The organism is Ewingella allii (assembly GCF_044430645.1).
In the GTDB taxonomy this organism is placed as follows: Bacteria; Pseudomonadota; Gammaproteobacteria; order Enterobacterales; family Enterobacteriaceae; genus Ewingella; species Ewingella allii.
The window spans coordinates 172,062-216,591 of sequence record NZ_JAWUDN010000010.1 but is presented as its reverse complement, the minus strand read 5'-3'; the positions used below and the strand labels follow the sequence as shown (position 1 = coordinate 216,591).

General features: G+C 55.0%; 42 protein-coding genes and 2 tRNA genes (1 of these 44 running past the window's edge). 18 read left to right on the top strand and 26 right to left on the bottom strand.

Features of this window, described 5'->3' with window-relative positions:
• The first annotated feature begins 512 nt into the window (after window positions 1-512).
• Window positions 513-749: a hypothetical protein gene (locus tag SBO83_RS19295; protein WP_353501634.1), complete on the top strand. Its 237-nt coding sequence runs from the start codon at window positions 513-515 to the stop codon at window positions 747-749.
• Between the two features lie 54 nt (window positions 750-803).
• On the opposite strand, the gene SBO83_RS19290 is transcribed toward SBO83_RS19295, so the two are convergent.
• Together SBO83_RS19290 and SBO83_RS19285 are read right to left on the bottom strand one after the other, a co-directional pair.
• A complete protein-coding gene (locus SBO83_RS19290; protein WP_396132622.1) occupies window positions 804-1,874 on the bottom strand; it encodes an ABC transporter substrate-binding protein in 1,071 nt (356 codons plus the stop codon).
• Window positions 1,875-2,054: 180 nt separating this feature from the next.
• Window positions 2,055-2,966, bottom strand: a complete 912-nt coding sequence (locus SBO83_RS19285; RefSeq protein ID WP_396132616.1) for a LysR substrate-binding domain-containing protein — start codon at window positions 2,964-2,966, stop codon at window positions 2,055-2,057.
• Window positions 2,967-3,107: 141 nt separating this feature from the next.
• On the opposite strand from SBO83_RS19285, the gene SBO83_RS19280 reads away from it, so the two are divergent.
• Window positions 3,108-3,890 carry a hypothetical protein gene (locus SBO83_RS19280; RefSeq protein ID WP_396132615.1) on the top strand — a complete coding sequence of 261 codons (783 nt, stop codon included), beginning with the start codon at window positions 3,108-3,110 and terminating at the stop codon, window positions 3,888-3,890.
• Window positions 3,891-3,897: 7 nt separating this feature from the next.
• Here SBO83_RS19280 and SBO83_RS19275 read toward each other — a convergent pair whose 3' ends face one another.
• The 5 genes from SBO83_RS19275 to SBO83_RS19255 all read right to left on the bottom strand — a co-directional run bounded on the left by SBO83_RS19275 (window position 3,898) and on the right by SBO83_RS19255 (window position 8,590).
• On the bottom strand, window positions 3,898-4,743 hold the full coding sequence (locus SBO83_RS19275; protein WP_396132614.1) for an ATP-binding cassette domain-containing protein: 846 nt from the start codon (window positions 4,741-4,743) through the stop codon (window positions 3,898-3,900).
• A 19-nt stretch (window positions 4,744-4,762) separates the two neighbouring features.
• Window positions 4,763-5,671, bottom strand: a complete 909-nt coding sequence (locus tag SBO83_RS19270; RefSeq protein WP_034789407.1) for an amino acid ABC transporter permease — start codon at window positions 5,669-5,671, stop codon at window positions 4,763-4,765.
• A complete protein-coding gene (locus SBO83_RS19265) occupies window positions 5,664-6,191 on the bottom strand; it encodes a GNAT family N-acetyltransferase (protein WP_396132613.1) in 528 nt (175 codons plus the stop codon). The genes SBO83_RS19270 and SBO83_RS19265 overlap by 8 nt, the downstream gene beginning before the upstream one ends.
• 25 nt (window positions 6,192-6,216) lie before the next feature.
• Window positions 6,217-7,140 (bottom strand): ABC transporter substrate-binding protein, encoded by a 924-nt coding sequence (locus SBO83_RS19260; protein WP_396132612.1) that lies wholly within the window; start codon window positions 7,138-7,140, stop codon window positions 6,217-6,219.
• Window positions 7,141-7,405: 265 nt separating this feature from the next.
• On the bottom strand, window positions 7,406-8,590 hold the full coding sequence (locus SBO83_RS19255; RefSeq protein WP_396132611.1) for an amidohydrolase: 1,185 nt from the start codon (window positions 8,588-8,590) through the stop codon (window positions 7,406-7,408).
• Between the two features lie 265 nt (window positions 8,591-8,855).
• Between SBO83_RS19255 and SBO83_RS19250 the strand changes: the two genes are divergently transcribed.
• The 6 genes from SBO83_RS19250 (at window position 8,856) to SBO83_RS19225 (ending at window position 15,047) form a co-directional block, all read left to right on the top strand.
• On the top strand, window positions 8,856-10,265 hold the full coding sequence (locus SBO83_RS19250; protein ID WP_396132610.1) for an NtaA/DmoA family FMN-dependent monooxygenase: 1,410 nt from the start codon (window positions 8,856-8,858) through the stop codon (window positions 10,263-10,265).
• A gap of 9 nt (window positions 10,266-10,274) precedes the next feature.
• Window positions 10,275-11,105: an ABC transporter substrate-binding protein gene (locus tag SBO83_RS19245; protein ID WP_396132609.1), complete on the top strand. Its 831-nt coding sequence runs from the start codon at window positions 10,275-10,277 to the stop codon at window positions 11,103-11,105.
• 26 nt (window positions 11,106-11,131) lie between these two features.
• On the top strand, window positions 11,132-11,995 hold the full coding sequence (locus SBO83_RS19240; RefSeq protein ID WP_396132608.1) for an ATP-binding cassette domain-containing protein: 864 nt from the start codon (window positions 11,132-11,134) through the stop codon (window positions 11,993-11,995).
• Window positions 11,979-12,764: an ABC transporter permease subunit gene (locus tag SBO83_RS19235; RefSeq protein WP_396132607.1), complete on the top strand. Its 786-nt coding sequence runs from the start codon at window positions 11,979-11,981 to the stop codon at window positions 12,762-12,764. Before SBO83_RS19240 ends, SBO83_RS19235 begins: the two co-directional genes overlap by 17 nt.
• Window positions 12,754-13,443 carry an ABC transporter permease subunit gene (locus SBO83_RS19230; protein WP_396132606.1) on the top strand — a complete coding sequence of 230 codons (690 nt, stop codon included), beginning with the start codon at window positions 12,754-12,756 and terminating at the stop codon, window positions 13,441-13,443. Before SBO83_RS19235 ends, SBO83_RS19230 begins: the two co-directional genes overlap by 11 nt.
• Window positions 13,444-13,634: 191 nt before the next feature.
• The gene (locus tag SBO83_RS19225; protein ID WP_396132605.1) at window positions 13,635-15,047 is read left to right on the top strand and encodes an EmmdR/YeeO family multidrug/toxin efflux MATE transporter; all 1,413 of its coding nucleotides are present in this window, start codon (window positions 13,635-13,637) and stop codon (window positions 15,045-15,047) included.
• A 63-nt stretch (window positions 15,048-15,110) separates the two neighbouring features.
• Here the strand turns inward: SBO83_RS19225 and SBO83_RS19220 are convergent, their stop codons facing one another.
• The 6 genes from SBO83_RS19220 to deoD form a co-directional block, all read right to left on the bottom strand.
• A complete protein-coding gene (locus tag SBO83_RS19220; protein ID WP_396132604.1) occupies window positions 15,111-15,881 on the bottom strand; it encodes an anti-sigma factor family protein in 771 nt (256 codons plus the stop codon).
• Window positions 15,878-16,390: a sigma-70 family RNA polymerase sigma factor gene (locus tag SBO83_RS19215; RefSeq protein ID WP_396132603.1), complete on the bottom strand. Its 513-nt coding sequence runs from the start codon at window positions 16,388-16,390 to the stop codon at window positions 15,878-15,880. Before SBO83_RS19215 ends, SBO83_RS19220 begins: the two co-directional genes overlap by 4 nt.
• A gap of 25 nt (window positions 16,391-16,415) precedes the next feature.
• Window positions 16,416-16,973, bottom strand: a complete 558-nt coding sequence (locus SBO83_RS19210; protein WP_396132602.1) for a cytochrome b/b6 domain-containing protein — start codon at window positions 16,971-16,973, stop codon at window positions 16,416-16,418.
• Window positions 16,970-18,058, bottom strand: a complete 1,089-nt coding sequence (locus SBO83_RS19205; protein WP_396132601.1) for a catalase — start codon at window positions 18,056-18,058, stop codon at window positions 16,970-16,972. Before SBO83_RS19205 ends, SBO83_RS19210 begins: the two co-directional genes overlap by 4 nt.
• A gap of 170 nt (window positions 18,059-18,228) precedes the next feature.
• Window positions 18,229-19,761 (bottom strand): cytosine permease, encoded by a 1,533-nt coding sequence (locus tag SBO83_RS19200; RefSeq protein WP_396132600.1) that lies wholly within the window; start codon window positions 19,759-19,761, stop codon window positions 18,229-18,231.
• A gap of 22 nt (window positions 19,762-19,783) precedes the next feature.
• Complete coding sequence (gene deoD, locus SBO83_RS19195; RefSeq protein ID WP_396132599.1) at window positions 19,784-20,494, bottom strand: purine-nucleoside phosphorylase; 711 nt, start codon at window positions 20,492-20,494, stop codon at window positions 19,784-19,786.
• Between the two features lie 316 nt (window positions 20,495-20,810).
• Here deoD and SBO83_RS19190 point away from each other — a divergent pair, with 316 nt between their 5' ends.
• Entirely contained in the window at window positions 20,811-21,479 is a 669-nt protein-coding gene (locus tag SBO83_RS19190; RefSeq protein ID WP_396132598.1) for a cyclic nucleotide-binding domain-containing protein, read from the top strand.
• A gap of 67 nt (window positions 21,480-21,546) precedes the next feature.
• On the opposite strand, the gene SBO83_RS19185 is transcribed toward SBO83_RS19190, so the two are convergent.
• Window positions 21,547-21,622 (bottom strand) — tRNA-Asn (locus SBO83_RS19185).
• Between the two features lie 250 nt (window positions 21,623-21,872).
• Between SBO83_RS19185 and SBO83_RS19180 the strand changes: the two genes are divergently transcribed.
• On the top strand, window positions 21,873-22,895 hold the full coding sequence (locus SBO83_RS19180; RefSeq protein ID WP_396132597.1) for an LLM class flavin-dependent oxidoreductase: 1,023 nt from the start codon (window positions 21,873-21,875) through the stop codon (window positions 22,893-22,895).
• 74 nt (window positions 22,896-22,969) lie between these two features.
• Here SBO83_RS19180 and SBO83_RS19175 read toward each other — a convergent pair.
• From SBO83_RS19175 to SBO83_RS19165, 3 genes are all read right to left on the bottom strand, one after another.
• A tRNA-Asn gene (locus SBO83_RS19175) sits at window positions 22,970-23,045 on the bottom strand.
• A 144-nt stretch (window positions 23,046-23,189) separates the two neighbouring features.
• Window positions 23,190-23,966 (bottom strand): DgsA anti-repressor MtfA, encoded by a 777-nt coding sequence (mtfA, locus tag SBO83_RS19170; RefSeq protein ID WP_034789519.1) that lies wholly within the window; start codon window positions 23,964-23,966, stop codon window positions 23,190-23,192.
• Between the two features lie 102 nt (window positions 23,967-24,068).
• Window positions 24,069-25,631, bottom strand: coding sequence for an EAL domain-containing protein (locus tag SBO83_RS19165; protein WP_396132596.1), 1,563 nt, complete (start codon window positions 25,629-25,631; stop codon window positions 24,069-24,071).
• Between the two features lie 237 nt (window positions 25,632-25,868).
• Here SBO83_RS19165 and SBO83_RS19160 point away from each other — a divergent pair, with 237 nt between their 5' ends.
• On the top strand, window positions 25,869-26,879 hold the full coding sequence (locus SBO83_RS19160; RefSeq protein ID WP_396132595.1) for an alpha/beta fold hydrolase: 1,011 nt from the start codon (window positions 25,869-25,871) through the stop codon (window positions 26,877-26,879).
• Window positions 26,880-26,941: 62 nt separating this feature from the next.
• On the opposite strand, the gene SBO83_RS19155 is transcribed toward SBO83_RS19160, so the two are convergent.
• On the bottom strand, window positions 26,942-28,573 hold the full coding sequence (locus SBO83_RS19155) for a phosphoethanolamine--lipid A transferase (protein ID WP_396132594.1): 1,632 nt from the start codon (window positions 28,571-28,573) through the stop codon (window positions 26,942-26,944).
• A 343-nt stretch (window positions 28,574-28,916) separates the two neighbouring features.
• Here SBO83_RS19155 and lpxA point away from each other — a divergent pair, with 343 nt between their 5' ends.
• Complete coding sequence (gene lpxA, locus SBO83_RS19150) at window positions 28,917-29,705, top strand: acyl-ACP--UDP-N-acetylglucosamine O-acyltransferase (RefSeq protein ID WP_185688035.1); 789 nt, start codon at window positions 28,917-28,919, stop codon at window positions 29,703-29,705.
• Window positions 29,706-29,727: 22 nt separating this feature from the next.
• Here lpxA and SBO83_RS19145 read toward each other — a convergent pair whose 3' ends face one another.
• The 4 genes from SBO83_RS19145 to SBO83_RS19130 all read right to left on the bottom strand — a co-directional run bounded on the left by SBO83_RS19145 (window position 29,728) and on the right by SBO83_RS19130 (window position 33,421).
• The gene (locus tag SBO83_RS19145; RefSeq protein ID WP_396132593.1) at window positions 29,728-30,738 is read right to left on the bottom strand and encodes a DUF2891 domain-containing protein; all 1,011 of its coding nucleotides are present in this window, start codon (window positions 30,736-30,738) and stop codon (window positions 29,728-29,730) included.
• Window positions 30,739-30,762: 24 nt separating this feature from the next.
• Complete coding sequence (locus tag SBO83_RS19140) at window positions 30,763-31,713, bottom strand: DUF979 domain-containing protein (protein WP_396132592.1); 951 nt, start codon at window positions 31,711-31,713, stop codon at window positions 30,763-30,765.
• The gene (locus SBO83_RS19135) at window positions 31,710-32,399 is read right to left on the bottom strand and encodes a DUF969 domain-containing protein (RefSeq protein WP_396132591.1); all 690 of its coding nucleotides are present in this window, start codon (window positions 32,397-32,399) and stop codon (window positions 31,710-31,712) included. Before SBO83_RS19135 ends, SBO83_RS19140 begins: the two co-directional genes overlap by 4 nt.
• Before the next feature lie 362 nt (window positions 32,400-32,761).
• The gene (locus SBO83_RS19130; protein ID WP_396132590.1) at window positions 32,762-33,421 is read right to left on the bottom strand and encodes an epoxyqueuosine reductase QueH; all 660 of its coding nucleotides are present in this window, start codon (window positions 33,419-33,421) and stop codon (window positions 32,762-32,764) included.
• Between the two features lie 211 nt (window positions 33,422-33,632).
• On the opposite strand from SBO83_RS19130, the gene SBO83_RS19125 reads away from it, so the two are divergent.
• The 6 genes from SBO83_RS19125 (at window position 33,633) to dsrB (ending at window position 38,447) form a co-directional block, all read left to right on the top strand.
• A complete protein-coding gene (locus SBO83_RS19125) occupies window positions 33,633-34,643 on the top strand; it encodes an AI-2E family transporter (RefSeq protein ID WP_353501687.1) in 1,011 nt (336 codons plus the stop codon).
• A 232-nt stretch (window positions 34,644-34,875) separates the two neighbouring features.
• Window positions 34,876-35,934, top strand: coding sequence for an NAD(P)-dependent alcohol dehydrogenase (locus SBO83_RS19120; RefSeq protein WP_353501688.1), 1,059 nt, complete (start codon window positions 34,876-34,878; stop codon window positions 35,932-35,934).
• A 201-nt stretch (window positions 35,935-36,135) separates the two neighbouring features.
• Window positions 36,136-36,480, top strand: a complete 345-nt coding sequence (locus SBO83_RS19115) for a hypothetical protein (protein WP_034789488.1) — start codon at window positions 36,136-36,138, stop codon at window positions 36,478-36,480.
• Window positions 36,481-36,661: 181 nt separating this feature from the next.
• Window positions 36,662-37,576, top strand: a complete 915-nt coding sequence (locus SBO83_RS19110; protein WP_396132589.1) for an ion transporter — start codon at window positions 36,662-36,664, stop codon at window positions 37,574-37,576.
• 259 nt (window positions 37,577-37,835) lie between these two features.
• A complete protein-coding gene (gene cspE, locus SBO83_RS19105) occupies window positions 37,836-38,045 on the top strand; it encodes a transcription antiterminator/RNA stability regulator CspE (RefSeq protein ID WP_034789491.1) in 210 nt (69 codons plus the stop codon).
• Between the two features lie 201 nt (window positions 38,046-38,246).
• Window positions 38,247-38,447, top strand: coding sequence for a protein DsrB (dsrB, locus tag SBO83_RS19100; RefSeq protein WP_353501691.1), 201 nt, complete (start codon window positions 38,247-38,249; stop codon window positions 38,445-38,447).
• 88 nt (window positions 38,448-38,535) lie between these two features.
• Here dsrB and SBO83_RS19095 read toward each other — a convergent pair whose 3' ends face one another.
• From SBO83_RS19095 to SBO83_RS19080, 4 genes are all read right to left on the bottom strand, one after another.
• Window positions 38,536-40,245 carry a methyl-accepting chemotaxis protein gene (locus SBO83_RS19095; protein WP_396132588.1) on the bottom strand — a complete coding sequence of 570 codons (1,710 nt, stop codon included), beginning with the start codon at window positions 40,243-40,245 and terminating at the stop codon, window positions 38,536-38,538.
• Between the two features lie 267 nt (window positions 40,246-40,512).
• Window positions 40,513-41,703 carry a glycoside hydrolase family 88 protein gene (locus SBO83_RS19090; protein WP_396132587.1) on the bottom strand — a complete coding sequence of 397 codons (1,191 nt, stop codon included), beginning with the start codon at window positions 41,701-41,703 and terminating at the stop codon, window positions 40,513-40,515.
• 29 nt (window positions 41,704-41,732) lie between these two features.
• Entirely contained in the window at window positions 41,733-43,025 is a 1,293-nt protein-coding gene (locus SBO83_RS19085; RefSeq protein ID WP_353501694.1) for an oligosaccharide MFS transporter, read from the bottom strand.
• Between the two features lie 23 nt (window positions 43,026-43,048).
• A protein-coding gene (locus tag SBO83_RS19080; RefSeq protein WP_396132586.1) for a DUF2264 domain-containing protein crosses the window boundary here: on the bottom strand, window positions 43,049-44,530 show its 3' portion. The gene runs 354 nt beyond the window's last position; 1,482 of the gene's 1,836 nt are visible here — the last part of the coding sequence; the start codon falls outside the window, past its right edge — the gene reads right to left on this strand; the stop codon is at window positions 43,049-43,051.

The following is a 44,530-nucleotide window of genomic DNA, read 5'->3' as shown; positions in this document are numbered from 1 at the left end:
AAAACGCAGGGTTCCAAGGGAGGCGCGTTTACGCCTCCCTTGGTCGGTGTGGGCCGACGCCCACGGTTTTGAATTTGTATTTGAATTTAAAGATTCAAAGATTCAAATCTTTAAAGATTAAAAAAGCGCGTCAGGGGCCGCCGCCCCCCCAAAACTGGAATGCACCTCGTAATTTATTTTGTCGCTCATGTAACCCGACAATAACCTTCCAAGACACCTCGCAGAGATGATTTTTCCCTCTGATAAGCCAATAAAAAAGGAATAGGCTGTCCTTGCTGCGGTGAAAACCGTGGTCGGGCGTAGGAACCTGAGGCAGTCCCCAATAGCAATTGTAGTGACGTCTTCGCTGCGTATTACATTGATTTTAAAAATGTAACTATGGTGGCTCAGACGGGGCAGCCTTCGGGCTGACCGGAAATTGGGACCGGTATTCCTACCTCCGTCTGAGCTGTCTCCCTATGCCGTAGGGGCTTAGGAGTCGGCCATAATTACTCTTCAGGAAGGTATATAAAATGGACAATGTTGCTACTTTAGTTAATTCATTTGATGGGCTTTACGATGCGACGCCTCTGACGGCGGTTGAACTGTGTGAACAATGTCGGGCACTGGTTTTTGCGATGACCGAATTAGCCAATCCTATTGCGAAAGAGTTGTTGAACTCGATTCTGTGGGAACGTATCGATCAGCTTTATCAGACACTGACGGCTCTGGATGTTGACCCGCAGGCTAGATTTTCGGTGCTGATGTAAACGGCGAGGAGCTAAGGGAAGGCAGGGCGCGTGGCGGCGCCCTGCGAAGAGGAACTACTGCGGTGTAGCCCAAAACACGCCGCTGTAATCCAGCGAGGTGAATTTCTCGTGGGCCATCTTTAAATCGGCCAGTGGGTCGATATCTTTGAACAAGTCCGGGTGCAGGAACTTGGCAATCTCTTCGACGGCAATCACGTTGAAAGGCAGGTCATAGAACTGGTGGTACATCGCCAAAACCTGCTTGTCTTTAATGGATTTCAGTACGCTGATGCCATTGCGGCTCATCAAGGCGCTCAGGCTTTTCTGCACGGTCGCTTCATTGGTGCTGTAGCCGAAAGGCACGGCGCCAGAAGGTTTGTTGCCGCGGCTCCAGTCAGCGCCGGTCATCAGGTAGTAATCCGGGTTGCTGCTGATCAACTGCTCAACGTTGATATCGCCACCCATCGCCGGGAACAGTTTGCTGCCAATGTTCTGACCACCGGCCTCGTCAATAAACTGACCAAAGCTGCCTTTACCAAAGGTGGAGCAGCACTGTTCGCTGTGCAAACCTGCATGGCGCTCAATGAAGACGCTCGGGCGCTGGTCTGGCTTGAGCGTGGCTACCCGCTGGCGAATTAAATTCAGGCGCTGTTGGTAAAAATCAACAAAGGTTTGGGCGTTTTTCTCTTGGTCAAACACCTTACCTAACATCTGCATGCTGGCGACGGTATTAGTCAGCGGCTGCTGGCGGAAGTCGATAAACAGCACCGGAATATTGAGTTTTTGCAGTAAAGCGAGGGTGCCGCTATCGGTCATTTTGCTCAGCAGGCCGGTATCGAAAATCACCAAGTCAGGCTTCAGAGTCACCGCTTTTTCGACACTGAAATCAGCCACGTATGGGTTGTCGAAAATGGGAATGTCTTTCATTTTCGGGAATTTTTTCAGGTACGCCTGATTCATATCTGCGGCTTTGGTTTGCAGCGAGTTGTCCATTGAAACGATATTTTTCAAAGGATCTTCCGGGTGCAAAATATTTAAGGCAATCAGGGCGCGCGAGTCAGCCAGCATGACGCGCTGCGGCGTATGGTCGAAGGTCACTTGGCGACCGGCGATATCAGTAACGGTGAAAGGTGCGGCCTGCGCCATAAATGAAATCAGCAGCGAGCTGGCCACCGCCAAAAGGCGTGCGGGGCGAAGTAAACCAGTGAACATGACAATCCCTAGAGCGAAAATGAAAGATGATAATGATAATCATCTCTTTTGGACTTGGGAACGGCTCGCACACAATTTGACATCAATCTTGTGGCACAGGGCGTGTGTCTCGCGTTAGTGCTCGGCTGTCAGCGGCATTCTGCTTTGCAGCCAATGCTTTAATTCCACAATGTCGTCACGATCGGCTTTATCGGCTGAAGTGACAAAATAGTAATTTGCGCCCGGCAGGCACTGCTCAAACGGCACTTGCAAAATGCCTTTTTCGATAAAGTCTTTAGCCAGCAGGCTGCTGACGATGGCCACGCCCTGTCCGGCAATCGCCGCCTGAATGGCATGGGTTTCATCGGTAAAGCGCAGGCCGGCATCAATATTTAATCCGGCAGGGCCAAACTGCTGGCGCCAATTCTCCCAGTCCGGCGAGGGCTGCGGGATCATGCGATTTTCTACATGGAACAGCGTGGCAGTGAGTAAATCTTCCAGCCGCTTTAATCCCAGCGTAGGACTGGCAACCAACACAAAACGGTCATGGGAGAGCAGGGTGGAGTCGAGCTGAACGCTGGCGTGCTGGCTGTAGCGAATAGCAACGTCCACGGTATTCTTGGTTAAATCCACCAGTTCAATGCTGGTATGAAGCCGCAGGTCGAGCGTCGGCGCATGGGTTTTCAAATCAGCCAGGCGTGGTACCAGCCAGTGTGTCAAAAAGTTCGAGGTGGTACTGAGGGTTAAGGCTGCGGGCTGGCGCGCGTGGTGAATTTCATTCACCGCGTCTTGCAGGGTGCTAAATGCCTGACGCGTTGCCTGACGCAGGATCTGGCCGACGGCGGTGAGTTTCACCTCGCGGGCGCTGCGTTCAAACACCTGAGCGGACAGGGACTCTTCCAAAACGCGGATTTGATGGCTAATGGCGGTGGCGGTCACGCCAATCTCTTCGGCGGCGCGTTTAAAGCTACCCTGCGTCGCCACCACGTCGAAGGCTTTGAGTGAACCCAGTGGCGGCAGGCGCGGTTTTCTTACGTTTGCATTCATGATGAGTTATTTTCATCCATGGCTGAAAATGATGACTTTGATTGACCCAAAATAAGCGGAGTAAGCTTGTTTTGCAATATCGGTATAGATGAAGTGAATTCATGCTAGTGCTGATACCTCTCAATCAAAGGAAGCTCTCTCATGACTCTGTGTATCGAGCAACGCCAGCTGCGGGCTGGCAATAAAGCTGAGTTATTCGCTCTGCTGTTTTCGCTTCAGGCGCTGGTTTCGGGCCTGCTGTTTTCTCTCGTTGGCTGGGCAGAGCTGTTTACTGCCAATTTATTGCTGGGCGCGGTGGTGATTTTTGCGACAGTCGGGCGCTCGGCGGCGGGCCATGCGATGTCGACTTTACTGGCCTGTCTGACCGCAGTCAGCCTGCTGGTGGCATTACTTAGCTGGTCGGAGCGCGGCGTGGCGGATGCTAATACTCATTTGATCAACGGCATCGCCGCCATCCTGTTGGGGCTATTGATTCTGAATGAGAAGTATGGGGCGCGGCCTTGGCTGCCAAGGGCTTTGCGCCGTCAGCACGGTTTCTCATGGGCGCTTGGTGCTGAGGTATTTTCAACGGCGGGGATTGCCACTGGGCTTTTTCTGACCGTCTTGGTGAGCCAAGCCTTCTTCATCGACCAGGCCACGCTGGAAACCGGTTTATTTCCACTGGTGCTGACCCTCTTTATGCTGGCGCTGCGGATATGGGTTTTAAAGCAAGGGGCCAACGCCGCGATCTCTCAGCAGGTCTATCTGCCCTACGTCCTGCCGCTACGTGCGATGGGAGCAGCAGTCGGGGTCGGGCTGGCGGTATTTTTACTGCAGGGTTATCCGAATGGGGAAGGCTTTGCCGGTGCATCAGCCTTGCTATTGCTGTTAGCGCTGGGAAGCACTACGACAATGCTGGTAGCGGCGGATGCACCGGCAGAATGAGGCCGGTTCACAGCACTTTTTCTAGGAAGCTGCGGGTGCGGCCGTGGCGCGGGTTGTCCAGAACCTGCGACGCAGAGCCGCTCTCCACCACTTTGCCATCCACCATAAACACCACCTGGTCCGCCACCTGACGGGCGAAACCGATTTCATGGGTGACGACGACCAGCGTGACGCCAGAACGCGCTAGCTTTTTAATGACGTCGAGCACTTCGCCGACCAACTCCGGGTCCAGCGCCGAGGTGGGTTCGTCAAACAGCATCACTTTTGGGTTGAGAGCCAGCGCGCGGGCAATGGCAATGCGCTGCTGCTGCCCGCCGGAAAGATGGCGCGGGTAAGCCTGAGCTTTTTCGCGCAGCCCGACGGTGTCCAGCAGCTCATAAGCACGGGCAATGGCCTGTTTGCGGTTCATCAGCCGGTGAACGATAGGGGCTTCAATGATGTTATCCAGCACCGACAGGTGCGGGAAAAGGTTAAAGTTCTGGAAGACGTAGCCGACGTTAACCCGCTGTTTGAGGATTGCCCGCTCTTTCAACTCATACAGCTTGTCGCCTTTGCGCTGATAGCCAACATAGTCGCCATCAATCTGAATGGTGCCCTCATTGACGCGTTCCAGATGATTAATGGTGCGCAGCAGAGTGGATTTCCCCGAGCCGGATGGCCCGAGGATCACCGTCACGGTGCCGGGTTCAATGCTTAGGCTCACGTCATCCAGCGCCTTGTGTGCGCCAAAATGTTTGCTCAGGTGGCTGATTTCAATTCTGCCCGGTGCCTGATGCTGCGGCTGGCGCAGCAATATCGGCTCGGCGGCTTTGGCCGTTGGGCGTGAAACGAACAGGTCAAAAGCTTCAGACATACATTTACTCCTTCGCGGCTTAGCCGCGCGCCCACAGGCGGAAACGTTGGATTGGCGTCGGTCGTAGCTCGCGCACGGCTCCGCGTGAGAAATAGCGTTCAACATAATATTGCAGTACCGACAGCACCGAAGTGATAACCAGATACCAGACGGTCGCTACCATCAGCAGGGGAATTACCTGCTGGGTGCGGTTGTAGATCACCTGCACGGTGTAAAACAGCTCGGGCATCGACAGCACGTAAACAATCGAGGTGCCCTTGGCGAGACTGATCACTTCATTAAAGCCGGTAGGGATAATCGCCCGCAGTGCCTGCGGCAATATGATGCGGAAGGTGCGGCGATAGCCCGGCAAACCCAGTGCCGCGGCTGCCTCATGCTGACCATGCTCGACACCCAAAATGCCACCGCGAATAATCTCGGCGGTGTAGGCCGACTGCACCAGCGAAAGCCCCAGCACGGCGACGGAGAACTGATCCAGCAGGTCCACGGTTGGGTGGCTGAAGAACTCAATCGAGGTAAAGGGAATGCCGACCGACAGGCTGTCGTACAGATAGGAAAAGTTGTAGAGAATGATCAGCACCAGCAACATCGGCAGTGAACGGAATAGCCAGATATAGCCCCACGCCAGTCCATTCAGTAAGTAGGATTTGGACAGTCTGGCCAGCGCCAGCGCTGTGCCAAAGATAATGCCAAACAGCGTGCCCAGTAGGGTGAGCAGCAGGGTTTTGGCTAAGCCTTGCAGGATGGCGGGTTCAAAGAACCACTGGCGAAACACGCCCCATTCCCAGCGCGGATTGGTGGCAATCGACTGGACGATCACCAGCAGAATAAAGACCGAAAATATGGCGCCAATCAGGCGCAGCGGGTAGCGGGCAGGGACCACTTTCAAAGGCGGCTGGTCGGCCTGTCGCAGCGATGTGTCACTCATAGGCTTTCTCCGCAACAGGGGCAGCAGCCACGGCGACGGGCAATGCTTTGGTAAAGGGTAAGCGACCGTCATAAGGCGGCAGGGAGTAAACCACCGGGTCCACGCGAGTATCAAACTGCGGCTGATAGCCGTTTGCCAGATATAACCCCACGGCCTCCGGCTGGCGGAAACCGGTAGTGAGGAACAGCTTGCTGTAGCCTTGCTCCAGCGCGCGTTGCTCCAACTCAACCAGCACCTTTTTCGCCAATCCCTGGCGGCGCAAGGTTTTGTCGGTCCAGATACGTTTTAGCTCGGCGGTCTGCAGGTCGTAGCGTTTAAACGCCCCCATCGCAATGGGAACACCGTTACGCAACAGCACCACAAACACCCCGTCCGGCGGGGCGTAGTAGCTCAACGGCTCTTCTTCCTGATGGCCAAAATAGTCGCCATAACGCGCGCGATATTCACCAAATAAGCCTTCAATGACGGGCGCAATCAGCGGGTCGTCCGGCAGGGTTTGAATAAAAATGTCCTGACTCATGGTCTGCTCCTGCTGAAGAGAAAAATTAATCACCAAGGCCCGGTGGGTTGATTTCAGAGTGATCGATCTTCTCGACGCTCTCGCCCCAGCGGTCTAACACTTTCAGGTAACTGCCACTGGCGATGGCGCTGTTAATCGAGGCTTGGACGGCATCAACCAGCCCATTACCCTTTTTCAGCGTCACCGCGATGTTGGCGGTTTTCGGCCAGCCGCCCGGCACGGTGCCGACTAACTGGGTTTTGCCAGTTAACAGGGATTTATACGCCCCGGTGACGTTCGGGCCGAAGGTGGCGTCGGCGCGGCCTGATTGGATAGCCAGCGTCGAAGCTGCGTCATCAGTGACATAAATAGGCTGTAGCGGGGCGAGGCCCTTGGCGCGGTTTTCCTTATCCCACTCCAGTAAGACGGCTTCCTGATTGGTGCCGGAGCCGACGATGATTTTCTTACCCGCAATATCCGGCGCTGAAGTAATGGATTTAATTTTGCTGCCGGTCTTCACGTAGAAGCCCAGCGTATCTTGTCGATAGGTGGCGAAATCGAATTTAGTTTTGCGATCTTTCGTCACCGTAATGTTGTAGATAGCGGCATCGTATTTGCCGGACGTCACGCCGAGCGGCCAGTCTTCCCACGAGGCGGGCACCACTTTCAGCTTCAGGCCAAGGCCATCGGCAACCAGACGCGCAATGTCGGCCTCGCTGCCAATCACGGTTTTATTGTCACGAGCATAAAGGCCAAAAGGTGGGGCACTGCCGAGCACGGCCAGCGCAACGGTCAGGGTGCCCGGTTCGACAAACTTAAAGTTTGCCGGGATTTTGGCGATGGCTTCAGGGCTTTTTGGCGTATTGATAGGGGTTTCATTGGCGACTAAGTCGATACCCGGTGCTGCATAAGCCACGGAGGAAAAAAGAACCAAAGCGGCCACGGCGGTTAATTTTGTGCTGATCATCATTATTACCCTCATACCCCTCATATTTCGCGTTGTAGATGCGTTGGCTACCTTTCTGCACCACGAACTATCTAGGTTAATTATTTTTTATTAGACCCTTGCAGGTGTCGAATTCACTATTCCTGAGCGGCTGTGGGATGTAAAACAACAAAATTAAATAACTAAACTGATAAAGCAGAAATAAAAAAACCGAGATGAAAGATAGGGAGAAGGCCCGCTGGCCGACATTAAATCGGGCGGGCTGATAATATTCTTAGCAGTGAAAAGGTTATTTTTCTGTCAGTTTGGCCAATGCTTTTTCCGCTAATTGCTGGAAATAGACCGCTGCCGGATATATGGCTTTTTCATTCGGATTAAATTTAGGGTGATGTAAGCCGAACTCACTGGCCGAGCCAATGCTGACAAAGGCGCCGGGCACGTGATGCAGGTAGTGCGCGAAGTCTTCACCGCCCATTTGCGCCTCGGACAGCTCAACGTTATAGCCTGCTTCCCGCGCCGCCTGACTGGCAAACTCGGCCCAGCGCGGCGTATTGACCACCGCCGGTGGCCCCGGGAACCAGTGCAGTTCGGCCTTCGCGCCCAGCGCCTGCGCCACGCCTTCAATCACCTGACGGATTTTGCCGGGGATCTGCTCGCGGATCTCGGCGTTGTGGGTGCGCACCGTGCCTTCGAGGTCAACATCCTGCGGCAGCACGTTCCAGGTATTGCCGCCCTCAATGCGGGTCACGCTGACCACCACCGACTCTTTGGTGCTGAAGTGGCGGCTGACCAAGGTTTGCAGCGCGGTAACGATGTGGCTGGCGGTGACGATGCTATCGACACCTTCTTCGGGATGCGCGGCGTGCGCGCCTTTGCCCGTCACGGTGATTTGGAATCGGTCGACGTTTGCGTAGAACGCGCCGCCTTTGGTGGAGAAGGTGCCGACCGGCAGCTGTGGCGCATTGTGCAGGCCGAAAATGGCGTCCACATTGTCCAGCGCGCCGGCTTCAATCAGCTGGAGCGCGCCGTTGAAACGCTCCTCGGCTGGCTGGAAGAACAGCCGCACGCGGCCCGGCAGTTGCTCTTCCCGCGCTTTGAGCAGGTAAGCCGCGCCCAGAATCACCGAGGTGTGGAAGTCATGGCCGCAGGCGTGCATTACTCCAGCCTGCTGCGAGCTGAAAGGCACGCCGGAAATTTCATTAATCGGCAGGGCGTCGATGTCCCCGCGCAGCGCCACCAAAGGGCCGTCCTGCGGGCCAATCTCGGCCACTACGCCGGTTTTTAAACCGAGATTCAGGATGCGGATCCCCGCAGCGTTCAACCAATGGGTAATTCGCTTGGTAGTGGCATATTCGTGGTTCGACAACTCCGGGTTTTGATGCAATTCACGGCGCCAGTCGATCAACTGTTGTTCAAGCTTTAAAGGAGTGAGTGATGCTGCGTCGAGGGTGTCATCGGCAGTATGAAGACTCATATCATTTTAACCTTATGGTATTGGCCGGCGAATAATGGCGGCGGGGAAATTAATGTCCTGATTAATCCTGACCGCATATTGGCAAATTACTAAATATCGAGTGGTTATCTGTTATGCCTTTCGGTTCTCTTTAGGTTTTTATTCCATTAGCTAATTATCGAAATAAGAAGAACGGTTTTTATATTTAGGCCGCGATGCTTTCTGTGGAATTCTTTTGCTATCGCCTTTTCATATTGCATCGCAGACCTTAGTTGGGAGTCTAATTATGAGCCAATCCATTCCATCTTCATCAGCCGCTGACGCTAACGCGACTAACAAGAAAAGCATTAAATTAGGCCTGATGTTGCACGGCGCGGGCGGCCATATGAATTCATGGCGACACGAAAAAGTCCCTGCCGATGCCAGCGTCAATTTTCCCTATTTCCGTGAGTTGGCGCTGAAAGCCGAAGCCGCTAATTTCGATTTCCTGTTTGTCGCCGACGGTTTGCACATCAATGAGAAATCACTGCCGCACTTCCTCAATCGTTTTGAGCCGGTGGCGCTGCTGTCGGCGCTGGCATCCGTGACTCACAGCATCGGGCTGGCGGGCACCATTTCCACCTCTTACAGCGACCCCTTCACCGTGGCGCGCCAGTTAGCCAGCATCGATAACATCAGCAATGGCCGGGCGGGCTGGAACGTAGTGACCTCGCCACTGGCGGGTTCCGCCAAGAACTTTGGTAAAGATCACCCTGAGCACTCACTGCGTTATCAAATCGCCGAAGAGTACATCAACGTGGTGCAAGGGCTGTGGGACTCGTGGGATGACGATGCCTTTATCCGCGACCGCGAAAGCGGGGTGTTTTTCGACGCCGCCAAGCTGCACAAGCTGAATCACCAAGGGCAGTTCTTCTCGGTGGAAGGGCCACTCAACATCAAGCGTTCGCCACAGGGCCAGCCGGTGATTTTCCAAGCCGGAGCTTCGGAAGCGGGTATCGCGCTGGCGGGCAAATCGGCCGACGCGGTCTTCACCAACGCCCGCACCCTGCAAGAAGCGCAGGATTATTCAACCAAGTTGCAGGCGCAGGTCGCCAAGCACGGCCGCCATCCGGTGGGCATTTTCCCCGGCATCAGCCCGATTGTCGGCGCGACCGAAGCCGAAGCCGAGGCCAAATATCAATATCTGCTCTCCCTGATCTCAGTGGACGACGCGCTGGCCTATCTGGGGCGCTTCTTCGACCACCACGACTTCTCCCAATACCCGCTGGATGAGCCTTTCCCGGACGTTGGCGACTTGGGGCAGAACACGTTCCGTTCCACCACCGACCAGATTAAACGTTTAGCCAAAGAGAAAAACCTGACGCTGCGCGACGTGGCGTTCCAGACCACGCTGCCGAAAGGCGAGTTCTTCGGCACACCGGAGCAGGTGGCTGACACCTTTATTCGCTGGGTGGAAGAGGGCGGCGCTGACGGTTTTATTATCGGCGGCCCGGTTTTGACCGAGGCGCTGGACGACATCGTTCGTCTGGTTCTGCCCGTGCTGGCCGATCGCGGCTACTGGCATCCCTCGACGGAGAGCAAAACTCTGCGCGAGCGACTGGGTCTGCCGTTCAAGACCAGCCGCTACGCGCAAGTACCAGCAAAACAGCAAAAAAATGAGCAGCCGCAGGTTGCCGCAACATTGACTCATCATTAAGGAATAACTATGGCTCGTTTGGTTTCTGGTAAGGCGTCACTCGCAGCATGGATTTTACTTTCAATCGGCGGCGTGGCGAGTTTTGCTGCCCACGCCGATCAACTGTCGGACATTAAAAAGGCCGGGGTGATTAAGGTCGCCACCTTCGACTCCAACCCGCCGTTCGGCTCAGTTGATGCCAAAACGCATGACATTGTCGGCTATGACGTGGATTTCGCCAAAGCGCTGGCCAAGTCACTGGGCGTGAAGCTGCAACTGGTGGCGACTAACCCGGCAAACCGCATTCCGCTGCTGCAATCGGGCAAGGCTGACATCATCGTGGCTGACATTACTATCACGCCGGAACGCGCCAAGGTGGTGGATTTCTCCCTCCCTTATTTCGTCACCGGGCAGCAGTTCCTGGTGCCCGTTGGTTCACCGGACAAGCTGGATGAGTACGCCACGGCGCGCATTGGCGCGGTGAAAGGCACCACCGGCGAGCAGGAGTTGCATAACCGATTCCCGAAATCTCGCGTGCTCTCATATGACGATATTCCGCTGGCGCTGTCTGCTCTGCGCAATGGCAACGTTCAGGCTATTACTCAGGACAGCACCATTCTGGCTGGGCTGCTCGACGGCGCGCCGGACAAGGCGAAATACAAAGTGTTGCCGGATTTACTCAGTAAAGAGGAGATTGGCGTCGGCGTGAAAAAGGGTGAAACCAACCTGTTGAAAGCCGTCAATGATGAACTGCTGAGTCTGGAGAAGTCCGGCGAAGCGACCACCATTTATAACAACTGGTTCGGCCCGCAGACCAAATCGCCGCAGCCGCGCTTATTTACGATTCAGGCCAAGAGCTAAGCAAAATAATTAGACAGGCAGGGTTTATGCAACAACCATCCTCAGCAACCGCAGACTCGTCTGCGGTTTTTTCGTCTCCAGAGGGCGGCAAGAAAGCCGTCGCGGTGCAGTTCAAACAGGTGAGTAAATCTTTCGGCGCGCATCAGGTTATCCAGCAGGTGGACTTGAGCGTGGCGGTGGGAGAAGTGGTGGCGGTCTGCGGGCCGTCCGGCTCGGGCAAGTCGACGCTGATCCGCCTGATCAACCATCTGGAGACCCTCAGCAGCGGCGAGATTTTCATTCATCAGCGCCCTACGGCTGGCCTCAGCGGCAAAGCGCTGCGCCAGCTTCGTACCCATATTGGCTTTGTTTTTCAGCAATTCAATCTCTACGCCCATCTTGATGCCTTGGATAATGTCAGTCTGGCGCTGACCAAGGTCCACGGCTGGAAGCAGGAGGCAGCGCGGCACAAGGCGCGCGAGCTGTTAGTCAGAGTTGGGCTGGCTGACCGGGCTCATCATTTCCCCTCTCAGCTGTCCGGCGGCCAACAGCAGCGGGTGGCTATCGCCCGCGCGCTGGTCACCGATCCCAATATTATTCTGTTTGATGAACCCACTTCGGCGCTGGACCCGGAGATGATTGGCGAAGTGCTGCTGGTGATGCAGGAGCTGGCGCACAGCGGCATTACCATGATTGTGGTGACTCACGAGATGAGCTTTGCCCGCGAAATTGCCGACCGGGTGGTGTTTATGGATGGCGGGCAAATCCTCGAGCAGGCCGACCCGGAGAGCTTCTTCACCCAGCCCCAGCATCCGCGCGCCCGGCGTTTTCTGCAAAAGGTGCTGTTCCCGCTGCGCTCGGCGCAAGAACAGTTAGCCAAAGAGGGGAAGGTTGATGAACTGGCACCTTGACTGGGCGGGCGTGCTGACCGGTCAGCCGCTGCAATGGATTATTTCCGGCTTTCTTACCACCTTATATGTGACGCTGGCCGCCAGCCTGTTGGCGACGCTGCTCACCCTGCTGCTATTGGTGCTGCGCCTTGCGCCGGGCCGCGTGGGCAGGGGCGTGGCGGCGGTGTATGTGTCGATATTTCGCAATACGCCGCTGCTGGTGCAACTGCTGTTTTGGTACTTTGCCGCCTATGGCGCGCTGCCGCAGGGGTGGCGTTTTTACATTGGCGACGAGCACCCATGGGCCACTTTACCGGTCAATATCGCGTGGTTGACGCCGGAGTTTCTCTGCGCCACCTGGGGGCTGGCGCTGTTTAGCGCGGCCTTTATTGTGGAAGAGGTGCAGGCCGGGCTGAACTCGGTGTCCACCGGGCAGCAAGAAGCGGCAGTTTCTCAAGGATTTACCCGCTGGGCGCTGCTGCGATACGTGCTGTTGCCTCAGGGGCTGACCAATGCGTGGCAGCCGATCACCGGCCAATATCTCAATCTAATGAAGCTGTCGTCGCTGGCCACAGGTATTGGCTTCTCGGAGCTGACTTACCAGATAAGCCGCATTGAAAGTTACAACGCCCACGCGCTGGAAGGCTTCGCCATCGGCACCGCGCTCTATTTACTGCTCGGTTTAGTGATGGGCTGGCTATTTGTCATCTTAGGGCCAAAACGGCCCGGGCAGCGCCAGCCGCAACCTGCCGCCGTGGCTAATGCTGAAGGAGCACCGCGTGGAGTTTGATTATTCGGTTCTGCATGACAATTTCACCTACCTGCTGTGGGGGCGGGTGGCGGACGGCGAGCCGGGTGGCGTGCTGCTGACCTTAATTATGGCTATCTCGGCGGGCGCTATCGCGCTGGTGCTGGGCGTGGGAATGGCGGCGCTGGCCTGGCGGTTTGGCGGCTGGACGCGGCGCGTGCTGTTCGTCTGGGCCGAGTTTATTCGCGGTATTCCACTGATCTTTGTGATTTTCTGGCTCTACTTTCTACTGCCGGTGGTGTTTGGCAGTTCAATGCCGGGCGCGCTGACCGTGATACTGGCGCTGGCGTGGTTCACCTCGGCGGCGGTGATGCACTCGACGCTGGCCGGAATTGAGTCACTGCCCGCAGGCCAGAGCGAGGCGGGCACGGCTTCGGGTTTCAGCCAGTGGCAGGTTTTACGCATTCTGCTGCTGCCGCAGGCGTGGCCCAACCTGCTGCCGTCCTATCTCGGCTTGATCATTGCGCTGCTAAAAGACACGTCGTTGGCGTTTATCGTTAACGTGCCGGAACTCACCACCGTCGCCGGGCAGGTGAATAATCGGGTGCAAATCTACCCGGCGGAGATCTTCCTGTTCATCGGCCTGATTTACTACCTGCTGTGCGCCACGATGGCGGCAGTAGCGGGGAGATGGCTGGGGCGGCGTCATTCTCAACGCTAACCTCTGGGATTTGTATCAGAATGTTCATCGCGCCAAAGAGTGATGTCAGTGCCGATGTGGCCTTGCCGCGAGGCGGGTTTTTTGTTGCGCATTAAATGTCCAAATATCAATAATAAAAGCCTTTGCAAATCGCAGGGGCTTTTACCATTCTTAAAGCAGGCATCTGACCTCACCTCATAGCTGGAACTATCTTGCAAAACATCAGAGTAACCGTGCAACACGCGCTGGAGCGCACCAAGTGGTATCACAAACGGCGTTCCTATCGTGTGTTGTTCTGGCGTGAAATTACTCCCCTCGCGGTACCGATATTTTTCGAAAATATGTGCGTGCTGCTCATGGGGGTGCTCAGCACCTTTCTGGTCAGCTGGCTCGGCAAGGAAGCGATGGCCGGCGTGGGGTTGGCGGACAGTTTCAATCTGGTGGTGATCGCCTTTTTTGCCGCGATAGACCTCGGTACGACGGTGGTGGTGGCCTTTAGCCTCGGTAAGCTGGATCGCAAACGCGCGCGCAACGCGGCGCGGCAGTCTTTAGTGCTGATGACCCTGTTTGCTTTGCTGCTGGCCGTCGGCATCGAGTTCGCCGGTGAGCATATTATTGACTGGATAGCGGGCAGTGCCGAGCCGCAGGTTAAGGCCCTCGCCCTGAATTATCTCACTATTACCGCGTGGAGTTATCCGGCGGCGGCCATCGCGCTGATCGGCTGTGGGGCCTTGCGCGGTGCCGGTAATACCAAGATCCCGATGCTTATCAACGGCGGGATGAACATCCTCAACATTATTATCAGTAGCGTCCTGATTTATGGCTGCTTCGGCTGGGGCGGTTTGGGCTTTTCCGGTGCCGGATTGGGCCTGACGATTGCCCGCTATATCGGCGCAGCGGTGGTGATTTACGTGCTGATGATCGGCTTCAATCCGGCACTGCGCATTCCCCTTAAAAGCTATTTCAAACGTCTCAATACCGGCATTTTGATGGAAGTGCTGAGCATCGGCGTGCCCGCCAGTATTGAATCCGTGCTGTTTAACGGCGGTAAATTGCTGACGCAGGTGTTCGTCGCCGGGATGGGGACTGACGTGATTGCCGGTAACTTTATTGCCGCGTCGATCGCCTCGCTGATTAACCTGCCGGGCAACGCCTTGGGTTCGACTTCTACCATTGTGGTCGGCACCCGTTTGGGGCGCGGACAGATGGGGCAGGCCGAGCACCAGCTGAAACATATTTTCTGGCTCTCAACCATTGGCCTCTGCGCGCTTTCGCTATTGTCGATGCCGCTGGCGGGCGTGCTGGCCTCTTTCTATACCAAGGAAGATGACGTTATCCACGTGGTAAAAATGCTGGTGTGGCTGAACGCCGCCTTTATGCCATTCTGGGCCGCCTCCTGGGTATTACCCGCCGGGCTGAAAGGGGCTCGCGACGCGCGCTTCACCATGTGGGTATCGCTGCTGAGTATGTGGGGCGGGCGCATCGTCGCCGGTTACACCCTCGGCGTGGTGCTCGGCTTCGGCGTCATCGGCATCTGGCTCGGCATGTGCCTCGACTGGATCATTCGCGGCAGCTTCTTCTACTGGCGACTGGCGAGTGGTAAATGGTTGTGGAAGTATCGCTAGGATTTTTTGCTAAAAAGGCCGCTTCTCGGCGGCCTTTTACTGTCTATCTTCCACCCAATCCAACTAAATCGACTGAAGATTCCCGGTGAAATGGGCTAGCGCCTTTTGCAGCGGGGCGGTTTGTTGATCGTTAGCTGGGCTGATGACCGCGTAGTTATAGCGCTGATCGCTCCAGTATTGCGCCATCAGATTGTCGGTTTTACGTTCGCCTTTGCCGATTTGCATTCGCCCGGAAGGGCGGATGTAGTAGGTCACGCGCGTCCCCTTGGCATCCTGATAAACCACCAGTGCCGCCGGGCCTTGCTCGGTGACCATCAGACGTCCGCCGACCAGATTGAAACCGTAATTTTCCAGATTCGGCGGCAGGCCGCCGTTGATGAAATTGCGGCCCATCCAACTGTCCATCTGTCCCTGAGTACTGGCTACCACGTCCAGTGCTTTGACATTGCCGTCGTTGATTAAACGGTAAGCCTGCACGGCGTCTTCCATCGGCAAGATTTGGCTCTGCACTTGGCTCGCATGCAGCTGCCAGCCCGCGATGCCGCCAATGCCGATGGATAAAAGCAGGCTGAAGGCCACGGATAATCGCCACTGGCGGGTTTTGCGAATCCGCTGGCGCACCTGCTGTAAATCCGTCGCCCGAGGCGCGGTATAAGGTACAAACTCATCAAGTGAGACGCGTAACCTCTGGGCATCGGCCCGCCATTTTGCCACTTGCGCTGCAACCTCAGGGTGCTTTTGCAGATAGTGTTCAACCCATTTTTTTTGCTCATCGTCGAGTTGCCCATCAACGTAAGCGTGCAGATCCTGTTCTTCAGGAGGAAGCCTGCTCATTTCAATCTCCTCAACGCATTTGGCGAAGGCGCGGCCTCGTCCCATTGCTGCAACTGTTTTCTGGCCCGTGACAAACGTGACATCACGGTGCCTAAAGGAATACCCAGCGCCTGCGCGGCCTCTTTATAGCTCAGGCCTTCCACGCTAATCAGCATCAGCAGGGCGCGCTGCTCGACGGGTAACTGGCTGAAGATGATCAGCATATCATCGTGGATCAGTAACTCTTCTGCGGAAGCCGCGACGTTATTTTCTTCGCCGGTAAACAGCGACAGAATGCGTTGAAAACGCCTTTTGCGCCGCTCGCCATCGATAAATTGCCGATAAAGAATGGAGAACAGCCAGGGGCGCAGGCTCTGCTGGTTATCCAGCGTCTTTTTGCCGGTCAGCGCCTTCTCCAGACAAGACTGCACCAGATCTTCCGCCGAGTGCGGGTTACGCGTCAGCCACAGAGAAAAACGCTGCAGGTGTGGCAGCATCTCTCTGATTTCATCTTCGGTTAGGGAGTTCACGGGCAGCCCCTCGCTCGGTTCATGTTTAGCCTTCATCTTTTAGCGGTCGGCTTTTATAGCCCGTCATGCTGGCAAATACGCCATCCCGCAAAATCAGCGCGTGGAACAGCGCGGCGGCCAGATGCATCATCACAGTGAAGAACAGCAGCAAGGCTAATACAGTGTGCAGCGGGCGCAGCACGGCATAAAGGTCAATGTTTTTAGCCAGCAGCGGCGGCAGCTGAATGCCCGCCCCGAGGGTTATCGGATAACCCGCGGCGGAAAGCATCGCCCACCCAACCAGCGGCTGGGCCAGCATCAAACCATATAACAGCCAGTGAGAGAGATGCGCTATCAGTTTTTGCAGCGAAGGCAAAGATTCCGGCAGGGCGGGCTTTTTATAGCGAAAACGCAAATAGAGCCGCAGCAGCACCAGCACCAATAGCGCCACCCCCAGAGGTTTGTGCAGCGCGTATAAAAAGGCGTGAAGGTTGGAAACGGTGGAGACCATACCGACGCCGATAAACAGCATGGCGACGATCATTATCGCCATCGCCCAGTGGACCAGGCGCAGCAAGGGGTGGAAGTGGTTAACGGTTTTCATAATGCGGCACCCTGTTTGGCCTGCGCTTCTTCATGCGTGCGGCGGTTGAAGGAGGAGGAGTAGGCTGCGGAACGCGCGCTGAGCAGCGGGTCATCCGAGCCTGATATGCCATCCGGTAAAATCAGCGGATCATAGTTGATGTCGCGGCAATTGCCGTCGGCCTGATCCTGCGCCGAGGTCAACACCAACGTTCCCGCCGTGACTTTTTGCCGATCGTCCGGCCATGCCTTGGTGGCGTCATTGGTCGGGTCATTGTTGGCCGCCACGGTCAGCACCAAATTCCATTTTAACGGCCCTTGCGCCAGTCGCTGCTTTAAGTCTTTTTGCAGGAATAAGGGATCGGTTTTATCCTGCGGGGTAATAGGCGTGGCCGCAGTTTGCGGCTGCATGCTCCAGCGCACGGCGCGGGTTTCGCCCTGAGCATTGGTCACGCGGAAGGCGTTAAGGCTGTTGTAGCTGTCACTTGCCCAGCTTGAGGTCGGTACCCTGCCTTTCACCCAGGCGTAGAAAGGTTTCGCTTCGGGATGCTGGGCTAAGAACGCTTGCATTTTGGCCGGATCGGGTTTGCCGGTCGCCGGGTCGGGAATGGCGGCAGTCTGTTGGTCCAAAAAGCCCTGCGGCGTGGCGACGGTGAAGAATGGCAAGGCGTTCATGCCGGTTCGCCACTCTTGGCCGCTGTCCGATTTGAACTGTAATGCCATGCTGCGTACCGGAACTGCGCCGTCGGCGGCGTTGGGATTGTCGCCAGCAATGGCGAAACGGCCAATCACTGGTGTACGTTCGACGCGAAAAACATCGGCTTTTGACAGCGCGCTGCCTTGACCATTGCCCTCAAAATAGCCGGCAACGCATAGCCCTTTCGCATGATTACGCCGATATCCCGGATGCACGCCGCCTGTTTTCTCCAGCACGTTCACCAACTTGTCCGGCGACAGGCGGTCAGGCGTCAATGCCCCCCAGGCCCAGCCAAACAGCACACAAATCAAAAGAGGAACAGCGGCGATGATGCCAAGGCGAAGGCCAAAGCCGGGAGATTGCCGCGCCTTTTTAAGCTGCTGGCAGAGTGAATTTCGCGGTTGTTGCATAAGTTCGGCTCACAAAGTAGGACATAAGTGGGGCAATGAGCAGATAAGACGAACCGCAGCGGGATTTATTCCCGAGGAGGAAAAAAAATTTTGCGACTCAGGAAAGGGGAAGTTGAAATGTAAAAAGCCCACCTAAGTCTGTTTAGTCGGGCTTTGTTATCGACTCAAAATCAAAGAGTTCTTTGCGGCTTCAGTGGCGGAGTGGGTGCCTTAGAGGCTGGCGCTGAAGTGATACCCGGCAGGGCGATTTTCAGGCCGAAGGTCAACAGGGCGTAGATCCCGCCCCCAACCAGCATCGACACAATCACGCCGATATTCGCGGTGGCGAACACGCTGTGGCGCGTTTCGTCCGTCAGCAGGAAGCCGACGATGTGCGCGATGTACGGGTCGCCCGAGGTGATGGTGCCAAGGCCGACAATAGTGGCGGTAAACAGCGCAACCAGCGCGGTCCAGCGGCCATTTCTGCCGCCGAATCCGGCTTTGTTGGCCATAGTAATATCCCAACCCAAACGTTTTTGGCGCAGGAAGTCGATCAGTTCAATCGCCCCCGCCGAGCCCATCACCACCGAGATTGAGGCCAAGAATGACTGAAAGGTGGAGAGGAAAGAGTCGGAGATAAACATCAGATAGAACGCGCCGAAGCCGATAATAATGGCATTCAGCATGGTGGTAGTGGCACGACTGGCCGGTATGCCCAGCGCCAACAGCGCCAACCCTGAGCTGTAGACGCCGGTGATCGCCGCCGCCAGCAGGGAGATAATGATCACGATGGAAAACGGCACGTAGAACCAGAACGGCAGCAGATTAGTCAGCGAGGCAATCGGCGCTTGGGAGGCGGCTGCGCTGAGGTCCGGGTTGCTGTCGGCCAAGAATGCGCCGAGGATCAGCAAAATGCTCACTGGCAGCGAAATACCCGCGGTGGTCCAGAAAATCACTTTTGAGGCCGGGGTTTTCTTCGGCAGGTAGCGCGCAAAATCACCGCCGTAGTTGAGGAAGCCTAGCCCCACCATGGTCATCGCCATCACCACGCCGCCGATGTAAGTCAGCAGGTCGCCGTGCGCCGCGCCCTGTCCCAGCCTGTTCCAGTGAATGTGTGGCAGCATCAGGAAGATAAAGATGATGCTCATAAAGCCGGTCAGCCAGGCGATGTATTTTTCGACTTTCATAATCAGCTGGTGGCCGTAAACCGCAATCGACATGGTTAATGCCAGACTCAGAATAAACCAGCCGAGGATGCACATCAGCGTCGGCTTGCCCTCTGCCAGCGCGAAGGCCGTCGGCCAGAGTTTGGCAAATAGCGCCGCGCCGGTGGAAGAGGCCAGAGTGATCAGGGTAATTTTCCAACCCATATTGGAGATGTAGGCAAACAGGGTTGGGAATTTATTGCCGTGATAACCAAAGCAGAAACGGGTTTGGGTCAGCGTCGGCAGGCCGGTTCTTGGGCCGCCCACCGCTAGAATACCCACCAGAATGCAGGAGAGCAGATACCCAATAATCCCGGCGGTGATGGACTGCCACAGGCTCAGTCCCAGCGAGTAAACATACACCCCGTAGGCGATACCGAGGATGGAGACGTTCCACGAAAACCAAATGGGGAACAGTCCGGAAGGGCTGCCGTACCTTTCGGATTCAGGTACGGCGTTAACCCCGTTGGATTCGACTTTGAGGCCGCTTGGTGCAGGTGAGTGTGTAGAGTTCGTCATCGGATAAGCCTTATAAATAAGATCAATCGCTGAATACTGCTGTCTCTAAAGCCAGCTCAAACATGTTGTTTAACGTTTTTTGTAATTGTTCTGCGCTGGGCTCTTCGCCGGTGACGCTATTGACGCAGGCGGTCAACAGGCTTAGGGCTTTGGCGCGGTACTGCGCGGCGATGGTGTAAAGCGCCGAGGTTTCCATTTCTACTGCCAAAATATTCATTTTTTTGAGGGCTGGGAGCATGCCTTCGGGTTTGTCATACAGCAGGTCGTTGGTAAAGGTGTTGCCGAACTGGGTCGGTAGCTGGCGATGCTGCGACACCGTCCAGCAGCGGCGCAGCAGGTCAAAATCGGGCACGGCGGCGAAGTCGTAACCGCCAAAACGGTCGCGGTTGGCGGAAGAAGAGGTGCCCGCGCCGGTGGCGACAATCACGTTGCTCATGTCCACCGTGCTATCCACCGCGCCGCAGGTGCCGATGCGAATCAGCTTCTTCACGCCAAATTCGTTAATCAGCTCATGGGCATAGATTGAGACGGACGGGATCCCCATGCCGTGGGCCATCAGCGAGAGAGGTTTGCCGCGATAGTAGCCAGTAAAGCCAAACATATTGCGGGTATCACAAACGCGTTTGGCGTCAGTCAAATAGGTCTCGGCGATGTACTGGGCGCGCAGCGGGTCCCCCGGCATGATCACGGTTTCGGCAAAATCGCCCGGGTTGGCATTAATATGTGGCGTCATCTGATGACCTCCTGACTGGATGTAGGCCATCATGGTAGAAAGCCCTTCGCGCGTAGAAAAAGGCAAATGTCCGACCCTAGCCGACGGCGATCACAAAATTGATTTTTACTGGTCTGCGCGGCTATGGCGGCGAGGCAAAGTGGTGTAGGAGAAAGGAGACTCAGGGCGAGGATCGTGCAAGGGGCATTGACAATGATCAGGGCCGATCGTTAGTCTCAGCAGCCCCTCGACTTCGCGAGCGGCGCGATGGGTAATCCTCAGGGTTGGCGTTACTCACTTAACTATTATTTCGGGCCGGTCGGAGAGCGACGACATCATGACAATCATTCAGCAATACGCTCAGCGCGGATACAAAATCTTGCGCGACGCGGTGCACGCCGCGCCACTCAAAGACAAAGTGATTGGCCCCGATGAGTTCATTTTGCGCCAGGGGGAAGAGATTCAGGCGTTGTACTGGATAACCCTCGGCGAATACACCATGCATTACAATGCCGAAAACGGTAAGACCTTCAGCCTCGGCCAGCGTTTTGTCAGTGACACTATCATTGGTGAAATCGAATATCTCACCCAGACGCCCAGCCAGTTTTCCGTCGTGGCTCACGAGGCCATGGCGGTGAAAGTCATTCCGCTGGCGTTGATGGACACCATCCTCACCAGCCACGTGGAGGTCGGCGTTTGGCTTAGCCAGCTGCTATCCCTCAGCTACCAACGCGGTATGGCAAAAACCATGGAACGCTTCTTACAGCCACTGGTGTTTAACATCGTCGCCGACCTTTACGAGCGTTATCAGCAGCAAAAACCGCTGGTGGATTTTTCCCAGGTTTACCGCGAAGCCGAACGCTTCGGCTGCTCCGAGCGCACCTATCGGCGGGTGATCAATCAGCTGATGGAAGAGAACTACATCCAAAAAAACGCGAATGAGTATGTTATCTGCGACATAGACAAGTTCCGCCAGATATTGACCCATTCAGTCAGGGTGGGATAAGTAGCTCTAACGATTTGAATCGGAAAGCAAAAAGCCCGCTTAGTTTCCTAAGCGGGCTTTTCTAATTTGGCTCCTCTGACTGGACTCGAACCAGTGACATACGGATTAACAGTCCGCCGTTCTACCGACTGAACTACAGAGGAATCGCGTGAATGGGGCGAATAATATCGAGTGACATTGTTGATAGCAAAGATTTTTTTGCTTCCACAATCTGATGGGAGACAATTTGTGCAGACGGCTCAAGAACGAGCGACTTTTCATCAATATTCATCAAATAAACTGAACCCTTAGGTTAAATAAATGAAATTTATTCTCATCCTGAGAGGCGTAGAGTAAGGGTATCGCTGTGCCATATCCTCTTGGGATAGGCCGGAATCTGAGGATACTTTTACTATGAAAAAGATTGGCTTTTTATCGTTCGGCCACTGGACGCCATCGCCACAGTCGGCGACCCGTTCGGCGTCTGACGTGCTGCTTCAATCCATCGATCTCGCCGTGGCGGCTGAAGAACTGGGCGCAGATGGCGCTTATTTCCGCGTTCACCACTTTGCTCGCCAACTGAGTTCGCCATTCCCGCTTTTGGCGGCTATCGGCGCAAAAACCAGTAAGATTGAGATTGGTACTGGCGTGATCGACATGCGCTATGAGAATCCGCTGTACATGGCTGAAAGCGCCAGCGCCGCAGACCTGATCTCCGGCGGGCGTTTGCAACTCGGTATCAGCCGCGGATCGCCGGAGCAGGTGATTGACGGCTGGCGTCACTTTGGTTTCCAGCCAGCCGAGGGTGAAACCGACACCGATATGGCGCGTCGCCACACTGAAGAGTTTTTAGAAGTGATACGCGGGAAGGGGTTTGCCGAGCCGCATCCGCAGCCGATGTTCCCTAATCCTCCGGGCTTACTGCGCCCAGAGCCTTATTCGGCTGGCCTGCGTGAGCGCATCTGGTGGGGGGCGGCAACCAATGCGACCTCCATTTGGGCTGCCAAGCTTGGGATGCACTTGCAAAGCTCGACCCTGAAATTTGATGAAACCGGCGAGCCGTTCCACATTCAGCAGGCGAAGCAGATTCGCGCTTACCGCGCTGCGTGGGCCGAAGCGGGGCATCAGCATGTGCCAAGAGTCTCCGTCAGCCGCAGCATTTTTGCGTTGATGAATGACCGTGACCGCGCCTACTTTGGTTCCAGCAGCAATGATGGCGACAAAATCGGCTATCTCGATGAGCAAACCCGCGCCATTTTCGGCCGCAGCTATGCCGCCGATCCAGAAACCCTGGTGAAACAGTTAAAACAGGACGAAGCCATCGCCGAAGCCGACACTATTTTGCTGACGGTACCCAACCAACTGGGCGTGGATTACAACGTGCACGTGATTGAGTCGATCCTTAAGCATGTCGCTCCAGCGATGGGCTGGCGTTAGGAATAGGGCATACGATTAGAGACACAAAAACCAAAAAGCCCGCTTAAGTTTCCTTAAGCGGGCTTTTCTAAATTTGGCTCCTCTGACTGGACTCGAACCAGTGACATACGGATTAACAGTCCGCCGTTCTACCGACTGAACTACAGAGGAATCGTGTGAACGGGGCGCATGATATCTAGAGCCCCGCGAGGTGTCAACGGCAAAATGGCGCTATTTGACTGACTGTTCAGCAACTGAGCAAAAAGGCCCGAAAAGTGCAAAAAAGGTGCGGCGAGGTCACAGTTTTTAGGCTGATTAAGCGTCGCACGGCTGGTTGCGCAGCAGCCTTGCCAGCGGGTCTTGTTTGTAAAAACGGCTAAAATGGCCGTAAACCAGCGGGAAGCGGCTCGAAAGCAGTTCTGGCGCACTGAAGAAGTACTCGGAGAGCACCGCGAAGCACTCTGCCGGGTCACTGGCGGCATAGGCGTCCATGCTGGCGGCCTCTTCGCCCACCATATCGATCTCATCCTGCAAATTTTCCATCGCGGCGTGCAGGTCATGTTCCCAAGCCACCACGTCGCGCAGCGGAATAGGGGGAATGCCGCTGACTTCGCCGCCGTTGCGCAGGTCGAGCTTATGCGCGGCTTCGTGGATAATCAGGTTAAAGCCCGAGGTGTCGAAAGAGTCCTCGATATCCTGCCAGTTCAGCACAATCGGCCCCTGATCCCAGCTCTGGCCGGAGTGCACCTGCGAACCCGCGTGAACCAGACCATTGTCATCCTGCCAAGGGGTGTCCACCACAAAAGGCTCGGGGTAGAGCAAAATCTCGTGGAAGCCGTCGAGCCACTCCGCGCCAAGCTCCATCACCGGCAGGGCAAACAGCAGGGCGATACGCGCCTGCATCTGCTCGTTCAGCTCGATGCCTTGCAGCGGCACCAGCCGTTTTTGGCTCAACAGTTGACCGGCAACTTTCACCAGACGCTGGCGCTCTGGCTCGTCCAGCGAGGCAAACAGTGGAATATCCAGCGCGTCTTGCCACTGTTGCCACTTGTCGGTCTGAAGCTCATTCGATTTCCACGGCCACTTGATCATCGTCTTGCTCGCAAAGTGAACATTTAAATTCATACCCAATTTCAGTCTGTCCACCGAGTATTCAATCAGTTACGGCGGCAAATGTCTGTGACTAAAACCACGTTACGCCTTGCCAAGGGTTATCGGCGCGGGAGAATCGGACTGCAACCACTGCTTGGAGAACTCTTCTGGTGTCACGGGTTTACCGAAGAAGTAGCCTTGGAAGAACTCCAAATGATACGGCGTTAAGTAATCGACCTGCTCCTGCGTCTCAATGCCTTCCGCCACTATCACCATATCTAGCCTTTTGGCTAAATCAATCACGTTATCGACGATATGCCCGGAAAGCGCGTCAGTACCGATACGGCCGATGAAACTCTGGTCAATCTTCAAAAAGTCGATATGGAATTTTTGTAAGTAGGTCAGGCTGGAGTGGCCGGTGCCGAAATCGTCAAGTGCGATAGACACGCCGAGGCGACGCAGGGCTTTGAACAGGCTGTCGGTGATGTCGCTCGGCTCAATTAGCTCGCGTTCGGTCAGCTCCAGCACCAGATTGATTTTTTTGCCTTTAAAGGCGTCGAGGAAGGTTTTGCAATCTTCAATCAGGCTCAAATCTTTGAAATGGCTGGCACAGATATTAAAGCCGAAATGGAAACCGTCCGGCAGGGTCGACAGCCGAGGGGCGAAATACTCGTGAGTCTGGGTCATCAGTTGGCGCGTCATCTCGACAATCATCCCGCTCTCTTCCGCCAGCGGAATAAACTGGTAAGGCGGCACCAGCCCGGCCTGCGGATGCTGCCAGCGCATTAACACTTCACAACCCGTCAACTGATAATGGGTGCCATCCACCACCGGCTGGAAGTAGGGCACAAACTCGCGGTTGGCGACGCTGGCTTTTAAAATCGCCAGAGGCGTGCCGACGCGTCCCAGCAGCATATAGGTCATCAACCCCATGAATACGCCGAGCAGCGGGAACAGCAGCAGGCTGAACGGCGAGTAGTCGAGCACGTAGCGCCAATGGTTGACGTGTTGAACTAACAGGGCGATTTGATAGGGATAGCGGGTGGAATCCAGACGCAGGCGCGTGCCTTTGAGGTTGTCTGCTCCTAAATGCACTTTGCCCTGATGGTCCATCCACTGGTCGCCAATGCGAATGATCAGTGACGAGCGGGTGCTGAGCAGGTCAAGGATGTTATGCATGTAATAGCCATCCACGCCAATCAGTATGCTGTTATCGCCGTGCTGCTGGCGGTAGGCGATCAGCGGATGCTGCGGCGTCACGGCGTTACCGGTCATCAGGTACAGCTTGCCGCCGACATACTGCCGGTCATTGATCGCGCCCTCTTGCGGGCCAAACAGCGCGGTGCAGTAGATGGTGTCACCGGTCGCCAGATTCACCGTGCGTACGTTGGGGACAATGGCAATTTGCCGCCGCATCTCCAGCACCACGTCGCGACTACAGGATTGCCCGAGGTAGGGCTGCAAGGCGGTGGCGGCCTGGTCGGCATTATCAAACATCTTATCAATCTGCTTCACCGCCTGCTCTAAACGCTGCTGGCCGTCATGTTGCAGCCCTTGCATGGTTTGCCAGGAAACGGAGGCCACGCCAAGCCCGACGATCAGCAGGAAAACCAAGGCTGACGCAGTGATGCGGATATAAGGTCGAATGATTTTGGCTCTTAGCAAAATGAAGAGTCCCGAGGTCATAATTGAGAGGCGAAGTAATAGGCTAAATATAACCTATTACTGTTAAAACTGTTTTTAAAAACAGGCGAATATGATGTTTCTGAGCGTATCATCTGGCTTAGATCAATACTCTTATACACGGGGGTTTACATTCTTAGGATTTCTTTGATGGCTTATACTTTGTAGGATTTGTTTTTTAGGCGGTCAGTTGGCCGCGATGATTTTAAGGATTGAGCGATGCCCTCCCCACTGAAATTTCTGCTTCCCGCCGCCTTGTGTTCCCTGCTGTTAAGCCCCCTGGCGATGGCCGATACTCCCTCTTATGGCCCGCAGCTTGAGGGGTTTACTTATCCTTATCCGCAAAAGCACTTCTCCTTTAACTCTCAGGGCGAAACCCTGCAAATGGGGTATATGGATGTCGCGCCGGTCGGCCATAAAAATGGTCAGACGGTGGTGCTGATGCATGGCAAGAATTTCTGCGGCGCGACCTGGGGCGACACCATCAAGGCGCTGGCGGGCAAGGGCTACCGGGTGATTGCGCCAGACCAGATTGGTTTTTGTAGCTCGACCAAGCCGGGCGACTACCAGTACAGCTTCCAGCAACTGGCGACCAATACCCATGAGCTGTTGAAAAGTCTTAATATCAAGACAGCGGTGATTGTCGGGCACTCTACCGGCGGCATGCTGGCGACGCGCTACAGCCTGATGTTCCCCAATGAAGTCTCAAAGCTGGTGATGGTCAACCCTATCGGGCTGGAGGATTGGAAAGCCAAGGGCGTGCCTTATCGCACGGTAGATCAGTGGTATGACCGCGAGCTGAAACTCTCGGCTGACAGTATTCGTCAGTACGAATTGAAGACTTACTACGTCAATAAATGGAAGCCGGAGTACGATCGCTGGGTAGACATGCTGGCGGGGCTGAATAACGGGCCGGGGCATAAGCTGGTGGCGTGGAACTCGGCGCTGATTTACGACATGATTTTCACTCAGCCGGTGGTCTACGAGTTTAAAGACCTTAAGGTGCCGACCACGCTGATGATTGGGACTTCTGACACCACGGCGATTGGCAGCGACATCGCGCCGCCGGCGGTGAAAGCCAAGCTCGGCCATTACAATGTGCTGGGCAAGCAGACCGCCAAGCTCATTCCCCACGCCAAGCTGATTGAATTTAAAGGGCTGGGTCACGCGCCGCAGATGGAAGAGCCGGAGAAATTTAACGCCGCGCTGCTGAAAACCCTCGCGCAATAACAGCATCCGCGCGGCGAACATGAGGGGCACGCCGCGCGGATTGACTCTCTTAACTCGCTGCCTTAATTGGCTGTTTTACATTCTCGTAGAATATCCAACTGCGGGTCCAGCTCGTGGGTCTGAACGTTCATGGCGTCCAGAACGGTGTGGAATAAATTATCCTGCGACACCTCGGCATTTTTGCCTTCCCCCTGTAAACACGACAGGTTGACGCCATTGGCGCTGGCGTAGCCCGGCGACAGCCAAAACAGCATCGGCACGTGGGTCTGTTCCGCCGGCGCCACGCTGTAAGGCGTGCCGTGCAAATACAGGCCATTTTCCCCCAGCGACTCACCGTGATCCGACAGGTAAATCACCGCCACGTTATAGCTGTCCTGATACTGTTTGGCTTTCTCAATCACCTGAGATACCACGTAATCGGTGTAGCGCAGCGTGTTGTCATAGGTGTTGATCAACTGCTCGCGCGAGCAGTTTTCAATATCGCTGCGCGGGCAGTCCGGTTTGAAAACGGCAAACTCCGGCGGATAGCGTTTGAAGTAGGTCGGCCCGTGGCTGCCAATCAGGTGCAGGCCAATCAGCCGGTTTTTACCGTCGCGCTTGATGTCGGCGTCGAGGTTATCCAGCAGCGCCATGTCGTAGCAGGTGTCGCCGTCGCACTGTTTTTTGTCTTTGGCGGTGCTGATGATGACGTTTGGCACTCTGTCGCACACGCCCTTACAGCCTTCGTCATTATCTTTCCACGACACGGATACCCCGGCGCGTTGCAGAATATCCAGCAATCCCTCGCTATTGCGCGCTTTATTGTTGTTGAAGTCGACGCGCTTCATATTGGAGAACATGCAAGGCACCGAAACTGCCGTGGCGGTGCCGCAGGAGCGGGTGTGGTTGAAGTAAACCACGTCCGGTATTTTCTGGGTGAAGGCGTTGGTGGGCTGGCTATAGCCGCCGGAAGATTGATTCTGCTCGCGCGCCGTCTCGCCAATCACCAAAAACATCAGGGTTGGTTTTTGCGCCGGTGACTGCACCAGCTTGGCATCTTGGCCAATTTTCTCGAACGGCCCGTCGTGGGTGAAGTAGCGATGGTTGTAATACTGGAAGGCGCTGTAGAGATAGTTGGTCGGCACAATTTCCAGATTCAGCGTGCGATTGCTGCGGCCCACCGAGGCGTAGTCTTTGTAATACACCGCGGCCACGGCGGCGACCACCAGCAGTGAGAGCAGCATGGAGAGCAGGCGCACGCCAAGGCGGCGCAGTGCCGATTTCGGGTAGCTGACCTGAGTGAAGAACAGCAGCACGGCAGGCAGCAGGCCGGTGAACAGCACCCACAGCACCACGGAGAGGTTGAGGTAAGAAGAGGCTTCGCTCTGCTGGGTCTCAACAACGTTTTCAATCATTCCACGGTCAAACACTACCTGATATTTAAGCATGGCGTAGCTGACCAGGGCGCTTATCGGCAGAATGATAATGAAGAAGGGTTTAAGTAACGGCCGAAAGCTGAACGGTGTGAAGACGAAATTCAGCGCGACAAACAGCACTAGCGGAATGGTGAGAGCAAAGCCCAGATTGTAGGCCGGCAGCGCGTTAAGGATCCGATAGAAGTGCAATAAAATGGGGAAGTTAACGACAAAGGTAAAGTAAAGACTCAACAGTAAAGTCAGCCAAAGGTAGCTGACTTTCGGAATAAAATTACGCAAGAAATGCTCCAACGAAAAGGGTCAATACCGGGGAAATTCTGAAGCTGAATGTCTCAACCTGACGCCACTTTAGCGATGCAAGCTTAAGAAAGCCTTAACCTGCGTTTGCAGACAGTTCATGGGCCTAAAGTTCATAAAATAAATAAAATATATAACCGTCTTTTGGCGGCGCAACGCCGTATGCTGGGTAACTCGCACGGCCTGGAAATTTCAGGCGTGGTGCTCTCTCCGTGCTTTCTGAATGCCTTCTGTTTTTTCAGCGCGACCTCGAATTTTGTCCGTTTTCTTCTTATAGAAAGCTTGTCTCAGAGACTGATTTAATCGGGTTCTGGAGGATTTAGCGTTGATCTCAAATTCTGCCACGGTGGCAACTCAGGCAATTATTTCTCCCGGCGCGATTATCGGCGCGGGGGTGCAGATTGGCCCATTCTGCCTAATTGGCGAGCACGTCGAGATAGGTGAGGGGACGGTAATTGCCTCCCACTCGGTGATCAACGGCCACACGCGTATTGGCCGCAATAACAACATTGGTCGCTTCTGCTCGATTGGCGAAGTGAATCAGGACTTAAAATATCGCGGCGAGCCAACTCGGGTTGAGATTGGCGACAATAACCAGATTGGCCGCAACGCTACCATCCATCGCGGCACCCAGCAGGGGGCGCAGACGACTATTATCGGTCATCGCAATCGGCTGTTGTCCAATGTTCACGTTGGCCACGACTGCCTGATTGGCAGCAGCACCGAGATCGGCAATAACACTGCTCTGGCGGGGCACGTGGTGTTGCGGGACTTTGCGCAGGTCGGCTCAATGTGCGCGATTCACCAGTTTTGCATCATCGGCTTCTCGGCGCTGATTGCGGAGCAATCCTGCGTGGTTCAGGACATTCCGCCTTTCGTCCGTGCCAGCGGCAACCGCGCCGTGCCGCAGGGGTTTAACCTGTTGGCAGAAGCTTACCTCTCTATCGATAAGCAGCAGCAGGCCGTGATGCGCCGAGTGTATGAGCAAATCTATCATTGCGGAATGGCGATTGAAGCCTTGAAAGTAGAGGTGCAGCGCCTGAGTAAAGCACACCCCGCGCTGCGCTGTTTTGAGGATTTCTTTGCTTTATCCACTCGCGGCATCATTCGCTGATGCCGCGAGTGGCGGGGGATTATCAGGCTTCCAGCGCCAGCAGGGCGAAGGTTGCCAGCCAGTGTTGGCCCATATAATCCGTGTCGAGGTGGTCCAGCGCGCTGTCTAAATGCTGCTGGGCGCTGTCACGCAGCGGGGCGACGCGCGGGTCGTCTGTCGGTAGGGCCGCCGCCAGCGAACGCTGACACCATGCGCGGCTGAGATTCAACCCATCCAAATGACCAATCTTGCCGTCAGTTCGGTCCGTGACCGTGGCGGGCACAAACAGCGTTTGCGGCTGGCGCCGGGCCAGATCCGGCAAGAAGTTACTAAACCACTGGGAAAACTCGGCCTGCGGCAACACGCGGCGCATCAATTCGGCTTCCATCAAAGACGGGGATAAAAACTCATCGCCGCCCGGTTCCCACGCCTGACAATTCACATCATGCAGATGCCAGCGTTTGGCAGCCTCTTCGATTTGCGCGGTTAAGGCGTGATTCTCAACACTGCGAGCATATTCAAGGGCCAGCGACAGGGCAAACGCGGTGTTGAAGTGGCTCCCTACCCGCAGCGGATAGGTGGCTTTCGGCAGAAATTCACAAAATGCCTGCTCGAAGAACTGGCTCATCGGCGCCAGCGTTTTCGCCCAACCGGCGGCCTGCGGCAGCTTCATGGCGTTTAACTGCTGCACCAGTCGCAGGAACCACGCCCAGCCGTAAGGTCGCTCGAAACCTTTATGCTGCGGCTGCTGTAAATAGGCCATCTCTCCGGCGACGTTTTCCGCCGTGAAGTGCTGCTCAACAATGGCAATAATCTGCCCGGCCTGCGGCAGCTCTGGGTATTTGTCGATTAAGCGCAGCAGCAGCCAGTAGCCGTGAACGCAGGAGTGCCAGTCATAACTGCCGTAAAAAATCGGGTGCAGCGTGCGCGGCGTTTGGGCGTCTTCTGGCCCGCTCATGGCATGCATCAGCTTATTGGGAAACTCGCGGTTCAGGTGATCCAGCGCCATCAGGGCAAAGCGGGACGCCATTTCTGGCGTCAGTTGCATCGTCATCTTCAATCTCTCCCGAGTTGGCGGTTAGAAGCGGAACACAAATAAATACATCAGCGCGGTGTTCACCAGCAGTAACAGGGCGCCGGTCAGCCACTGCGCCTTGATGACACCGTTTTTATCCTGAAGCTCGAGCAGCGCGGCGGGCACGATGTTGAAGTTGGCGGCCATTGGCGTCATTAGCGTGCCGCAGAAGCCGGACAGCATACCGATAGCGCCCATAATCGCCGGATTTCCGCCCAGCTGGTTGACGATCAGCGGTAGGCCGATACCCGCGGTCATCACCGGGAAAGCGGCAAAACCGTTACCCATGATCATGGTAAACAGCGCCATGCCGAAGGTGTAAGCCACGATAATCGCCAGCGGCGAACCCAGTGGAATGATGCTTTTCACCAAGTCGGCCACCACGCCACCGACGCCCGCCAGAGCAAAGAGCGCGCCCAGCGCGGCGAGCATCTGCGGCAAAATTGCCGCCCAGCCCACGGTGTCCATGGTCTGCCCGCCTGCCTTGATGGCCTTCAGCGGCGAGTCGCGCAGCATCACCAGCGCCACGATAAAGGCAACCAGCGTGCCTAGCACCAGTGAGATCAGCGTGACGTTTTTGGCTTCCACCAGACCGGTATTTTTTAGGGTCAGGGTACCGACCAAGGTCACGATAGGGATCAGCAGGGCCGGAATAAACAGCTTGTTGCCAAAGCGCTTGGCGCCAGCTTCGCGTCTGGCGGTGGCTTCCGGCTGGTCGTTATCCGACTTGCCTTTGCCCAGTTTGCCGGTCCCGGCAATCACCGCCAACAGGATAGCCATACAGCCCGTCACTAAGTGCGGCAGCTCGCCGCCAAGCAGGAAGGTCACGCCATACACTCCCCAGAACAGGGCGTTAACCAGACGGCGGTTGTTAGTTTTGTCATACAGATTGAAAATGGCGTAGGCGCAGAACATCAGGCCCGCGAGGATATAAACCGATTCTAAGCTGATCATTTGGCAATGCCTCCATGCTGAGCATCAAAACGCTTGGCCAGCGAGCGATCCAGCAGCCACAGGCGAATAAAGTGAATAATAAGCGCGGCGATGGCGGTGGGAATGGCCCAAACGGAGAGGTGCAGTGGCTCGACGGAGATCCCGTTTTGCTCCAGGAAGCCTTTGATCAGCAAGATAGATTGCACGGCGATAAAAATATCTTCACCGAAGAACACCGCGATGTTATCGACGGCGGCGGCGTTAGCGCGAATTTTCTGGCGAACGTCATTGGGCAAATCGCCATACTTAGTGACCGCCGCGGCTTCCGCCATTGGGGCAATCAGCGGGCGCACCATCTGCGCATGGCCGCCCAGTGAGTTAAGCCCCAGCGCGGCGGTGACTTGGCGTAGGAAGAAGTAGAGCATCAGCACGCGCCCGGTAGTGGCGGCGTGGATCTTAGAGATCAGGTCGCGCGCGCGCTCTTTCAGACCGCTGCGCTCGAGGATGGCGATAACCGGCAGCGTCAGCCAAATCAGCCCCATATAGCGGTTCTCGGTAAAGGCTTTACCGAAGGCGCTGATGATATCCACCGTATGCATGCCGCCCGCCGCGCCGGTAGCAATACCGGCAACGGTGACGACTAAAAGTGGATTAAACCGCAGCGCAAAGCCCAGCACCACGATCGGGATGCCTATTAATACCCACATATTTCTTACCCCTGTTGTCTGTAATCTGTGAATGAACTCAACGTCCTGTCTTTATATTTTTTAAGCTGCGCGTTGCTCGCTAATAACCACAAAATAACCTTGAGTTATAAAGTAGACGAGTGAGGAATAACGCTCAGCTTTGTTCGGAAAGTACCAAGCAGTTCGGTGCAGCGCAAGACTGTGAATTGATAAGTGGCAGGACAAGAGGGAGGAAAATAAGCGAGTCTAAGATAAAGCTCAGGCTAATTAACTGGGTGTTTTATTTAGCGTGGAATATTGTGTGGGGCGAGAAGTTTAGATTAGTGAATTAACCCCGCGAGACAGGTTGCGGGGTTAATGAACAATAAGGCGATGGTTAAGGCTTATTCGTCGTCTTCGTCGCCGTAATATTTTACGCCGAGTTTAATCAGGTCGCGGCCTTGAGCCTTGCGGTGCAAATTGCTGTCGCGCAGGGAATAAACGCAGCCGCAATACTCTTGCTGGTAGAAGCGTTCGCGCTTGCTGATTTCAATCATGCGCGCCGAACCGCCTTTCTTGCGCCAGTTATAGTCCCAATAGACCATGCCCGGATAAGGCGCCGCCGCACGGTCGCCGCAGCCGTTAATCTGTTTCATGTCTTTCCAGCGGGAAATACCCAGCGAGCTGGAGATGGCGCTGAAACCGTGTTCATAAGCGTACAGCGCGGTGCGCTCGAAACGCATATCAAAACACATAGTGCAGCGAATGCCGCGTTCAGGCTCGTTTTCCATACCGCGCGCGCGTTCAAACCAATTGTCAGTGTCATAATCGGCATCAATAAACGGAATACCGTGCTGTTCGGCAAAGCGCATATTCTCTTCTTTGCGCAGGGTATATTCTTTTTGCGGATGAATATTCGGGTTGTAGAAGAAAATGGTGTATTCAATGCCCGAGGCTTGAATCGCTTCCATGACCTCGCCGGAGCAGGGTGCGCAACAGGAGTGAAGCAGTAATTTATCATGCCCTTTAGGCAGGGACAGTTTTTCTCGGATCAGTTCGGACATCTTCTTCGCCTGTTACTAAGATTTTCTTTATCAAAATAGAATCATCATGATGGTTGATGCCTATGATAAAAGACAGTGCGTCACTGTCAAAAATTTCTTATTGATCTCCTGAATGCCAACTTGGGTAATAATCAACAATGTTATGCTAACGACCGGGATGTTGGCCGAGCACGGCGCAATGCCCAGCAATTGAATGTTAAGGACGCAGACAATGCAGTTAATGAAATCGCACCATATCCGCTGGCTGAGTTTATTTATCGTGATGGGGGGGCTACTGTTGGTGCTGCCTCTGCACCTGTTGGCATGCTTTATCGCCGGATTCGTGGTGTTCGAGCTGGTTAATGGATTAACACCGCATTTCCAAAAAATCATCAGTGGCGATCGCGCCCGCTGGCTGGTGGTGGCGCTCATCAGCACCGTAGTAGTGAGCGTGCTGATTCTGGCGATTGCCGGGATTATCGACTTCCTGATGGATGATATTAAGAACCCGGTGGCCTTCAACGCCATGGTTTCTCGCTTGCTGAGTGACGCACAGGGGCGCATTTCGCCAGTCATGTTGCACTATCTGCCCGCCAATATTGAAGAGCTACAGCGCCAGTTCCTGCAATGGGTGCGCGAACACGTCGCCATGATTCAAACCGTGGGGAAAAACGCGGCCCACGCCTTTGTCACCATGCTGATTGGTATGATTCTGGGCGCGATTATCTCTTTGCAGCGCCCAGACAAAGAGAGTCAGGATGCCCCGCTGAAAAACGAACTGTTGCAGCGCGTGCGCCTGCTGGCTCAGGCATTTCGTAATGTAGTTTTTGCCCAGTTCCAAATCTCACTGATTAACACCGTGCTCTCCGGCGTGTTTCTGTTCGGCATTCTGCCGCTGTTTGGCATTCACCTGCCGCTGGCAAAAACGCTGGTGGCCTTCACCTTTATCTGCGGCCTGCTGCCGGTTATCGGCAATCTGATCTCCAATACGGTGATCTTCATTGTCGGCCTCTCCCTGTCACTGTGGGTGGGCGTCGGGGTGCTGGCGTACCTGATTGTCATTCATAAGGTGGAGTACTTCCTCAATGCGCGGATTGTCGGCACGCGCATTAACGCCAAGTCGTGGGAAGTGCTGCTGGCGATGCTTATCTTCGAATCAGCCTTCGGCTTGCCGGGCGTGGTGGCCGCGCCGATTTACTACGCCTATCTGAAAAGCGAACTGAAACAAGCTGAGCTGATTTAACCTTTACCCTAGGTTCCCTTCTTGAAGTAAAACTCGTCATATTTCCCCCTGAGGTGCGGTGTTAATGCCGCACCTCTTGGGATACCGCGTCAAAAATCCTGAGAAAAACAGATTCGGGCAAGTAATCGCGAGGATCGTTATACGAAATCCCACTTCCCAAGGGGCATACTTATATCGTTAGCGCAGGTTGCGCTGGCATTTTGTCTAACGATAACCCCTCAGGAGAGAACTCATGACACTTAACGTCCGAGGTTTTGCTGCTACGTCAGCCACTGCGCCATTGGCACCCCACAATTTTGAACGTCGCTCACCGCGTGATACTGACGTAGTTATCGACATTATGTATTGCGGCGTATGTCACTCAGATATCCACCAGGCACGTAATGAATGGCATCAGAGCATCTATCCGCTGGTTCCGGGACACGAAATCATTGGCCGCATTACTCAGGTAGGCGCCAAAGTTAAGGGCTTCAGCGTCGGTGATACTGTCGGCGTGGGCTGTATGGTCGATTCTTGTCAGCACTGTGATTCCTGCGCCGAGAGCCTCGAACAGTACTGTGAAGAAGGCGCAACCATGACCTACAACAGCTACGATCGTCATGACAACATGATGACCTACGGCGGTTATTCAGAGCAGATCGTCGTCTCTGAAAAGTTTGTGCTGCGCGTGTCTGAAAAGCTGGATATTAAGTCTGCAGCGCCACTGCTGTGTGCCGGTATCACCACCTATTCCCCGCTGCGTCACTGGAAAGTCGGCAAAGGCCATAAAGTGGCGGTTGTCGGTCTGGGCGGTTTGGGCCACATGGGGCTGAAATTTGCTAAAGCGCTGGGCGCCGACGTCACGCTGTTCACCCGTTCCGCCGGTAAAGAGCAGGAAGCTTACCGTCTGGGTGCTGACCACGTGGTGATTTCTACGGATGAAAAGCAGATGGACGCGGTGAAAAACCACTTCGACTTCATCCTTGATACCGTGCCAAACCAGCATGACCTCAACCCGTACCTGAACACGCTGAAACGCGACGGTACCCATATTCTGGTCGGCCTGATCGAGCCAATCGAGCCTGCAATCCACAGTGGCAAGCTGGTGGGCGGGCGTAAAACCGTCGCGGGTTCACTGATTGGCGGTATCGCTGAAACTCAGGAAATGTTGGATTTCTGCGCCGAGCACAACATTGGTTGTGACGTCGAGATGATCGATATGCAGGACATTAACGGTGCTTATGAACGTATGCTGAAAAGCGACGTGAAATACCGTTTCGTGGTGGATATGGCGTCTCTTAAAAACGCCTAATCTTCGGCGATTTGCCTGATAGTCGTCTAACTCATGCGCCTGCAAACTTCGATTTGTGGGCGTTTTTTTATGGTCATTCTGAGCAAAAAGGGGCGGGATGGAATCATTGCGTGCTGAAATTTCATCTTTCACCACTTCGCTGACTTCTCGCTTTGTGACGGCGGTGGTATTCTTCGGCTTTCGCCGAGCGAAGGAAAATCAGTGGCAAAGAATTTTGATGAATTAATCAGAGATATTGATCTGATGATTGAACACGTGGACGGTCTGAAAAACCTTCCACCGCGCGCAAAAATTGTAGATGCAGTGCCCGCTGATAAGCCTGCCTACGACTCTTTTTGTGAAATCTATGCGTTAAAAGCGGTGATGCGGGCCTTTATTTCCTCGGTCGATACCATCGTAAAAGTTCAGATTGCTAAAAAAGTCGAACAGGATATTGGCCATCTGGAAAATACCGTGCGTTCCATTGGCGGCGGCAACGCCGATCCTGAGGACCTGGCGCAAATTACCGCCTATGTGCGCCATGCCGTATCGGAATTAATGGACTAATCAGTTTATGGTCTGAATACAGAACATGGCCTGAAAACAAAAACGTCGTTTATCTATTGGGATAATCGGCGTTTTTTTATATCTGAATTTGGCTAAATAAGCCGGGAAGGGCGCGAGAATAAGTTTTCTAGCCAGAAAATAGCTATTCTTGAGCGATTATCTTCTCAGGATGAGCACTGTTATGGCACATCGGTTCCGTTTTATCGCGTTGTTGCGCTGGCGTTGTTACACGCTGCTATTTGATAACCGTACCCGCAGCGGGCGTCGCATGGAGGCGTTTTGGATTCTGACCGCCATCCTAAGCGTCATTGCGCTGTTCTTTGAGTCCAGCGCGCAGAGCCTGTTCCCGAATACGCCCAATATCATGCAGCGTTTCGGCCTAATCGAGCTGGGCTTTACCGCCATTTTCACCCTCGAATATGTGCTGCGAATATTTTCTACGCCAAGCAAAGAGCGCTACCCGCTGAGTTTCTTCGGGCTGGTGGATCTGCTGACGATTCTGCCGCTCTATATCCTCTGGCTGTTCCCCGCGCTGGTGAGCACTGGCGATATGGTGGTGCTGATTCGCCTGCTGCGAATTTTGCGCGTGCTGAGGGTGCTCAAGCTGTTGCGCTATATGAATGAGGCGGGCGTCTTGTGGCGCAGCCTGATGCGTGCGCGGCATAAGCTAAGCCTGTTCTTCGGCTTCGTGGCGATCATTCTCTGCCTGTTCGGCGGGTTAATGTTTGCTATAGAAGGAGGGCGGGACGGCTTTACTTCGCTGGGCGCTTCCGTTTACTGGGCGGTCGTGACCCTGACCACGGTGGGCTATGGCGATATTACGCCGCACACGCCGCTCGGACGGGTACTGGCTTCCGTTTTGATTTTGCTGGGCTATTCGATAATCGCGGTACCTACGGGGATCTTGACGGCCTATATGTCGCAAGAACTGCAAAAAGGGCGTGAGCAGCGTTCATGCCGCCACTGTCATCACATCGGCCATGAATTAGATGCACGTTTTTGCGACCATTGTGGCACCCGGTTGCCGGCGCTTAGATCTCAACTTATTGATAAAAAACCAAATAATCGTACGCTTAACGAGCGCATTGATGATTAATGCGCCATTTTCGTTACTTTAGGCAGGTTATTAGATAAAAAGAGTTGCTATTAGGAGGCAGTCATGAGTAAATACGTTCCGGCCTGTGGTACAGACCTATTTATGCACGACATCCTGAGTAAAGTGGTTCAAATTTAAAGCGTTATCCTCGATAACCCTGATCTGACGAATTTCCTTCTTAGTGCCTCCATAAGTAACGACTGAAATCCGGCTATAACATGCCCATGGTGGCTAAATTTATTTTTTAAAGGTAATTCCTATGTCTATGATGAAAGGTCAGGTTAAGTGGTTTAACGAGTCTAAAGGCTTTGGCTTCATCACTCCTGCTGATGGCAGCAAAGATGTGTTCGTACACTTCTCTGCAATCCAGGATCAAGGTTTCAAGACCCTGGCTGAAGGCCAGAATGTACAGTTCTCTATCGAGAACGGTGCTAAAGGTCCGTCTGCGGCTAACGTTACCGCTATCTAATCTCGCTTTTGCGCTGTTTACAGCACATTAACGAAGATTACAAAAACCCGCATATGCGGGTTTTTTTACGTCTGGATTTTGCCAAAGCCTTTATCTAATGCGCGGTATTTCTCGCTAAACGCTTTGCCAAAGTCTAAGCCGCATGCCTTTTAAGGCGCACTGTACTACAATCAACAACATGGATAATAACGGGGTAACTCGATGAAAGTTAACGATCTGGTGACAGTTAAGACCGACGGCGGCCCGCGCCGTGAAGGCAAGGTTCTGGAAATTGAAGAGTTTTACGAAGGCGTGATGTATCTGGTTTCTCTGGAAGATTACCCGGCCGGGATCTGGTTCTTCAACGAAGTCGACAGCAAAGACGGCACCTTCGTCGAGCCTCGCGTGGCCAGCAGAGACTAACCGCTTTGGCTTTTCGCTAAAACTAAAAAACACCGGAGCAGGAGACTGCATCCGGTGTTTTTGTTTATGGGGCTAACAGCACTGGAGGTTAGAAGGTTTCCCAGTTCTGGTTATCGGTCGCCAGTTTGTTCTCTTTCAGTGGCTCAACTAATGCCAACGTCGGGCGGCGGGGCGCAGTGGTGATTACTTTGCTATCAAGGCGGAACACCGCGACGGCCTGCGTCAGGCGCTCTGCCTGCTCCTCCAGCGATGCCGCCGCCGCAGAGGCTTGCTGCACCAGTGAAGCATTCTGCTGGGTGACGCCGTCCATCTCCGATACCGCCTGACTTACCTGACTGATGCCACGGCTCTGTTCATCTGACGCCGAGGCGATTTCGTCCATAATGTCGGTCACATGGCTGACGGCAGTGACGATTTCATACATGGTGTCGCCCGCGTCGCCGACCAGCAGGCTGCCTTCGCCCACGTGATCTACCGACTCTTCAATCAGCTGTTCAATCTCTTTAGCGGCCTGCGCGCTGCGCTGCGCCAGATTTCTCACTTCACTTGCCACCACCGCAAAGCCGCGACCCTGCTCACCGGCCCGGGCAGCCTCTACTGCAGCGTTCAGCGCCAGAATGTTGGTTTGGAAAGCAATGCTATTGATAACGTTAGTGATCTCGGCAATTTTGGTTGAGCTGCGCGAGATGTTTTCCATGGTGCTCACCACGCTGGCGACGATATCTCCGCCTTTCTGCGCTTTCTCGGAGGCGTCGGCGGCCAGTTTGCTGGCGTGATGGGCGTTTTCCGAATTGAGTTTTACCGTGGCGGTGAGCTGCTCCATGCTGGCGGCGGTCTGCTCCAAGGCTGCGGCCTGCTGCTCGGTGCGCGAGGAGAGGTCAGTGTTGCCGCTGGCAATCTCGGCTGAGCCTTGGTAAATCGAGGTTGCTCCTTCGCGCACGGTCAGCACGGTGCTGGCGAGTGAACTCTGCATATGGTCAACGTTAGTGCTCAACACGCCAATTTCATTGCGACCCGCGATGTCGGAAGGCTGTGTGAGATCTCCCTGCGCGATGTGCTGAATGCGCTTCACCAAACGGTTAATCGGCGTGATGATCACTTTGCGCATGATGAAGTAGGTGATAACCGTCAGCAGCAGCGCCAGGGCAAAGGCGCCCGCCATCAGGGCGTAACCCAGCTTGGCGTCGGCGTGGGCACGCTGGTTAATCTGATTGGCGGTATCGGTGCGATAAGTAATGGCTGCCAGCAGCGGCGCGTTGTTGGCCTGATCCAGCCCGCGCAGGGTTTCGGCTTCCTGCGAAATGACTTCTTCAAAATGGGACTGGCGGGCAGACTCCAGCATCGGCGCCATGCCTTGCTTGAGATAATTGTCATATGACTTTTTCAGCGGCTCGTCGAGCGCATGGTCAGTCTCGGTTTGATGCGGACGGTCGATGTACTGCTTGAAGGCATCTTGCGACTGCTTAATGCGCTTTTGCGCCTCAGTAATGTTCTTCTCAAAGGTATCCTGATCGCTGACGCGCGCGGCGGCGGCGGCCTGAATCAACAGCAAACGCGCGGTGCGCAGATGGTTTGAACTGTTGGATAGGGCCAGACGAATCTGTAGCTCCTGCGTGGCGTTTTCCAACGCATCGTTACTCTGCTTGAGGAAGAAACTCGACGTACCGATGGAGAGGGCAAACAGAATGAGGATCCCGGCGAGAATGGTGCTGATCAAGGTGATCAGGCGAATATTGCTGATAAAAGAGGTGGCTGGCTTCTCGGTTGCACCGGGAATGGCCGTGGTAAAGGTGTCCATATTATTCCGCTCTGTTAGTCCTGCATGTGCGACAACTCTGGGCGCATAGGGTACAGGCCACGCACGCGAGGTTTTCTTTGCACACTTCAACAATCAGGGGTTGCCAGCGGGCTAACCCTGCCGTGACGAAAAACGCCATCTTTAGTCATCGGCATTTGGCGGAGGAGGTTGAATTTATAAGTGAGATCCGGCTCGCATTTTTGTCATAAGGGAGGGGGACTGCCAGAAGTCAGGCGGCCGCAGCCGCCTTGAGGTATTGCGCAGAGTTTACCAGTAGGGTTTCCAGCACTGCGTCAGGCGTACCAGCGCCTCGACATAGAAGTAGTCACCCCAGCTAGAGCATTGATCCACCCCTTTGCCGCTCGCCATGTGGTAGACGGAATGCTTGAGCAAGCCGTCGCAATCTTCGTCATCGGCCGCCAGATAGTTGGCGGTCAGCGACGCCATGATGCGCAGCGCCATCTCCTCATAGTAGGCACGTGTTTCATCCGTGGCGGGCAGGGCTTGAGTCAAATCCAGCAGGCCGCACACGGCGATGGCGGCGGCCGAGCTGTCGCGCGGCTGGTTAGTGCCGAGCAGGGCCAGATCCCAGTGGCAGACGTCATCTTCCGGCAGGCGATTGAGGAAGTAGTGAGCCAGTCGCCGCGATAACTCCACCATCTCCTTGTCGCCGGTATAGCGGTAACTGAGCAGGAAGCCGTAAATCCCCCAAGCCTGCCCGCGCGACCAGCATGAATCGTCGGCATAGCCTTGGTGAGTATTGCCAAAGCGCGGCTCGCCGGTCACCGTATCCATATAGTAGGTGTGGAAGGTCGAGGCGTCCGGCCTGACAATATAGTTGGCGGCCTGCTGAGCATGGCGGCGCGCGGCCTCGGCGTAGCGCGGTTCCCCGGTTTGCTCGCTGGCCCAATAGAGCAGCGGCAGGTTCATATTGCAGTCAATGATCATCCGGCCAGCCTGTTCCGGATCGCGTAAATCGCCCCACGCCTGAATAATTCCCGACTGCGGGTTGAAGCGTTCCATGAGGGCATCCGCCGCCAGCAGGGCAAAGCCTCGCGCCTCGCGATTGCCGGTGAGTCGCCACGCGCTGACGCAGGAGAGGGTATAGAGGAAGCCCAAGTCGTGAGTGGCGGTGTCGATGCGATTAGCAATTCTATTGCCGAAGGAGTGGATGTGCTGCTCCGCCGCCAGCCGGTATTTCTCCTCGCCGGTCATCTCCCACGCCAGCCACAGCTGTCCGCTCCAGAAGCTGGTGGTCCACTCGACATTTTCGGTTAACGCAAAATGATTGTTTTCACAGGTTTCAGCCGGGAATTTCCCCTCGAATTTGACCCTGTTGCGGTCGATTTTCTTTAGCACCCGCTGGCGGGCTTCGGCCAACTGCTGGCGAAGAGCAATTTTGTCCAACTGGTTTAGCTCAACCGGCAGCAGCTTCTCTTTGGTTATGGTCACGGTCATTATTTCTCCCTTAGCAATCGAGTCGCAAATTAGTGTTTAACGGGGGTTAAAGGCGCGGCGGCGTTAACCTCTGGGGGCGTCGGGGCCTGAACCACGCCATGGCGGCGGCTGTGGCAGGCTGACAGGGTAAAGGCGGAAATCAGGGTGAAGCACAGCGCGATGCCACCCATGATCAGGTAGGTATGGGCGAAGCCGATGCGGTCATAGAAGTAGCCAGCGGGCGGGGCGACCACAATGGAGCCGACATAAATCATCGCCTGATAGCCCAGCAGGTACATGGTGGCATTGACGCGTTTATGGAAATGCTCGGCGATATATTTGAAAACCGACACCAGAATCAGGGCAATTTCCAGACCATAGAAGGGTTTGATGATCGAGATAATCAGCGGGTCATTGGTCAACCCAGAGGCAATCAGCCGCACGCCGACCACCACCCCAACCAGCAACAAGCCCTTTTTAGCACCGAAATAGTTCACCAAGAAAGGGATCACCATCATCATCAGGAACTCGGTGCCAGACTGCACGGTGCTGAGGTAGCCGTACATGGCGTTGCCTTGCTCTTTGGTCGGGAAGAAGGTGACGAAGTAGCGCGAAAACTGCTGTTCGGCGACAAACATCACCCAGGCGACACCGGCGACGTACAGGGAAAACATCCAGAATTTGCGATTCTTCAGCAGCAGAATGACATCGCTAAAAACGATTTTGTCTTGCGAAATCACATTGTTATTGCGCATTTCGGCTTCGCCAATTTTTAGCGACAGCAGCACGCCGAGCATCAGCAGCGAACTCAGGCTACTCAGACTGAAGTTCCACGCCGGAGAGAGGTTAAACAGCAGGCCGGAAAACGATGCCGCCACCGCCCAGCCGAGCGAGCCCCACATGCGAATCTGGCCGAACTCCATGCTGTATAGGCGGCTAAAGCGATCGGCATAGGATTCCGACGCCGCGACGCCCGCGTACCAGCCCAGGCTTAAATAGAGCGCGCCGATAATAATGCCGATCATTAAATGGGTTTCCAGCAGGGGCTGGTAAACATAAATAAAGAAGGGGGCCATCATGGCGGAGACGATCACCACGAAATAAAGCAGGCTTTTACTCATGCCTATTTTATCCATGATATAGCCATAGACCGGTTTCATGACCACGGCGAAAACGCCGTTAATCGCAAATACCGCGCCGATATCCATACTGTCTAATCCGGCCTTTTGTCCCAGCCATAACGCATATAAGCCGAAGCTGGAAGACCAGGTGAAGAAATAGAGGAAGATGAAACTGCTCATTTTATAATAAGCAGACTTACTGGCTGTTTTTATTGTTTTCATACTGACTCCTGACAACCGAATAATTAAAGGATGACGGTCCAGTGACGGCCCTGATAGTGGATCTCTATCTCGCTTTCACCGCGAATAACGCGGGGTAAGATTTTTGGCATAGCTGATACATCGGCAGAGGCGAACACGGCGGACATCAACCAGTGCGAGCCGGGGGAAAGGGAGGTTTTGAGCAGCGGAATGGCCGCGGTTTCGGCGAACATAATGCTGCTATTGGGCGGCGTTACTACGCTCGCCGCCTCGCGCGGGGTAGCCTCGCCGACGTCGGCGATGTGGCTGTAGCCGTTACAGGCGACGATCCGGCTTGATGAGGTATTTACACCTAACTGTACCTGCGTCTGGCGGTCATGGATCACGGCGAAGCCGCCTTCGACTGCGTCGAGTGCGCGGGCGCTAGTCAGATGGTGCAAACGCAGATGGCCCTCGCCGCAGGGGAACAGCCAGCTTTTCACTTCCACGTCGTGCCAGGGTTTCCAGCGCGAATAAATCACCTCTGGGCGCGTCACTGCCTCTTCGCAGCCACGGCGTCCACGGTAGTAGCCATCGCCTTCTGACAGTACCAGCATCGAGTCGCAGCCCGCGTGATTAAGGCCAAACCGGCCGCGGTCGAGGGTGAAACCAAACTGGCTGGAGTAGGCAAACTTGGTGTATTTCGCCTCGGTATTGACGAAGTTATTCAGCTCCAGCTGGCCTGACGTCAGCATCACCACGTGCCGTTGCGCCGCGTCGCGCAGCAATATTTGATTGGCGTGAGGAATGCAGTGCGGGCTGTTGAGCTGAGGCAAAGGCAGCTCTTGCGCCTGCCAGAAAGCATGGTTCTCGGGCAATGCCAGCACCAGAAACAGCTTGCAGGCCCAGTAAGGAGAGCCGGGCGCGTTGTAATCCTCGGCCATCACCAGATTCGGCGTGTGATAGCCAATGCTCAGCACGCCGTCGCGGTCAAAAATCGGCTGTTTCAGCCAGCTGCGCAGGTGGCGCAGGACAATGCCTTTAATGACGCCGGGGGAGTACACCTCCAACCCGCTAAACGCGGCGGCGCTCCAGAAGGCGGCTTCGGCGAAGCGATAGGTCATGCTGCGGCCAAAGGGCACGGCGGCTCCTTCGGCGGAAAACAGGGTAATGAAATCCCCGGCGAACTGCTGCGCGCGCTGGCGCAATTGGGCACAACGTTGGGCATCGACATCCGCCATATAGTTGGCGTACAGCAGGCCGTAGTAGTGAAATGCCATCGACACATAGTAGTCGCGCGGGCGACCCGGCCCGTCGGAATACCAGCCGTCGCCGAGGTAATAGGCCTCCATCAGCGCGAAACGGGCCTCGACCGCCTCGCGGTCCCACGGCAAACCGGCCTGCTTGCAGCCCATCTGCACCATGATGGGGAAGTAATTCCAGTTGTTATTAGGGATGGTGGCGTCTTTGCCTTGGTTAAGCCAGTCCATCAGGTTGTGCTGCTCGGCGTCACTGAAATAGGCCATCAGCTTTTTATCCAGCAGCGC

Excerpts from the sequence above, each read along its gene's own strand:
- SBO83_RS19280 (WP_396132615.1), top strand. The coding sequence starts at position 3,108 with ATGACTCTGTGTATCGAGCAACGCCAGCTGCGGGCTGGCAATAAAGCT.
- SBO83_RS19090 (WP_396132587.1), bottom strand. The coding sequence starts at position 41,703 with ATGACCGTGACCATAACCAAAGAGAAGCTGCTGCCGGTTGAGCTAAAC.
- SBO83_RS19205 (WP_396132601.1), bottom strand. The coding sequence starts at position 18,058 with ATGCAACAACCGCGAAATTCACTCTGCCAGCAGCTTAAAAAGGCGCGG.
- SBO83_RS19130 (WP_396132590.1), bottom strand. The coding sequence starts at position 33,421 with ATGTCCGAACTGATCCGAGAAAAACTGTCCCTGCCTAAAGGGCATGAT.
- SBO83_RS19200 (WP_396132600.1), bottom strand. The coding sequence starts at position 19,761 with ATGACGAACTCTACACACTCACCTGCACCAAGCGGCCTCAAAGTCGAA.
- SBO83_RS19125 (WP_353501687.1), top strand. The coding sequence starts at position 33,633 with ATGCAGTTAATGAAATCGCACCATATCCGCTGGCTGAGTTTATTTATC.
- SBO83_RS19260 (WP_396132612.1), bottom strand. The coding sequence starts at position 7,140 with ATGATGATCAGCACAAAATTAACCGCCGTGGCCGCTTTGGTTCTTTTT.
- cspE (WP_034789491.1), top strand. The coding sequence starts at position 37,836 with ATGTCTATGATGAAAGGTCAGGTTAAGTGGTTTAACGAGTCTAAAGGC.
- SBO83_RS19180 (WP_396132597.1), top strand. The coding sequence starts at position 21,873 with ATGAAAAAGATTGGCTTTTTATCGTTCGGCCACTGGACGCCATCGCCA.
- SBO83_RS19255 (WP_396132611.1), bottom strand. The coding sequence starts at position 8,590 with ATGAGTCTTCATACTGCCGATGACACCCTCGACGCAGCATCACTCACT.
- SBO83_RS19290 (WP_396132622.1), bottom strand. The coding sequence starts at position 1,874 with ATGGCGCAGGCCGCACCTTTCACCGTTACTGATATCGCCGGTCGCCAA.
- SBO83_RS19270 (WP_034789407.1), bottom strand. The coding sequence starts at position 5,671 with ATGAGTGACACATCGCTGCGACAGGCCGACCAGCCGCCTTTGAAAGTG.
- SBO83_RS19110 (WP_396132589.1), top strand. The coding sequence starts at position 36,662 with ATGGCACATCGGTTCCGTTTTATCGCGTTGTTGCGCTGGCGTTGTTAC.
- SBO83_RS19135 (WP_396132591.1), bottom strand. The coding sequence starts at position 32,399 with ATGTGGGTATTAATAGGCATCCCGATCGTGGTGCTGGGCTTTGCGCTG.
- SBO83_RS19140 (WP_396132592.1), bottom strand. The coding sequence starts at position 31,713 with ATGATCAGCTTAGAATCGGTTTATATCCTCGCGGGCCTGATGTTCTGC.
- SBO83_RS19190 (WP_396132598.1), top strand. The coding sequence starts at position 20,811 with ATGACAATCATTCAGCAATACGCTCAGCGCGGATACAAAATCTTGCGC.
- SBO83_RS19235 (WP_396132607.1), top strand. The coding sequence starts at position 11,979 with ATGAACTGGCACCTTGACTGGGCGGGCGTGCTGACCGGTCAGCCGCTG.
- deoD (WP_396132599.1), bottom strand. The coding sequence starts at position 20,494 with ATGACGCCACATATTAATGCCAACCCGGGCGATTTTGCCGAAACCGTG.
- SBO83_RS19275 (WP_396132614.1), bottom strand. The coding sequence starts at position 4,743 with ATGTCTGAAGCTTTTGACCTGTTCGTTTCACGCCCAACGGCCAAAGCC.
- SBO83_RS19085 (WP_353501694.1), bottom strand. The coding sequence starts at position 43,025 with ATGAAAACAATAAAAACAGCCAGTAAGTCTGCTTATTATAAAATGAGC.
- SBO83_RS19160 (WP_396132595.1), top strand. The coding sequence starts at position 25,869 with ATGCCCTCCCCACTGAAATTTCTGCTTCCCGCCGCCTTGTGTTCCCTG.
- SBO83_RS19095 (WP_396132588.1), bottom strand. The coding sequence starts at position 40,245 with ATGGACACCTTTACCACGGCCATTCCCGGTGCAACCGAGAAGCCAGCC.
- SBO83_RS19240 (WP_396132608.1), top strand. The coding sequence starts at position 11,132 with ATGCAACAACCATCCTCAGCAACCGCAGACTCGTCTGCGGTTTTTTCG.
- SBO83_RS19120 (WP_353501688.1), top strand. The coding sequence starts at position 34,876 with ATGACACTTAACGTCCGAGGTTTTGCTGCTACGTCAGCCACTGCGCCA.
- SBO83_RS19210 (WP_396132602.1), bottom strand. The coding sequence starts at position 16,973 with ATGAAAACCGTTAACCACTTCCACCCCTTGCTGCGCCTGGTCCACTGG.
- SBO83_RS19245 (WP_396132609.1), top strand. The coding sequence starts at position 10,275 with ATGGCTCGTTTGGTTTCTGGTAAGGCGTCACTCGCAGCATGGATTTTA.
- SBO83_RS19265 (WP_396132613.1), bottom strand. The coding sequence starts at position 6,191 with ATGAGTCAGGACATTTTTATTCAAACCCTGCCGGACGACCCGCTGATT.
- mtfA (WP_034789519.1), bottom strand. The coding sequence starts at position 23,966 with ATGATCAAGTGGCCGTGGAAATCGAATGAGCTTCAGACCGACAAGTGG.
- SBO83_RS19250 (WP_396132610.1), top strand. The coding sequence starts at position 8,856 with ATGAGCCAATCCATTCCATCTTCATCAGCCGCTGACGCTAACGCGACT.
- SBO83_RS19285 (WP_396132616.1), bottom strand. The coding sequence starts at position 2,966 with ATGAATGCAAACGTAAGAAAACCGCGCCTGCCGCCACTGGGTTCACTC.
- SBO83_RS19145 (WP_396132593.1), bottom strand. The coding sequence starts at position 30,738 with ATGACGATGCAACTGACGCCAGAAATGGCGTCCCGCTTTGCCCTGATG.
- SBO83_RS19295 (WP_353501634.1), top strand. The coding sequence starts at position 513 with ATGGACAATGTTGCTACTTTAGTTAATTCATTTGATGGGCTTTACGAT.
- dsrB (WP_353501691.1), top strand. The coding sequence starts at position 38,247 with ATGAAAGTTAACGATCTGGTGACAGTTAAGACCGACGGCGGCCCGCGC.
- SBO83_RS19220 (WP_396132604.1), bottom strand. The coding sequence starts at position 15,881 with ATGAGCAGGCTTCCTCCTGAAGAACAGGATCTGCACGCTTACGTTGAT.